Here is a 56,693-nt window from a genome sequence, read left to right on the forward strand (position 1 = left end):
GCTCCGGATCGATCGGCCGGATCTCGAGTTCCAGGCCGCAGGCGATGCACGGATTCTCCGCCGCCAGCGCGGCGGCTTCCTCCAGGCTGTTGGCCAGGATCGTCCAGTAGCCGCCGATCACCTCCTTGCTCTCGGCGAACGGCCCGTCCGTGGTCCCGCGCCGCGACACCCGCCGGCCTTCGCGCCCCAGCCGCTGCCCGTCGCGCATGCGGCCTTCGGCCATGCACTGCTCGTGCCAGACGTAGAACGCGTCGATGGCGGCCTGGATGCGCGCCGGCGGCAGGTCCGCGTCCCATTTGCCGCGCGAGAGCACGAGATATTCGGAAAGAGGACCGGCGTCGTTCATGGCGCGCTCTGTGCGAAGAGTGGTCGAACGCACAGGATACTCCTCTGGGCAGAACCAGCGGAGACGGTGCCTTGCCTTAGGTGCCTCGTCTTATCTGCTCTTGCGCCATGCCGCGGCGGTCCGGGCCGCGATATCGGGATGGTCGTGATAGTAGGCGGCGTTACCGGCCAGGCCGCGCCAGCGGCGATGGTCCTGCAGCAATCGCGCGACATGCCGGCTGATACGCAGCATGTCGCCGGTGGCGCAGGGTGCGCCATGTTCCAACCCGGCCTCCGCCAGGCTCAGCAGCAGTTCCGCGCGCTCCAGGCAGGTTTCCGATTCCTCCTGCGCATCCCGGGCCAGCGCCTCGAGCTCGGTCGCCGGCAGCCGAGCGATAGCCGCATCGGCGCTCGCCGGCATGGCGCCGCCAAGCAACGTATGGACCAAGCGCTGCAGCGTCGTGCGCGTGGAGGGGACATCCGTCGACACCGACTCGGATGCGACACCTGCCGTGTCGCAGGTTGGCGGGTGAAACGAGGCTGCGCACATCGTCCTTCTCCCTATGCGTGGATGTCCTGCCTTGGCCTTCCTTTGTGCATCGCCAACTGATGTTCGCTACTGCAAACGAGATTTATAAACAGTAGATGTTTAATCTGTAGCTTGTCAAACGGTAGGGCATGAGTCTGGCCGCATGCCCGAAAAGTCGTCCGCCTTGCCGCCCCAAGGCTCCGCCCGGCGCCGGATCGCCGCCAATGTGAAGCGCTACCGCAGCGCATACGGCCTCAGCCAGGAGAAACTGGCCGAGCTGGCCTCCTTTCACCGCACCTACGTCTCGCAGTTGGAGCGGTGCGTCACCAACATCACCATCGACGGGCTGGAGCGCCTGGCCGTTGCGCTGGACGTCGATATCCGCGACCTGCTGAAGCCCTGAAAAACCGGGACCGGCACTGGTGCCGACGCCATGGCCTGCGGGGATCCACGCCTGCCGTCAGGCCGGCGGCGACTGCGGCCAGCGGACCCGCCGCAGGCTGCTGTCGAGCCGATCCGCCAATTCCTCGAAACAGTGCGCCAGCGCCGCGGGCGCAAGGGGCAACTCGGCCTCCGGCAGGTCGTCCTGTGGCGAACGTGGCGCGGCCAGGCGCGCCAGCAGGCGCAGGCGATCGCGGGTCTGCTCGAGCGCCAGATGCGCGTCTTCCGGCAGCTGATAGCAGCCAGGGGCTGCGTTGGGCGAGCGGCGTCCTCTGCTCATGATGTCTTCCTTTGCGTGATCGGGATCATCGCCACGTCGATGCATTACGGGCGCTTGCCGGCCGGACGGCGCCGCTTGACGCGTCGCCTGCCACAGATGGCCCGGGCAGGCGGCGCGCTTACGGCCTTTCCTTCTCCAGTCCCGCAAGCAATGGCCACTGCTCCTTGACGTACTGCTCCGTCGCCTCGCGGACCACCCACGCGACCGACACCTTCTTCCCGCGGGCGATCTGCTCGACCGTCTCGTAGATGTCCTGCGGAAAACTGATGGAGGCCCGGGTGGTCCTGGCCTCCGACGCCTCGCGTGGCGGGCGTCCTTTGCGGTTCGCTGACACGATCCCTCCTGATGCGCGGCTCATATGTGCACCACACTACACCACATTGGTGCAATGGCAAGTGCGATCGCCGTGAACCTTCCGCCCCGCTTCCCGACTACCTTGGCGACGATTGCCGCGGGAGCCGGGGTTTGCAGCCAGATACGACCAAACGCGATCGCGCCGACCAGTTGCTGGTGGTGCGCTGCCAGCTGGGCGAGCGCGCGGCCTTCGACGACCTGATCCGCCGCTGGTCCGACGCGTTGCGCCGGTACGCGCTGAAGCTGACCGACGACCCGGCGCTGGCCGACGACCTGACCCAGGACGTCTGGCTGCGCGCGTTGCAAGGCCTGGGCGGGCTGCGGGAGGCCACGCGATTCCGCCCCTGGCTCTTCGGGATCGCGCACCGCACCTTTGTGGATCGCCTGCGCAGCCGCTACGCCATGCCGATCGACACCGGCATCGACGTGCAGGCGATCGCGGCGACCGAAGCCGAAGCCGAAGCCGACGGTGATGGCGAGGAACTCGAGCGGGCGCTGGCCGACGGCATGGCGACGCTGCCGCTGGTCGAACGCGAGGTGTTGGCCCTGTTCTACCTGAAGGAGCTTCCGCTGATCGAAATCTCGGCCGCACTGGACATCCCGGTCGGCACCGTCAAATCGCGGCTGTTCCGCGCGAGAACGCTGCTGCGCCGGCGCATCACCGCCAAGGGAGACCTGCCATGAACGACAAGACACCCGCGTCCCCGCTCGACGCGCGGCTCCGGCAATTGACGACGGACGCGCTGTCCGCGAGATCCCGGTACGGCCATGTGGCACTCCTGCTGGCCGCGCTGATGATGTGCGTGCTGCTGGGCGCATTGCTGGCCACCGAGCCCAACCTCCCCGGCCGCACGCGGGCGGCGTTCGCCGTCATGCTGGCCATCGGCGCCAGCTGGGTGGCCTACGCGACGTGGGTGCTGCGGCGACGCAGGCCGCTGCTCGGCAACCACCGCATCGTCGCCGGCCGCATGGCGGTGGCATTCACCGCATTGTTCCTCGTGGCAGCGGTGGTCGCGAGCATCGGCACCGATGGCGCGGCCTTTCGTGCAGCCGCCGCGGTCGGCGCCGTCATGCTCGTCCTGGCGGTGACCGTCCTCGTCCGGGCGCATCGCCACGTGGCGCGGCTGCGCGCCCAGCGGCTCGAGCTCGAGCGCCAGCTGGGCGGGCAGGAGTGAAGCGGGACTCTGCGATCGCGGGGAATCCGCCTACTCCGGGCACGGCTTGAGGCAGTTCACCATCCACGGCTTGCCGAAGCGGTCGGTCAGCACGCCCCAGCGATGTGCCCAGAAGGTCTCTTCGATCGGCATCTGCACCTGCCCGCCGTCGGCCAATGCCGCGAAGATGCGCTCGGCGTCCTCGGTGCTGTCGACGTCGACATTGATGCAGGTGGTCGAGCCGCCGTGCCGCGGCGGGCCGTCGGCGCCCATCAGGATGGTCCCGGCGGCATTCAGCTGGCAATGCATGACCCGGTCATGGCTGTCGGCCGGCATCTCGTCGCAGATCGGCGATTCGCCGTAGGTCATTCTGGCGACGATGGTGCCGCCCAGGGCGGCAGCGTAGAAATCGAAAGCCTCGCTGCAGTTGCCATTGAAGTTGAGGTAAGGGATCAGTCGCATGACGTGGGTCTCCGTGAAGGTCCGACAGGTAGTCCGGCATGCCGCGGACCGGCGGGACGGGACATGCCTTCCTCCCGACGACGAACCCGCTGTGACGGAATCGACAACTTCTGGGCGGCATGGACGGCGTCATGCGGCTCGGGCACGCCAGCGCGGTCCATGCGCAAGGTCCGCCACATCACCCGCCGCGGACCGGCCCCTACCGGGCGGCGCCCTCGGCGAGCACCCCGTCGAGGCGCTGATAGCCCATTTCCATGCCGTCGGTCATGCCGGTGGCCATGGCGCCGTCGCGCGCCTGCTGCGTGTGGAAGTCGATCGTGGTGGTCACCGTGGTGATGCCGTCCTTCTCCGACAGCGCCACCGTGACCAGCGCGGCCTCGCCCATGTCCCCGCCCATGTCGCCGGCGTCGTAGTGCTGGGTGTGCACCAGCCGCGCGGGCGGATCAACTTCACTGAACCTGCCGTGGAAGCCGAACTCCGAGCCGTCCTCCCGGTTGCGCCAGCGCCAGCGGTAGTCGCCGCCGACGCGCACGTCCATCTCGCACACCGGCATGTCCCAACCCGGCGGACCCAACATCCAGCGCGTGATCAGCTCGGGCCTGGTGTAGGCCTGGTACACCAGTTCGCGCGGCGCCCTGAACTGCCGCGTCACTTCGACCTCGCTGTCGCCGGGAAGGCTCACTTCGGCTTTCGGCATCGTCGTCATTGCTGCGTTCTCCTGTGGGTGATGATGGTGCATGGATGCCGCGGACCAGCCGGGCGCGCGGGCGCGCGTCCGTGCATGGAGGCGGCGCTAGGATTAGGTGCCGCGACGCCTGCGCCTTTTTGCCGGCGCGGCCGTCGCCGGCCGCCGCTGCAGTTCGTCGAGCAGCGCGTCGAGGCGGGCGAAGTTGGCTTCCCAGATATCGCGGTAGCGCTCCAGCCAGCCGCTGGCCTCGGCCAGCGGCGCGGCCTCGATGCGCCGCGGCCGCCGCTGCCCCTCCCGCGCCACCGAGACCAGCCGCGCCCGCTCGAGGATCTTCAGGTGCTTGGAGATGGCCGGCTGGCTGATGTCGAAAGGTTCGGCCAGTTCCGCCACCGAGGCGTCACCCTGTGCCAGCCGCGCGAGGATCGCGCGCCGCGTGGGGTCGGCCAGGGCCAGGAAGGTCGCGTCGAGGTGTGCTGAGGCGCTCATTGCATAACCCTATAGTTATGATAACGGATAGGTTATGCATCGTCCGTCCGCTGTCAAGCCCTGCCAGCGGCCAACGCGACATCGGCACCAGGCGTGCGCTTCGCCAGCGTCAGGCGCATGCCGGCACCCACGGGCATGGCGCATCGTCACTCGCAGGCGGCGGCACCCGCTGCCGCAGGTCGTCACACGGGCGCCGGACGCTAGATGGCTTCCGGTGTTCACCGGCATGACGAAACATCCTGTGCCGCGATAGCGCGTGCCAAGCGCCGATCATCGCCAGCGGCACGGTTCGACCTCTCCCGGCACCGGCACCGCCTGTCCTGCCCGAAACGCACACGGGCGCCCCATGGGCGCCCGTGTGCAGCTCCGGACCGTGCCGGCCGATGGCGGTTCGTCAGAACGCGTACTCGCCGGTCAGCCCGAGCAGCGCGGTCGAGCGCTTGGGACCGTCGACCTCCTGCCCGGTGTCGGTATCGCGGAGCGTGCCCGACTTGGCGCGGAAGTAGTCGTAGTGCACGCCGATGCTGAAGTTCTCGGTCGCGTTCCAACCAGTGCCGATGCCGGCGTACCAACTGTTGCGGCCCTCGCGGCGGCCGCTCTCGATGCCGAGTTCCTCGCCGATGGTGTCGTAGTAGTCGGCGCTGTTGTCGGAGGCACGGAAGTAGCCGGCGCGCGCGCCGAGGTACCAGGCCGGGGTCAGGTTGACGCGGGCGTTGGCGCCAGCGAGCCAGCCGCGCAGGGCGTCGTTCGCTTCGCGCTGGTCCACCGGATCGTCGTTGAACACGTTGCGCACCCGCAGGTTGCCCAGGTCGGTATAGCCGACCTCGGCGCCGAGGCCCCAGCGGTCGCCGAGCTTCCAGCGGTAACCGCCGGCCAAGCCATAGCCGGTGCGGCGGTCGTCGTTGCTTTCGAGGAAATCGAAATCGCCGGTCCCGAAGCGGCCCGCGGTGCCGCCGTCGGTGCGGCCCACGTTGCCGGCCACGAACCAGTTGCCGTCCCCCACCTGCTGGTCGGGACGGTAGGTATCGGATCCTGCGCTCTGGGCGAATGCGGACGGGGCGAACAGGGCAGCCGCCAACGCGGCGGGATAATAGAGCTTGTTCATGCAGATCTCCTTCTTCTTGGTCATGGGCATGCGAAACGGACGGCGCATGCTTGATGAGCGGCAACCGGCACGGTGCAGGCCGGGGCGCCGTCGCAGTAGAGACGACCCACACTGAAGACACGGCAAACGTTCACCTCGAGCGCACCCGGAACTAACGTCCGGGTTCAACGCACGTTTATCCCGCGTCGCGATTCAGGTGCGCCGAGCGCCCGCTCCGCGCTCGCCAATGTCATCTCGGCCCAGTGCAGTCCGGGCGGCGGCTGGATCAACGGCGACGATGCGGTAGCCGTGCTGGTGCAGGCATTTACCGACCAGGTTGCGGATGTCGCGATGGTCGTCGACGATGGCGATGTGCGACAAGGACTCAGTGGGCGCTCCATCACGCGGTGGTGCTTCGGTACGAGCTGATTGCGGCACGGCGCGATGCGGATCACACGTGAACGATGTCCGCAGCCGATCTGTATCAAAGCGTGTCACCAGGCCGCGGCGCGACTCCCAACCCGGCGGACCCAGCATCCAGCGCGTGATCAGCTCGGGCCTGGTGTAGGCCTGGTGTAGGCCTGGTACACCAGTTCGCGCGGCGCCCTGAACTGCCGCGTCACCTCGACCTCGCTGTCGCCGGAAAGGCTCACTTCGGCTTTCGGCATCGTCGTCATTGCTGCGTTCTCCGTGGGTGAGGGTGGATGGTTGCTGCTGCGAATGCACCGGCGCGCCTGCGGACGCGCCCGCGCATGGAGTGCTCCGTATCAGGAACGCCGGCTCGCGCGCCTGCGCCCCTTCGCAGGCTGTTTCGCCGCTATCACGGTCGACGGCTGCTGCAGCTCATCGAGCAGCGTGTCGAGACGGGCGAAGTTTGCTTCCCAGATGTCGCGGTAGCGCTCGAGCCAGCCGCTCGCCTCGGCCAACGGTCTGACCTCGATGCGCCGCGGCCGGCGCTGCCCCTCGCGCGCCACCGAGACCAGCCGCGCCTGCTCCAGGACCTTCAGGTGCTTGGAGATGGCCGGCTGGCTGATGTCGAAAGGCTCGGCCAGCTCGGCCACCGAGGCCTCCCCTTGCGCCAGCCGCGCGAGGATCGCGCGCCGGGTCGGGTCGGCCAGCGCCAGGAAAGTGGCGTCGAGGTGTGCGGATGCGTTCATTGCATAACCATGTAGTTATGATAACCAACAGGTTATCCACCAGCCGCCCGTTGTCAAGCCGGCGGATGCCGCCATCGGGGACTCGCGACGCCGCCTTCAGGCCACCGCGGCGATCGCGTCCCGGCGTGGCGGCGCGCCGAACATGCGCCGGTACTCGCGGGTGAACTGCGGGACGCTGACGTAGCCGACCTCGGCCGCGGCGCGGCTGGCGGTCCAGCCTTGCGTCATCATCAGCCGGCGCGCCTCGATCAGGCGCAGCTGCTTCTGCAACTGCAACGGCGCCAGCGACGTGGTCGCCTTGAAGTGACGACGGAACGCGGAGGAGCTCATGCTGGCGACGGCCGCCAGCCGCTCGACCGGGAGCGGTTGCCGGAATTCCTGGCGGACGAGTTCGACCGCGGCGGCGATCCGCCGGGCATGCCCGTTCGGCAGCGCGAGCCGGCGCAGCTCGGGGCCGTGGCGGCTGGCCAGCAGCCAGTAGTGCAGCTCCTGCAGCACGGCGGGACGCACGACGGGCTCGGCGCCGGGATGGTCGAGCAGGCGCATCAGCCGCGCGACGCAGCTCACCACCGTGTCGTCCAGGTCGTCGGCGAACAGGCGCACGGTCCCCGCGTATTCTGGCGGCGGCCCGACCGACGTGCGCGATGCCACGTCGTGCAGGATCGCCATGTCGAGCTCGACGGCGACCGCCAGGTAGGGCGCGTCCCGGCTGGCCTCGACGATCTGCCCGATTACCGGCACGTCGACGCCGACGATGGCCGACCGCCCGGCCCGGAACAGACGCCGCTCGCCGCCGACCGTCATCTGCTTGGCGCCCTGCAGGATCAGGCAGGCCAGCGGCCGGTATACCGACCGCATCGGACCGGTCGGCGCACACACGCGCATCATCCGCAGCCCCGGGACGGGCGTGCGGGCGATGCCATCGGCGTCCGCGTGCGCATCGGCATAGCGCAGCACGGCCTGCTTGAGCGCTTCCACGTCGGCTGCCTCCTGTCGGGATGCAGTCTAAGCGCCGATCCGGTCGCGTCGGGGCGTTGCGGTCGGATCAGGCAAGGTTCGAAGCGGAACGGACAAGCCCGCGCTGCGCGGTTCGCGTTTACTGGACTCCCCCAAAGGCGGAAGGCCGGCTCGAGCAGGTGCTCGACATGCTCAACCCGCGCACCAGCGCCTGAGCGGCGCTTCCGCCTGCAACTCTCTTCCAGACACAGGAGCTTCGCCATGTCCAGGAACCAGGACGACCATCGTCCACGCTTCTCGCGCCGCGACCTGCTCGTGACCGCGTCCACGCTCGTCCCCGCCGTCGTTGCCGGCGGCGCACTCGCACAATCCAACGGCGCTGCGCCGGCCGTCCCCGCCCGCGGCGCCAACGACAAGGCGGCGCTGGTGACCGGATCGTCGCGCGGCATCGGCGCCGCCATCGCCAGGCGCCTGGCGCGCGACGGTTTCCGCGTCACCGTCAACTACCTGCGCAGCCGGGACCTGGCCGAGAACATGGTGCGGCAGATCGAGGCCGACGGCGGACAGGCGATCGCGGTGCAGGCCGACATCAGCGACGCGGACGCCGTGCGGCGGCTGTTCGACGCCAACGACGCCGCCTTCGGCAGGATCGACGTGGTGGTCGCCAATGCCGGCATCATGCGGTTGGCGCCTTTCGGCGAGATGGCCGACGAGGACTTCGACCGCATGCTGGCCGTCAACGCGAAGGGCAGCTTCAACACCCTGCGCGAGGCCGCGCGGCGGGTGCGCGACGGCGGCCGCATCGTCACTCTCTCGTCCAGCATCACCCGCCTGCGCACCCCCACCTACGGCCCGTACGCGGCCACCAAGGCCGCGCAGGACATCTACGCCAGCGTGCTGGCGAAGGAACTCGCGGGGCGGACGATCTCGGTCAACGCGGTGGCGCCCGGCGTGGTGGACACCCCGCTGTTTACCGACGGCAAGACGCCGCAGGCGATCGAAGGCTTCGTGCAGCGCACCCCGCACCGGCGGCTGGGCGAGCCGGAAGACATCGCCAATGTCGTCTCGGCCCTGTGCGGCCCGGACGGCGACTGGATCAACGGCGAGGTGGTGTACGCCAACGGTGGCATCGTCTAGTCGGCGGCGGACTGCAACCGATTGCCCCGATGCGGGAGTGACGGCATGCCGTCCTGCCAGCAAAGCGCTTCGCCCGATTGCGGGATGCCACGGCCTGCGCCGCGGCTTCGTAGGAGCGCGCCATGCGCGCGATGCCGCGGGCATTTCACCACCCGCGGATTCCGGTGACCGGCGCGCCTGCCGGTCCGGAATCGCGGCATCCACCGGCTTTGGCCGGCACCCGCGGCATCGCGCGCATGGCGCGCTCCTACGGTGGTCGCAACCGTCTTGCTTCACTTCTCCGCTTGCGGGGTGAGGGCGCTTGATCTCTCGCGAAGAGCGCCCTCACCCCCAGCCCCTCTCCCGTAAAACGGGAGAGGGGAGCAAAGCGACCGGTGCGTTCCCGCGGGCGATGGCGACGCGGCGCAATGCGGATCACACCCGTGGGCGATGGCCGCCGCCGATCTGTATCAAAGCGTGTCACCGGGCCGCGGCGCGACATCTTGCGATGATCGAGGCGCCCAACCGGGCGAAGTTGCCGGGGCGGCGATCGTTCCGCGTGATGAAGAGGACACGCGGGCCGCATGCTAGTTTTTCACCGTAACGGGCGACGACCGGAGACCATGGCTGCCAGGATGCGACTGCTCTTTGCCGCCCTCCTGCTGCTCGCCGCCTGCGGCGCACAGGAGCAGGACGGCGACGACACCGAAGCGGTGCGGGTCGCCGTGGCCGTGGCGGAGGAGGCCACGTTCGGCGAACGCTTCTCGCTGACCGGCACGCTGACGGCCGCACGCGATGCGCAGCTGTCGCCCCGCGTCGACGGCCTGGTCGCGCACGTGCACGTGGACGCCGGCGACCGGGTCGAGGCCGGCCAGGTGCTGGTCGAGCTCGACCCCGCCGTGGGCCGGCAGACGCTCGCGCGCGTCCGCGCGCAGGTGGCAGAAGCGGAAGCCGCGGCGCGCGAGGCCGAACGCCTGTTCGCCGAGGCGCAGCGCCTGGGCGAAGACCAGTACATCGCCGCCAGCCAGGTCGAGGCGCGCGCGTCAGAACTGCGCCTGGCGCAGGCCGCCCTGGAATCCGCCCACGCCAGCGCGCGCGAGCAGGCCGAGTTGGTCGAGCGCCACGTGCTGCCTGCGCCGTTCGACGGCGTGGTGGCGGAGAAACTCACCGAGGCCGGCGAATGGGTGCAGCGCGGCACGCCGGTGCTGTCGCTGGTGGCCACCGACCGCGTGCGCCTGGACCTGCGCGCGCCGCAGGAGCGTTTCGGCCAGCTCGACGGCGACGCCCGGGTGCGCGTGTTCGCCGACGCGCTCGGCGACGCGCCGCTGCCGGCGCGGATCGGCGCGCGCGTCCCGGTCACCGACCCCGGCGCCCGCACCTTCCTGCTGCGCCTGCTGATCGACGATCCCGAAGCGCGCCTGCTGCCGGGCACCTCGGCGCGCGCCGAGATCGACCTGCCGGCGGAGGCGCCGGCGCTCGCGGTCAGCCGCGACGCACTGCTGCGCCAGCCCGACGGCGGCCACAGCCTGTTCGTGATCGAGGATGCCGTAGCCGAGGATGCCGTCGTCGAGGACGGCGAAACCCGCCCGGTGGCGCGCCGGCGCAGCGTGCGGGTGCTGCGCGAGCGCGACGATCTGGTCGCGGTGTCCGGCGACCTGCAGCCCGGCCAGCGCGTGGTGGTGCGCGGCAACGAGGCGCTGACGGACGGCCAGCCGGTGGACGTGGCCGGGCACTGACCGGTGGGATTCGACCACGTCCTCCGCCACGGCACCCTGATCGCGGTCGCGGTGCTGATCCTGTGTGTGCTGGGGATCGCCGCCGCGCTGCGGGTGCCGGTGCAGATGATCCCCGACCTGGAGGTGCGCACCATCAGCGTCGACACGCGCTGGCCCGGCGCCACCCCGCAGGACGTCGAGAAGGAGATCCTGATCGAGCAGGAGCAGTACCTGCGCACCCTGCCCGACCTGCGCCGGATGGTCTCCACCGCCAGCACCGGGCGCGCCAGCATCGAACTCGAGTTCCCGTTCGGCGTCGACGTCAACGAGGCACTGATCCGCACCAACAACGCGCTCAGCCAGGTCTCCGACTACCCGGAGAACGTCGACGAACCGGCGCTGACCACCAGCTCGTTCTCCGAAAACGCGTTCATGTACTTCCGGATCGGCGCACGCGAGGACAGCACGCTGGATCTCGACCTGGACATGATGCGCAACTTCGTGGAGGACGAGGTGCGCACGCGGCTGGAGCGCGTGCCGGGCGTGTCGCTGGTGCAGGTGGGCGGCGCGGCCGAGCGCCAGGTCCGCATCGAGGTCGACCCGGACCGCTTGGCCGAACGCGGGCTCGCCATGCGCGACGTGCGCGATGCGCTGCGGGCGCGCAACGTCGACAGCTCCGGCGGCGACCTCGACAGCGGCAAGCGGCGCTTCCTGGTGCGCACCGTGGGCCGCTTCCGCGAGGCCGGCGACATCGGCGGCCTGATCGTCGCCGAACGCGACGGCGCGCTGGTGCGGCTGTCCGACCTGGCGGAGATCCGCCTCGAGCACTTCGAGCGCCGCGACCTGTCGTTCAACAACGGCAAGCCCGCGCTCAGCCTGTCGCTGCGGCGCGAGCCGGGTTCCAACGTCATCCAGATCAAGTACGCGGTGCTGCCCGAGATCGAGGCGATCAACGCCGAGCTGCTGGCGCCGCTCGGGCTGGAGATGACGCTCACCACCGACGACGTGCGCTACGTGGAGGAATCGATCGGGAACGTCGTGCGCAACCTCGTCCTGGGTGCGCTGCTCGCCACGCTGGTGATGCTCGCGTTCCTGCGCTCGGTGCGCACCACCCTGACCGGCGTGGTCGCGATCCCGATCTGCACCATCGCCGCCTTCGTCGGGCTGCTGCTGGCCGGACGCACGCTCAACGTGATCTCGATGGCCGGGGTGGCGTTCGCGATCGGCATGACGGTGGACAACACCATCGTGGTGCTGGAAAGCATCGACCAGGCGCGCCGACGCGGACTGCAACGGCTCGAGGCGGCGGTGGCGGGCGTGAGCCGGGTGTGGCCGGCCGTGCTGGCCTCCACCCTGACTACGGTGCTGGTGTTCGCGCCGATCCTGTTCGTGCAGGAAGAAGCCGGGCAGCTGTACTCGGACGTCGCAATCGCCATTTCCGCCTCCATCCTCGCCTCGATGGCGGTGGCGGTGACGGTGGTGCCCGCCCTGAGCGCGCGCCTGGCGCCCGCGTACGACAGCCGCCAGCACACGCCCGGCGAGGACGCGTTCGGCCGCATCGGCGACCGCATCGGCTGGCTCAGCCGCGGGCCGCGGCGCCGGGCGCTGGTGCTGGGCGGCACGGTGGCGACCGCGGCGCTCGCGCTGACGCTGCTCACGCCGCCGGCCGAGTACCTGCCCGAAGGCGAGGAGCCGAAAACGTTCTCGCGCATGATCGCGCCGCCCGGCTACAACCTCACCGAGATGGCGTCGATCGCGCGCGAGCTGACCGAAGGCCTGCTGCCGCACCTGGACGACCCGCCCGGGCGCTTCGCCGCCGGCGACACCGACATGCCGGCGCTGGCCTACTTCAACCTCTCGGTGGATCCGCAGGGGCTGCGCATCATCGCCGAGCCGAAGGCGCCGGGCGACATCGACGCGCTGATGGACGCACTGGACGCGCGCTTCCTCGCCTACCCCGGCATGCGCGCGTTCTCCTCGCGCGGCTCGATCATCTCCAGCAACGACGGCGGCACCCGCAGCATCAACCTCGACATCTCCGGCCTCGAACTCGCCGCGATCTACCAGGTGGCCGAGCGCGCCTTCGCCCGGGCCGAGGCGCTGTTCGACGGCGCCCGCATCGGCTCCGACCCCAGCACGCTCAGTCTCGACCAGCCGCTGCTGGAACTGCAGCCGCGCTGGGAGCGCCTGGCCGAGGTGGGACTGGACGCGGACGGGTTCGGCTATTCGGTGGCGGCGCTCAGCGACGGCGCGTTCGCCGACGAGATGATCCTGGACGACCGCAAGGTCGACATCTTCCTGTTCAGCAGCGCCGGCAGCGAGCAGCGCCTCGACCGCCTGCGCGACCTGCCGGTCGCCACTCCCTCCGGCGCGGTGCTGCCGGTCTCGGCGCTGGCCGAACTGCGCGAGTCCGCCGGCACCGACAGCATCCGCCGGCTCGACGGCCGCCGCACCGTGACCCTCAACATCATCCCGCCGCGGTCGGTCGCGCTGGAGACCGGCGTGGCGCGCGTACGCGAGGAACTGATCGCGGCGATGCGCGCCGACGGCGAGATCCCGGCGGACGTCTCGGTCGACATCTCCGGCGCCAGCGACCAGCTCGACGCCACCCGCGAGGCGGTGGCCGGCAACTTCGCGATCGCGCTGCTGCTGTCGTACCTGCTGCTGGTGGCGATCTTCCGCCACTGGGGGCGGCCGCTGTTCGTGATGGCGACGGTGCCGCTGGGCATCGCCGGCGGCATCGTCGGGCTGGCGCTGCTCAACGGGCTGGGCGCGTTGCTCGGCGCGCTCGGCCTGGGGCGGATCGAGCAGTCGTTCGACATGATCACCCTGCTGGGTTTCCTGGTGCTGCTCGGCACCGTGGTCAACAACCCGATCCTGATCGTGCTCGAGACCTACAAGCGGCTCGAGGAAGGCGCGGCCTCGACCGTGGCGGCCGTGAACGACGCCGTGCGCACCCGGCTGCGGCCGATCCTGATGTCCACCTGCACCACCCTCTTCGGCCTCTCGCCGCTGGTGCTGATCCCGGGCGCCGGCACCGAGCTTTACCGCGGCCTCGGCGCGATCGTGCTGTTCGGCATCGCCACCTCGGCGGTGGTCACGCTCACCTTCCTGCCCTGCCTGCTGGTCGCGGTGCTCGCGCTGCGCGAGCGCACTGCCGGACTGCTGCGCGGCCGCGCCTGAGCCCGGGCTGGCTGGGCTGACGGCAGCCCTGCCGACGGACACGCCTTCCATTGGCGGCATCCTGCCTGTTGCAGTGGCGGTGATACGTCACCGCCAGGAACGGCGCTTACCGAAGGTGCTTCGCCCGGACGCGGGAGACCACAGCCGTGCGCCGCCGCTCCGTAGGAGCGCGCCATGCGCGCGATACCGCGGGCATTGCCCCGCCTGCGACGTCCACCTACCGGTGTGCCCTCCGGCTCGCGGCGGAGCCGCCGATAATCGAAGACCTCAGACACCCGCGGCATCGCGCGCATGGCGCGCTCCTACGGATCTCCGGCCGTGTGCCTGGGCCGTTCGGCCGATGCCTTGCGTGTCCATGCAAACAGGCGAAGCATCTTCAGGCGCTATTCGTCCTTGGCACGAATGGAGTTGACCTGAGTTGCTTCGCTCGATTTCGGGACACCACAGTCGTGCGCCGCTACTTCGTAGGAGCGCGCCATGCGCGATGCCGCGGGCATGGCGCCGCCTGCGATGTCCGCCCACCGGTGCGCCTTCCGGCTCGCGCGGGGCCGCTGATCACCGAAGACCCGAGACACCCGCGGCATCGCGCGCATGGCGCGCTCCTACGGATCTCTGCTGCGCGGGCGATCAATCCTCGAGCCCGAGAAAAATGCGCATCCGCGCGAGTTCGGCTTCCAGGCCGTCGCGGAAGGCTGCATCACGCGGCGCGCGGCCGTCGACGTAGCGGATCTCGCTCCGTAGCGCACCGCCGGCGACGGCCAGGTTGCCCCAGCCGATGACCCGGTCCTGCCAGAGCAGCGGCAGCGCGTAATAGCCCCGTTTGCGCTTCGGCGCGGGCGTGTAGGCCTCGAAGCGGTAGCCCCAGCCCCAGAACAGTTCGAAGCGGCGGCGGTCCCAGACGACCGGGTCGAACGGCGTGAGCAGGCGCACCGAGGCATCGGGCGTCCAGCGCCGGCCGGTGGGGCTTTCGTCGGCCGGCCACAGCCAGTCGACGCCGGCCACGCGCGCCTGTGCGAGGCGCTGCTTGGCGCGCGCCAGCGCCGGTGCACGCGCGTCGTCCCACTGCGGCGCGGCGCGGCGCAAGTGCAGCATCAACTGCCGCAGGCTGGCCAGCGGCAGCGGCGCGTACTTGCGCACCGCCAGCTCCACCAGTGCGTCCATGCGCGCGTCGACGGCGGCGGCGTCCACCGGCGCGGCATCCTCGCGCGCCGCGTAGACCCGCGTGCCGCCGTTGCGGCGCACGACCCGCAGCAGGCCGCGGTAGTGCATCTCGTCGAGCAGCTGCGTGCTGGCGTTGGACGAGCCGCCGAACCAGTTGGTGGCCTTGCCGTGCGCGAAGTGCGCATCGACCTCGCGCGGATGCACCGCGCCGCGCGCGGCGATGAACTCGCGCACCGCATGCGCCTGCTTCCAGCGCGCCGGCGTCCACGCCTGGCGCGCGGTGCGCGGATGCATCAGCGCCTGGTGGGCGCGCGGCAGGAAGCCGTAGTTGACGAAGAAGTCCTCTTCCAGCGCCAGCCGCGGGTAGCGCCGCTCCAGGTCGCCCGCGCGATAGTCGCGGACGCGGTGGCGCAGGGTCAGGTCCTGCGCGCGCGCCGGCGCGCGGATCGGATCGGCCTGCACGAAACCCAGCCGCTCGATCGCGCGCATGAGCGTCGTCGGCCGGAACAGCGTGCGCGCGACGGCGTAGCGGCGCAGGTGGTCGAGGGTGGGCGGCATGGCGCGATGATGCCAGCCCGGCGCGAGCCGCAAGGGGACGGAGACGATTGACCGGCGCAACCACCTCCCCCGGATCTTTGGCTCATGCCTGCCGATCACGTCCGTGGCCCGGCCTGCCAGGCAGGGCGTCGGCCGCCTGATCCGCAGCGAGAACTCCTGCGCGCACGCATGGCAGGCGTCGCTCCGCCGCGGCCGGTCGCGCTGGAAACACGGCGTGGCGCTCGTGGGCGGGAACCGATCGCGGCGATACGCCGAAGGCGAGATCCCGGCAGACGTCCGGCCGGGCATTTCAGGACCGACGCGCTATTGTCCGATAATGATTCTCATTTATATAATGGTCGATCTACCTGGTCCGCGTTGGGAGACGCCGCCGGGTTCTCGCCTCCAGGCCGCGCAGAGACCATGCCCCCGAACACGCTTCGCTCCGTCCCCGACCCCGCCCGCCATTTGATATACGCAGCCGTCGCGGCCGCCCTCGCCTCGGGCACCGCCCAGGCCCAGGATGTCGCCTCCGCGGCCCAGCAGGCCACCACGCTCGACCGGGTCGTGGTCACGGCCGAGAAGCAGGGGCGCTCGCAGCAGGACACCGCCACCAGCACGGTCGTACTGGACGACCGGGCCCTGCAGTCGCGCGGGCTCGACGACAGCCGCGGCGTGCTGGCCAACGCGGCCAACGTCACCAGCGTGGGCACCGGCAACTACGCGCCGGCGGTGCGCGGCGTGGACGGCACCGGCCCGGCCCAGGGCGCGGACGCGTTCTTCGCCGGCACCCGGCCGCGGCTGAACGTGTCGATGGACGGCCGCGCGGTCAGCTACAACGAACTGGTGTTCTCCGGCAGTTCGCTCTGGGACGTGGAACAGGCGGAACTGCTGCGCGGCCCGCAAAGCCTGCTGCAGGGGCGCAACGCCATCGCCGGCACCCTGGCGATCAAGACCAAGGATCCCGCCTGGGCCCATGAAGGCGGCCTGCGCCTGCTCGGCGGCGAGCACGGCCGCCGCCAGGGCGCCTTCTATCTGTCCGGGCCCTTCGCCGGCGACCAGGTCGCGTTCCGGCTGGCCGGCGACGTGCAGCGCCAGGACAGCTACCTGGATTTCACCGGCTTTCCCGGCACGCGCGATCCCGGCAAGTTCGAGAACCGCACCCTGCGCGGCAAGCTGTTGTTCAAGCCCGACGCCCTGCCCGACTTCAGCGCGCTGCTGACCTTCCAGCACGCCCAGTCGCACGCGCCGCAGGCGGAGATGGTCGCGCGGCCGTTCGAGGACGAAAGGCCCGCCACCCCCGAGATGCCGGTGTTCGCACCGCGCACCAACGCCGTCATCGCCGACACCCAGTGGCAGATCGACGACCGCCTGCGCTGGGAGAACCTGCTGACCGCGACCGACCTGCACGTCGACCGGTTCGCGCCGGCCGGCAGCGGCATCGCCCGGATCGACAACCGCGAATACGTGCTCGAACCGCGCCTGGTGCTGGAACGGTCCGCCGGTTCGCGGATCGACGGCATCGCCGGGATCTACCTGATGCGTGCCGACCAGGACGAATTCATCGACTTCCCGGTCCACGAGCGCTTCGAGGACCACATCCGCACCGAAGCCGTCTACGGCGAAGGCACGATCGCGTTGCGCGAGGACCTGGACCTGACCCTGGGCGCGCGCTACGAGCGCGAGCGCCACCGCCGCTTCGGCGGCGAGGGCGTGGTGGTCAGCATCGACATCGACAAGGAATACAGCGCCTTCATGCCCAAGCTCGGCCTCGCCTGGCGCCCGAGCGCGGCCTGGACCCTGGGCGTGCTCGCCTCACGCGGCTACAACGCCGGCGGCGGCGGCATCACCTTCGAGGTGCCGATCACCAGCTACAGCTTCGACCCCGAGTACGTCGTCAACTACGAGGCCTATTTCCGCGGCGACCTGGCCGACGGGCGCCTGCAGCTGACCGGCAACCTGTTCCATGGCAGCTACCGCGACATGCAACTGCCGTTCGACCTCAACCCCGATCCGGGCGTCTGGTCGGTGGTGGTGCGCAATGCCGACCGCGCCCGCAACATGGGCGCCGAACTGGGGGCGCGCTGGCTGGCGCGGCCGGGCCTGGAGCTGCATGCCGACCTCGGCTACCTGCACACCGAGGTGACGGCGTATCCCGACTCGGGGATCGAGGGCAACGAGTTCGCCCACGCCCCGAGCTTCACCGGCAATGCCGGCTTCACCTGGCGCGGCGCCGGCGGTTTCGAACTCAGTGCCAATGCGCGCTACTCGGATGCCTACTACTCGGACATCCTCAACCGGCCGCTCGGCCGCACCGAACCCTACTGGCTGGCCAACGCCAAGGGCGGCTACCGGTTCGGCAGGACTTATCTCTTCGCCGGCGTCGACAACCTGTTCGACGAGCGCACGCCGCTGCAGATCGACACCAACGCCCTGGAGCCGACGCCGTTCGACACCGCGGCGCTGCCGCGGCCGCGCAGCTGGTACGCCGGCGTGCAGGTCGACTGGTGAACATGGACGCGCGCCGCCCCTCGCGCTGGTTCCGGCTGAACCTCTGGCTGCACCGCTGGACCAGCCTGGTCGCCACCGTGCCGTTCCTGATCCTGTGCCTGACCGGCACGGTGCTGATCTTCCACGAGGAGATCGACGCGGCGATGGGCGTGGTGCCTACCGCGCAGGGCCTGGAGGACGCGCCGCACCGGCCGCTGGCCGAATCGGTGGACAACGTGCTGGAGGCATTCCCGGACGAACGCGTGCTCAGCATCGCCCTGGAACCGGAAGAGCACCCGGGCGTCCTGCTGTTGTTCACCGGTCCCAAGGACGCGCACGGATTCGAGACCTTCAAGCTGCGCTTCGCCCACCTGGCCACCGCGCAGCCGACCGAGCAGGGCGTGGACACCGACAAGACCCTGACGGGATTCCTGCTGGAACTGCACGCGCAGTGGTTCCTGGGCCCGGCCGGCGAACTGATCGGCGCCGCGATCGCCCTGCTGGTGCTGGTGTCGCTGCTGTCCGGTCTGGTGGTGTACGCGCCGTACGTCAAGCGCATCGCCTTCGGCATCCTGCGCCGCGGCCGCGGGCCGCGCCTGCTGCAGCTGGACCTGCACAACTTCATCGGCGCGCTGGTGCTGGGCTGGGCCTTCGCCGTCACCGTGACCGGCTTCCTGCTGGGCTTCGGCACCATCGCCACCGGCATCTGGCAGAACACGGAACTGGCCGCGCTGCAGCAGCGCTATTCGGGCGATCCGGTGGACGCGCGGCGGCCGCCAGCCGACATCGACGCCGTCTACGCGGCGGCGCTGCGCGCCGCGCCGCCCGGCTGGCACGTCATCTCCGTCGTCTATCCCGATACCGAGTTCTCCACCAACCGGCACTTCACCGTGCTGGTCGGCGGCCAGGGCCTGGACGAGCGGTTGTTCCGCGTCGCGCTGGTGGATGCCGAGAACGCCCAGGTGCGCACCGTGGTCCAGCTGCCGTGGTACCTGAAAGCGATCGTGCTGTCGCAGCCGCTGCACTTCGGCGACTACGGCGGCCTGGCGCTGAAGCTGCTGTGGACCGCCTGCACCTGGCTCACCTTGTTCATCACCGCCAACGGGGCGTGGCTGTGGTGGAACCGCCGGCGCAAGCGCCGCCCGGCGCCGGCCGGAGCACCAGCATGAAGGGCCGACAGACCCTGTTGCTGGTCACGCTCCTGGCGCTGGCCTGCATCGCCGGCATCGTCGGCATGCTGCTGGCCGAAGGCGCCTGGGACTGGCTGTTCTTCGCGATGGCCGCATCGCCGCTCGCGGCCGGCGGCATGCGCCGGGCCGCCACGCGCCGGAACGCCGCGTAGGCGCGACCCGTCCCATGCTGCTTTCATAGTCCCGCATGCACTGGATGACGGTCTGGAGTCACGCGTTGTCCGCCGCCAACCGGGCTTCGATGGCCTCGCGCAAGGCCGGGCCGGACGGCAGGCGCAGGTCGAATTCGTCGCGCAGCACGTCGAGCACGGCGTCGGCGTCCGGCAGCTCGCGGCGTTCGCTGGGGGCGCCGAGGCGGTGGACGGCGAAGCTGCCGTTGCTCAGGGTCTTGCGCACTCCCGGCCCGGTACGGGCGACGCGCAGCTGGCCGGAGAACGACGAATCCGGGTGGGTGGAGACGTACCAGTTGCCGACCTCGAAATCGATCTCCGCCTGCGGCTGCAGATCGAACACGTACAGGCCGCGCCACGCGCCCGCCACCTGCGCGCGCAGCAGGTACTGCCCGTCGCGTTCGATCAGGCGGTAGGTTTCGTGCGGGGTGGCCTGCGGCGCGTCGGTGTCCAGCCGCAGCGGCCCGGTCGGCACCATGCCGCCGAAGCCGACGTCGGCGGCGTAGCGGACGCCGTCGATCGTCACCAGCACCAGCATGTGGGTGCGCGCGGTCAGCGCGTCTTCGGGGCCGCCCATCACCACCCGCGCGGTCAGCCCGCGCGCGTCGAACCCAAGCCGTTGCAGCAACGCCAGGAACAGGCGGTTGAGCTCGAAGCAGTAGCCGCCGCGCCCGTCGTGCAGCAGCTTGCGCTCCAGCGACGGCAGGTCGACCGGCACCGGCGCGTGCATCAGCGTGGTGATCGTCTCGAAAGCGAACGCCGCAGTGTGCCGGCGCTGCAGCTCGCGCAGCGTCTCCAGCGTCGGCGGCGGCGGTGCGGGATAGTCCAGGCGGCTCAGGTAGAGATGGATGTCCTTCAGCGGTGTCGACATCGCTGTGTTCCCGGTCTCCTGGCGTTGGGCGCACGGTATGGCCTCAAGCTTGATTGAGGTCAAGGATGCGGAGGCGTCATGGGCGGAACGGTGCGATGCGCACCGAACTCGGGCGCCATGCGTTTCGCGGAGCCGGGCGAACGGATGATCCATGCGAATCCCGCGACCGGATGACCAGCATCGATGCCTGAGGCACGCATCACCCACCTTTCACCGATTTCTTCTGCCGCGACGGGTAGCCTCGCTCCCGCCCTCGCACCATGGAGCACCGATCGATGCATATCGTCCTTGGCGGAACCGGCCACGTCGGCAGCGCAGTCTGCGCCGCGCTGCTGGCCCGCGGCCAGCCGGTGACGGTGGTGACCCGCGACGCGGCGCGAGCGACGCGCCAGCAACGGCTCGGCGCCACGATCGCGGAAGCCGACATCCTCGACACCGCTGCGCTGCGCGACGTCTTCCGCTCCGGCCGCCGCGCCTTCCTGCTCAACCCACCCGCCGCGCCGTCCAGCGATACCGACGAAGCCGAGCATCGCAGCGTCCGCGCCATCGTCGCGGCGCTCGAGGGCTCGGGCCTGGAAAAGGTGGTCGCCGAATCCACTTACGGCGCCCAGCCGGGGCGGCGCATCGGCGATCTCGGTATCCTGCACGAGTTCGAACGCCTGCTGTCGCGCCAGCCGATCGCGGTCGAGGTGATCCGTGCCGCCTATTACATTAGCAACTGGGACGGCGCGGTGGATCCGGCCAGGGAGGAGGGCCGCCTGGACACCATGATTCCCGCGGACTTCCGCTTGCCCATGGTCGCGCCGGAGGACATCGGCGAGGTGGCGGCCGGTCTCATGATCGACGACGCCGCGGGCCAAGGCCCCCACTACGTCGAGGGCCCGGCACGCTACACGCCAGCCGACGTCGCGCAGGCGTTTTCGCACGCCCTCGGGCGCGATGTCGAAGTACGGGCGGTACCGCGCCCGCAGTGGGTAGAGGCCTTCAGGGCGATGGGATTCTCATCGGCCGCGGCAGAGTCGTATGCGGGGATGACCGCGCGTACGGTGGACAACGCAACGTGGCCCGCGCATCCGATCCGTGGCACTACCGTGCTGCGCGACTACGTCGCACAGCGGGTCGCCGAAGCGGCCGCCTGACCGGGCACATCGTCGGCTACTTCCTCCCTTTGAAGAAGGAGGTTGAAGGCCTCAGGCCGCCTTCGACGGGTCAGCTCGCCGACCCCGGCCATTGCAAGTCATCGCGATGTGCGCGATTTTGCGCTGCAAGCGCGCCGTCACGCCCCCTTATGTCGCTGCAGGCAACCCAGGGCAGGCAGGAGTGCAGGGAGGAACCGGACATGACCTTCAGACCCCTTCGACCTTGCACCATCGTCGCCAGCCTGTTGATCGCGGCAGGCACGGCAGCTGCGGGGGACGGGTTCCCCCCCGGCTCTGCGGCGGACAACAATCTGCGAGAGTCGACCGCAGATCCTGCGCCCACCATCGTTCTTTCGCCTTGCACCCTCCCGGACGTGGCCCAGGCGGCCCGGTGCGGCGTGCTGGTCGTTCCGGAGAATCCCGATCGACCGGATGGTCGTCAGCTCTCGATTGGCGTGGCCGTCGTTCCCGCTTCCGGAGGCCAGGCGCTTTCGGACCCGATCGTTCCGTTGATGGGTGGCCCCGGGGAAGATGCGATCAGCGCGGCCGCGCTGTACGCAGACCAGTTCGCGTCGCTGCACCGCGACCGCGACCTCCTGCTGGTCGACCAGCGCGGGACGGGGCGGTCCGGCGCTTTGCGATGCGGCCTCCATTCCGCCGGGGAACCGGCACCGAACCTTCGCGACTTCTTTCCGCCCGCCGCGGTCACGCGTTGTGAACGGCGGTTGCGCACCCGCGCCGACCTGACCCAGTACACCTACGCTCACTTCGCAAGTGATCTCGAACGCGTCCGAAAGGCGCTCGGCTATGGGCGGCTGAACCTGTTCGCAGGCTCGTACGGGACACGGGCCGCACAGGTGTACCTTCGCGCCTACCCGAACAGCGTGCGGACTGCGTATCTCGGCAGCGTCGTGCCGATCGACGTGGTGACCCCGCTCGTCATGGCAAAAACGGCGCAAGAAGCCCTGGAAGATACGTTCAGCGCCTGCGCTGCCGATTCCGCCTGCCGCGCAGCCTTCCCCGACCTGCGCGACGAGTTTGCCCGGATTCTTGCCAGGTTGGATGCGGGCGAGGTGCGCGCCATCCTTCCCGGCCGCACCGGCACCGTGCCGATGCAGCGGGGGCGCGTCGTCGAGTGGTTTCGCTCACTGCTCTACAGGCCCAAGAGCGCCGCAAGACTCCCGTGGCTGATCCACCAGGCCCACGAAGGAGACTGGAGCCCGATCGTCGAAGGCATCCTGTCACAAGCGCAGGGGATGGATTCCGCCATCAGCCTGGGCCTGTTCTTCTCGATCACATGCGCCGAGGACATGGCGTTTCTGGATGAGAAGGATATTGTGGCTCAGTCACGGGACACGGCTCTAGGCGACTATCGCGTGCGTCAGCAACAGGTTGCCTGCAAGCCTTGGCCCAAGGCTTCACTTCCGGCGGAGTACCGAACGCCGGTGCGCTCGTCGGTACCCGTCATGTTCGTTTCCGGCGATATCGACGGCGGCTCGCCGCTTTGGTTCACGGACCGTGTCGCCAAGGGCTTCTCCGATCGCGTCCAAGTCGTGCAAGGCGGCCGGGGGCACACCCAGTGGACCGAGTGCGTGGGGCAGCTGTACGAGCGATTCGTGCGCACGGGTGCAACACGTGGACTGGACGGTTCTTCCTGCAAAGCAATGCCACGACCACCATTCGAGACACGCCGGGGAAACGGTCCCTGACCCTTGAGATACCCGGATCCGCACGTCCACTACGACGATCGCATCGTCGGATGGGCCGGCTTCCACTACGTAGGGTCGGACGCGCGAGTCGCACCGCTTCCTGCGCACGCGCGCGCTTGCCGATCGGCATTCGGCCGCGGGTCAGCCATCCGCGGCTGTTCGCTGCCTTCACGCCTTCGCCAACTGCTCCGCGTAGCGCCGCAGGTAGAGCGGCCAGCCGCCTTCGCCGGCGACACCGTCACGCGCGCGCTCCCAGCCGTCGCCGTGCCGCTCGAGATTGCGGTGCTCGAGCTCGACCCGGGTGCGGTCCGGCGCCTCGGAGATGAAGCGCACCTCGACCTCGCTGGCCTTGGCGGGATCGGTTTCCAGACGCCATCGCGGGCTGATGTCCCAGCTGATCACGACGCGGTCCGGCGGCTCGTAGGCCAGGACCCGCGCCCAGCGGCATTCGCTGCCGTCGACGCCGCGGTCGTAGAGATGGCCGCCCACCCGCGGCTCGAACACCGTCTCCGCGATCGGCACGGCCAGCAGGTTGTGCTCGCGCGGCTTGAAACTGCCGAACTCCTCGGTGAAGACCCGGAAGGCGCGCTCGATGGGCGCCTCGACCATGATCTGCAGCCGTACGGACGTTTCCGCTACCTGTGTGTTCACGATTCCTCCTCGTTGGTTTGCTCCGCGATCCGCTTGTAGGCGGCCAGTGACTTGCTCCAGAAGCGCTCCAGGTCGGCGCGAAGCGCGGCCACGCCGACCGGGTTGAGGCTGTAGATGCGGCGGGTTCCGGCCGGGTGGTCCATCACCAGGCCGGCCTCCTTGAGCACCTTCAGGTGCTGCGAGACCGCGGGGCGGCTGACGGGCAGTTCACGGGCGATCTCGACGACGGCGCATGACCGGTCCGCGATCCGCTCGAAGATGGCCCGACGTGTCGGGTCGCCGAGGGCGGTCCAGGGGTCTACTTGGTAAGTATTCACGAACGGTAAGTTAATTCTTACCATTGGCGACGTCAACCATCTCGGCGCGATGCGACCGCCCCGCCGAACGGCCGGGGCGCGAGTCATCCGACCGGCGACCCGATCCCCGTCAGCGAATGCCGCCGCCGGCGAACAGCTGCTCACCGGTCAGCCAGTACGAATCGTTCGAGGCCAGGAACACCGCGATCGAGGCGATGTCGTCGGGCTGGCCGACGCGGCCGAGCGGCGTGTGCGCCACCACGCCGGCTTCCATGTCGGAACCGGTGATGCCGGCCGCCTGCGTGCCTTCGGTGACGATCATGCCCGGGTTCAGCGCATTGACGCGGATCCTGCGCGGGCCCAGCTCCTGCGCGAGCACGCCGGTGATCGCGTCCACCGCGCCCTTGGTGCCGGCATAGACCGCGCTGTCCGGCGGCACGATACGGGTGATCACCGAGCCGATATTGATGATGCTGGCCCCCTCGCCCATATGCCGGGCCGCCGCCTGCGTGGTCAGCAGCAGGCCGAGCACGTTGACGTCGAACTGGCGGCGGAATTCGTCCTCGGTGATCTCCTCGAGCGGCGCGAAGCCGTACACGCCCGAGTTGTTGACGAGCACGTCGAGCCGGCCGAACCGCTCGATCGCCGCATCGACGATCGCCTGCGCATCGGCCTGCTTCGACACGTCGCCGCGCACCGCGATCGCCTGCCCGCCGGCCGCGGCGATCCGGTCGACGACCGCGTCGGCGCCGTCCTTGCTCGACGCGTAGTTGACGACCACCGACGCGCCTTCGGCGGCCAGGCCCCGGGCGATGGCAGCGCCGATGCCCTTGGAGGCACCGGTGACGATGGCGACCTTGTCCTGCAGCTTGCTCATTTCGATTTCCTGATTCGTGGGATGGGCTGCGATGCCGACGCACATGCGCCGTCGCCATCGACACCCACGAAATGCGAACGCGGCGGGACCACGAAAAGACGCGATCGGGGGAATGAGCGTCCCACGGGCGGGAGGACCGTCACCGCCGGCAGCCAGGCCATGCGTGCCACGGCGTTATTGCGCCCGCCGCGGCGCCGGTGCGTCGCTCACCAGCGCGGTCGTGGTCAGCAGCGAGACGCTTGGATGCCGGGAAACCCGACCTCAGGTCACCTTCGGCAGGTTGCCGATGTACTCGATGCCCATCACCTTCAGCACGACATTTCGGAACGCCTTTCCGACCGGATAGAAAATCCGTGCCCTGCGCTGGTTGCCGAAAAGCCAGAAGTTGAGCCGGTTGAAGAGCCCCGAAGGCGTACTGAGGAGAGACATCATCCATATCGCGTCCGGGCCGTAATACAGCACGTCCTTGAACTTGAGCACCATGCCCTGGTCTATATCGAGCCCGGCGGCGGTGATCTCTTCCATCAATGGTCCGGGCTGGCGCGCGTCTACCAGATGCAGATCGCCGACGGCGGCACGGATGCGGGCATAGCGACACCAGGTGGTACAGACCGGACATTCGCCGTCGTAGACCAGCCATGCCTGGTCCTTGCCGTGGTTCGAGATCATGGCGCGTTCCTGTTCCGGGGCGCGGTGCGTCGGATGGACTGGCTCCGATTATGCAGGACCGGACGTACGAGCCTCATCGCCTGAGTAAAGACACTGATCCTCGCCAGCCGCCTTCCGGGAGATCGTGTCGCATGCATAGACCCGCAGGACTAGAGCGGGTGACCGTCAAGGCCCGGCGACCAGGGCCCTGGCGCTCCACTGCCTGAGCAGGAAATTGGCGACCGAGAAGCAGCCGGGGAGGTCCTTGTTCAAAAGCACGATTGCGGATCAAACCGGTGTCGGAAAAAAAGCCGACATCGTCGCCTCACTGCCCCTAGCCGCGACCACGCGGCAGTGGCCTCCGACGAAAGCTTCGTCTTGCACACCCACTGTCAAATGGATCACCTACATTCCTGCGTGCGCGTCCGCGCCACCGCCGAATACCTTATAGAGCGTGACGCGATTGTTCGCCTCGGTCAGCCGCAAACCGATCAGCTCCTGCCGTGCTGCGTATAGCGTACGTTGCGCATCCAACGCGTCGAGGTAGCTGTCGACGCCGCTGCGGTGGCGCGCGTCGGAGAGCACGTAGGCTCGCTGGCTCGCGTCGACCAGCGCACGCTGCGCCTCCAGCCGTTCGTCGAGCTGCTCGCGTGCGGACAACGTGTCGGCGACTTCGGCGAACGCGGTCTGGATCGCGCGTTCGTAGCCGGCGATATCGATGTCCTTCTGGATCGTCGCGACGTCGAGCTCGGCCCGCAGCGCGCCCGCCTGGAAGATCGGCAGCGTGACGGTCGGCACGAACGACCACGTACGGTTGCCGCCGTCGAACAGGTTCGACAGTTGGTCGCTGCCGCGCCCGGTCGACGCCGTCAGCGAGATCGAAGGGAAGAACGCCGCACGCGCGGCACCGATATTGGCATTGGCCGCCTGCAGGGTGAATTCGGCCGCGCGCACGTCAGGCCGCTGCAACAGCACGCGTGAATCCACATTGGGAGGCAATACCGCCAGCGCAACACCTGCATCGAGCGCGGTGTCGTCCGGCAGCAACGCAGCGTCGACTGGCGCTCCCACCACCAGCGCCAGCGCGTTGCGCGACTGCGCGAGCTGGGAGGTGAAGGCGGCCACGTCGACGCGCGCGCGCTCGACACTGGTTTGCACCTGTGCAAGCTCGAGCCCCGACGCGACGCCCTGCGCGTGCAGGTGACCGGTCAGGCGCAAGGTTTCCTGCTGGCTCTCCAGTGTCCGCCGGGCCAGCTGCAGCCGCTGCTGGTCGGCCGACACTGCCAGCCAGGCTGCGGCAACCTCGGCCACAACGCTCAGCCGCGTGTCGCGCTGCGCTTGCTCGGTCGACAGATATGTCGCGAGCGCCTGGTCGCTGAGGCTGCGGATGCGGCCGAACAGGTCAAGCTCCCACGCGCTGAAGCCGACCTCGACCGAAGCACTGCGCCCGACTTCGGAACTTCCGACGAAGCTGGTCGGGGCGCTGCTGCGCGCACGGGTCTCGCTGGCGGTGACGCCAACGCTCGGCAGCACGTCCGCGCGGCGGATGCGGTACTGCGCGCGCGCCTGCTCGATATTGAGCACGGCAATGCGCAGGTCGCGGTTCTCCTCCAACGCCAGCGCGATGACCTGCTGCAGGCGCGGGTCGAGGAACACGTCGTCCCATGCGAGGCCGGCGAGGGCCGGAGCCTCGGCCGCAGTGGCGGCGCCGCCTAGATTCGCCGGCACCGGTAGCGCCGGCGTCTCGTAGCGGGGCGCGAGACTGGCGCAGCCGGCCAGCGCCGCCGCGCAGGCGAGCGCCAGTGCCAGCCGGGACAGGACGGGACGGATCATCGGGTCACCTCGCCGGCTAGCGGCGTGTCGTGCGTGGGCGCCGGTGTGCGGCTGGGGAACAGGCTGCGCACGATCACGTAGAACAGGGGCACGAAGAAGATGCCCAGCAGGGTCGAGACGAGGGTGCCGCCGAGGACGCCGGTGCCGAGCGAATGCCGGCCGCCGGATCCAGCGCCACTGCTGACGACCATCGGCAGCACGCCGAGCATGAACGCCAGCGAGGTCATCACGATCGGGCGCAGGCGCATACGCACGGCCTGCAGCGTGGCCTCGACCAGCGGCTTGCCCTTCTCCTCCAGCTCCTTCGCGAACTCGACGATCAGGATGCCGTTCTTCGCCGACAGGCCCATCACCGCCAGCATGCCGACCTGGAAGTAGATGTCGTTCGACAGTCCCCGAGTCCAGGTCGCCAGCAGCGCACCGACAATGCCGACCGGCACCGCAAGCATCACCGAGACCGGGATCGACCAGCTCTCGTACAGCGCGGCCAGGCACAGGAAGACGAAGACCAGCGACAGCGCGTACAGCAACCAGGTCTGCGCGCCGGCGGCCTGCTCCTGGTACGACAAGTCCGACCACGCGTAGCCGACCTCGTCATCGAGCCCGCCGACCAGTTCGGCGATCGCTGCCATCGCGTCGCCTGAACTGGTGCCAGGCGCGGCATTGCCGGTGATCTCCATCGCTTCGACGCCATTGAACCGATCGAGCACCTGCGGCGCAGACGACCAATGGGCGCTGGAGAAGGCAGAAAACGGAACCATACCGCCGTCGCCGTTGCGCACGAACCACCGACCGATGTCCTCGGGCAGCATGCGCGCATAGGCCTCGCCCTGCACGTAGACGCGCTTGACCCGGTTGTTGTTGAGGAAGTCGTTGACGTAGCTGCCGCCCATGACCGCGGCCAGCGTGCTGTTGATGTCCGAGGCGGACAGACCCAGTGCACCGGCCCTTTCGTCGTCGATGACCACGCGGTAGTTCGGCGCGTCCTCCAGGCCGTTGTAGCGGACGCTGGTGATCCGGCCATCGCTGCTGGCGAGGTCCAGCAGCTTCGCCCGCACCGCGGCCAGCTCCGCGTGACCGTTGCCGCCGACGTCCTGCAGCTGCAGCGTGAAGCCGGCGCCGGTGCCGAGCCCGCTGATCGCCGGCGGAGAGATCGCGATCACCTGCGCATCGCGCAGCGAGCCCATCATCGTAGTGGTGATCCGGTTGGCCACGTCCTCGGCCGAGGCGTCGCGCTCGGCCCAGTCCTTGAGCCGGATGAAGCCCATCGCCGAGTTCTGGCTGCTGCCGGCGAAGCTGAAGCCGGCGATCGTCATCACGCCCTCGACTTCGGGCTGCTCCATAATGAAATCGGTGGCGGTCTCGATCGCTTGTCCGGTCCGCTGCGCGGTCGCGCCGGATGGCGTGTTGATCATCACCATCAGCATGCCCTGGTCTTCCTGCGGCAGGAATGAGCTGGGCAGGCGCCAGAACAGAAGGCCCATCAACCCGATCAGCAGTACGTAGACGATGACACCGGAGCCGCGACGTGTGGCCAGCTTGCCGACGCCGCGCTGGTAGGCGTCGGCGCTACGGTCGAATTTGCCGTTGAACCAGGCGAAGAAGCGACCGAGCACGCCCTTGGGCGATGGATGACCGCCTCTTTCGATCGGCTGGAGCAGGGTCGCGCACAATGCCGGACTCAGTGTCAACGCTACCAGGAGCGACAGGATCATCGCTGCGGCGATGGTGACGGAGAACTGCCGGTAGATCTCGCCGGTTGCGCCGCCAAAGAACGCCATGGGCAGGAAGACGGCGGTTAGCACCGTCGTGATGCCGACCAGCGCACCCGTGATCTGCCCCATCGACTTGCGGGTGGCCTCGCGCGGGGACAGCCCCTCCTCGGACATCACGCGCTCGACGTTCTCCACCACCACGATCGCGTCGTCGACCAGCAGGCCGATGGCCAGCACCATCGCGAACATCGTCAGCGTGTTGATCGAATAGCCCATCAACGCCAGCACGCCGAACGTGCCCATCAGCACCACCGGCACCGCGATGACCGGAATCAGGGTCGCGCGCCAGTTCTGCAGGAAGAGGTACATCACCAGCACGACCAGCACGATCGCCTCGAGCAGCGTCTTGACCACTTCGGTGATCGAGATCCGGACGAACGGTGTCGTGTCGTAGGCGATCTGGTACTCCAGCCCGGCGGGGAAATACGGTTCGCGCGCCTCGAGTTCCGCCGCCACCGCTTCGGCCACCGCCAGTGCGTTTGCGCCGGTCGCCAGTTCCAGGCCCATGCCCGATGCCGGCAACCCGTTGAACCGCGCGTTGGACGCGTAGGACTCGGATCCCAGCTCGACGCGGGCGACATCGCGAAGGTGGACCGTCGCGCCGCTGGTGTCCGAGCGCAGGGTGATCGCCTCGAACTCCTCGACCGTTCGCAGTTTGCTGCGCGCAGTCACGGTGGCGTTGAGTTGCTGGCCTTCCACCGCCGGCAGCGCGCCGAGCGCACCGGAGGACACATCGGCGTTCTGCGCGGAGATCGCGGCGGCGATGTCGGAAGGCATCATCGCGTAATGGCGCATCTTCTCGGGGTCGAGCCAGATACGCATGGCGTACTGCGCGCCGAAGACGCTCGCGCCACCCACGCCACTGACCCGGCTGATCGGCTCCTGCAGGTTCGTCACCATGTAGTCGCTGATGTCGGTCGCGTCCATGCTGCCGTCGGTCGAGTTGAACGCCAGCACCATGAACATGCTGCCACTGGCCGATTTATTGACGGTCACGCCGTTCGCGGTGACGACGTCGGGCAGCATCGGCTCGGCCTGCGCGACCCGGTTCTGCACCTGCACCTGTGCGGTGTCGGGATCGGTGCCGGAGTCGAAGGTCAGCGTCACCGACGCGGTGCCGGCCGAGCTGCTGCTCGACGACATGTACAGCAGGTTGTCGAGCCCGGTCATCTGCTGCTCGAGGATCTGCGTCACCGAGTTCTGCACGGTTTCGGCGGAGGCGCCGGTGTAGCTCGCGCTGACCGTGATCGACGGCGGCGCGATGTCCGGGTACTGCTCGAGGGGCAGCGTGGAGATCGCGAGGATGCCCGCGAGCGTGATCACGATCGAGATCACCCACGCGAAGATGGGGCGGTCGATGAAGAAGCGTGCCATGACGGTCCTCAGCCGGCCGCGGCGTCAGCGCGCGGTACCGTATCGGCGGCGTCCGGCGATGGCGTGACGGGCTTGGCGGCATCGGGATTTGCGGCATCAGGTTTCGCCGGCGCGTCCGCAGCCTCCAAGGCGACATCGACAGTGCGGGCCTGCATGCCCGGACGCACGCGTGCGCCGCCTTCGACGATTACGTGGTCGCCGACGGCGAGGCCCTCGCTGACGACCCAGCGGTCGCCGACCGCGTCGCCGGTGCGCAGCCGACGCTGTTCGACCTTGCCGTCGGCGTTGACCACCAGTACCTGCGCCTGGCCCTTGGCATCGCGGGTGACGGCCTGCTGCGGCACAAGGATCGCCTGCTCGTCGATCGCCATGGCCAGCACCGCGCGCACGTACATGCCTGGCAGCAGCAAGTGATCGGGATTGGGCACGACAGCACGCAGGCGCACCGTGCCGGTGGCTTCGTCGACCCGCGCGTCCACGACTTCCAGCGTGCCGGCATGTGCATGGGTGCTGCCGTCCTCGAGCACCACGCGGACCTCGGCCTTGCCGTCGACGGCCTTCAGCTGGCCGGCGTCGAGCCGGCGCCGCAGCTGCAGCAGCTGCGCGCTCGACTGGCTAACGTCGACGTAGATCGGATCGAGCTGCTGGATCGTCGCCAGCACATCGGCCTGGCCCGCGCTGACCAGCGCGCCCGGCGTATAGCTCGACGTGCCGATGCGGCCGGCGATCGGCGCGGTGATGCGCGTGTAGTCGAGGTTGATGCGCGCAGTCTGCAGCGCGGCGCGCGCGGCGAGCACCGCCGCCTCGCCTTGGCGCAACGTCGCAACCGCGTCGTCGCCCTCCTGCCGGCTGATCGCGTCGAGCGCGACCAGCGCCTTGTAGCGCTCGGCCTTCGGCTTCGCCGACAGCACCGCCGCCTCGGCCTGCGCCAGATCGCCGCGCGCGGCCTCGAACGCCGCCTGGTAGGGTGCCGGATCGATCTCGTACAGCACCTGGCCGGCCTCGACGGTCTGGCCCTCGGTGAACAGCCGCTTGCGCAGGATACCCCCCACCTGGGGTCGCACGTCGGATGTCATATGCGCCACGGTGCGTCCCGAAAGCGTCTGATCCATCGACAGCCGCTGCGCGGCGACCGTGTATACGCCCACCTCGGGCGGCGGCTGTTCAGGCGGCGTTTTCGACGAACAGGCGGCGAAGGCCAGGGCAAGCATGCCGGCGAGCGGCAGGCAGAGGATGGGCGGTAGCGACGGGCGTGACGCGGCGGGGGGCATGCAAGGGCTCACGGTCTATCGGAGGCTCGGCACGCTACGGCGTAAATGTGCAGCAAATTTGAAGGTTGGCGCCGGGTGCTTGCGTTCGTGTCCAACGGGAGAGCTAATAGCCGTCCCTCCACCGCGGCACCTCCTGCAACCCTGTCGATGATCAGACCCGGCATCACCGCCAAGCTGTTCCTTGCGATTCTGGCCGCGTGTGCATTCGTGGTGCTGGTCTATGGCGTCGCGGCGCAGATCTTCCTGCGCAGTACCTTCGTCGAGTACCTCGCCGAGCAGGATGCGGCGCGGGTGGCCGAACTGATGCCGCGTGTGGAGGCCGGCTATGCGCGTGCCGGAAGCTGGGATCAGGTTCGCGCGAACAGAGATGGCTGGATCGCGCTGCTGCAGCCCGAGCGGGCGCCGGGTCAACCTCCGCGCGCGCCGCCGGTATCGGACCAGACTGGCGGCGTATTCCGTCTCGCGCTGCTCGACCGCGACTACGAAGTGATCCTCGGAAACCCCGATGCCGGCCGCGACGACGTGATCGAGCCCGTCGTGGTGGACGGCGAGACCGTCGGATGGATGGCGATCGTGTCGTTCGAGAAAGTGCTGGCCAGCGCCGAATCGCGGTTCTTTTCCGCGCAGTTGCGGGCGTGGTGGCTGATTGGCACCGCTTCGGTGCTGGTCGCGGCGCTGCTGGGCTGGCTGCTGTCGCGCACACTACTGCGGCGGTTGCGTGGCCTGGCCGGTGCGACCCACCGGCTGGCCGCCGGCGACTACGCGACGCGCATCGATGCCGGTTCGCCCGACGAAATCGGGCAACTGGCGCGCGACTTCAATCAACTTGCGCATGCGCTGGAGCACAACGAGCGCGCCAGGCGCAGCTTCATGGCGGATATTTCGCACGAACTGCGCACGCCGCTCGCCGTGCTGCGCGCCGAGCTCGAAGCGCTGCAGGACGGCATCCGGCCGATGACACCGGAATCGCTGTCATCGCTGCACCAGCAGGTAGGTCAACTCGGTCAGCTGATCGAGGATCTGCACGACCTGTCGCTGACCGACATCGGCGCGCTCGCATACCGGCGGGCCCCGATCGATCTGGCGGTGGTCCTCGACACCGTGCTCGACGGCATGCGTGCGCGCTTCGCCGCCGCCGGGTTGGCACTGCGCGCCCGACTCACGCCCGGACCGTTATTGATGACCGGTGACGAACGCCGGTTGCAGCAGCTGTTGGCAAACCTGCTGGAAAACGCGCTGCGCTACACCGACGCGGGCGGCGAGGTCATGGTGACCTGCACGCGCGGACACGGCGTGCTCCGCATCGTCGTCGAGGACAGCGCACCGGTCGTCGAGGCCGACAAGCGGGCACGGCTGTTCGAGCGTTTCTACCGCGCCGATGCCTCGCGCAACCGCGCCAGCGGCGGTAGCGGCCTGGGACTGGCGATCTGCCGAAACATCGTCGAGGCGCACGAGGGCGACATCGTTGCCGAGGCATCGTCGCTCGGCGGCCTGCGCATCGTCCTGACGCTGCCCGCGCTGGAGGACTGATGCAGGACGCGGCCGGCCATGTGTTGATCGTCGAGGACGAACCGCGGCTGGCAGCGGTGCTCGGCGAGTACCTGCAGGCGGCCGGCTACACGCACCACTGGGTCGACGATGGCGCCTGTGCAATGGACGCATTCCATGCGCAGGCGCCGGATATCGTGCTGCTGGACCTGATGCTGCCCAACCGCGACGGCATCGAGATCTGCCGCGACCTGCGCCGCCACGCGACCGTGCCGGTGATCATGGTGACCGCGCGCGCCGAGGAGATCGACCGGCTGCTCGGGCTGGAGATCGGCGCCGACGACTACATCTGCAAGCCCTTCAGCCCGCGCGAGGTCGTCGCGCGCGTTCACGCGGTCCTGCGCCGCCATCGCCTGGTTCCCGGCGACATGCCCGCACCGGGCCTCCGGATCGACGAGACCGCATGCTGCGCCAGTGTCGACGGCCGGCCGCTGGACCTGACCCAGGTCGAGTTCCGCCTGCTGCGCACGCTGGCCGCATCACCCGGGCGCGTCTATTCGCGCGAGCAGCTGATGGACCGGCTGTATGCCGACCATCGCGTCGTTACCGATCGCACCGTCGACAGTCACGTCAAGAACCTGCGCCGCAAGCTCGCCGAGGTCGGGGGTGAGGACTGGGTCCGTTCGGTTTATGGCGTCGGCTATCGTTTCGAAAGCAATCGTTCCATCTAACAGGGGCTCCTTGGGCGAATCGCAACTGCAACGAGGATCGCCCATGGAACAAGGCCGCCACGCGGGCTCCGGATATCGCCGAAGCCGCAGGGGCAGGCTCTTGAAGTCAGCCAGGTGTGGCGCCGCGCAACACCATCTGGCGGCCAGATGTGACGCAACCCGAAGAGCCCGCCCCGGACTTGATCCGGGAGCCGGACCTGACCCATGGGCGCCGCCCGATTCGGCCACTGTCGCCCACGGCACCGGCGTTCCGCTCGATCTGGATTACCGCGCCGGCTCCAGGTACATCCCCTGGAGCGCGATCCGGTCGGCGGGGGAGACACCCAGCTCGCGCTCGATATAGGCGTCGATGGAACCGTAGTCGGCGCGGATCTGGTCGAAGGCCGAGTGCAGATACACCGGGTCCGTGCCCATCAGCGCATCGACCGCCTCCGGCGGCAGCTTCGCGAAGGCCGCGGCGGTGGGGTCCGCGGCTTTATCGCCGGTGGGATCGCTGCTGCGCTGGCGCAGTTTCTGCAGGCTGGGCACGCGCTGCGACATGGCGTAGTCGGCGATCACCGTGTCCTGGGGCACGCCCAGCGTGGTCAGCACCAGCGCGGCCAGCAGGCCGGTGCGGTCCTTGCCGGCACTGCAGTTGAACAGCAGGCCGTCACCGGCCTTCAACGCGTCGAATGCGGTGCGGTAGCGCGGCGCGAACTCCTTCGGCATGGTGCGATAGAAACCGGACATCATCCGGATCGCCGCCTCCTTCGGGTCGCCGCCGCCGGCGAAAGCCCGCTTCAAGATGTCGCCATCGAATTTCAGCTCGTAGTCCCAGGACAGGTACTCCACCTCCTGGCCGATGCGGTTGGCCTGCGTCGGTGCGGCGTTTCGCTCCTGGGGCCTACGCAGATCGCAGATGGTCTTGATGCCGAGACGTTGCAGATAGGCGTAATCGCCGTCGGTCAGGGTGTCCATCGCACCGGAGCGGAACAGCCTGCCCCAGCGCACCTGACGGCCGTCGCCGGCCTGGTAGCCGCCCAGGTCGCGGAAATTGATGCCGCCCTCGAGCGGCAGCACGCGCTCGCCGATCAGGCTCTCGCGGCCTTCGTCATCCTTGATGCGCACGTAGGGTCGCACGTCTGCCGCGTGCTCGATCTCGATGCGGCCGGACGCGCCGTTCACCGGTGACACCGAGGCCGGCAGGGGCGCATCGATGCGATCGGACACGGCGATCCGGTACTGCTCACCGGCCACCGCCGCACCGGTCCAGACCACGGCGATGCGGGTGGGGCCGAGGCGCTCGATCTGCAAGTCGCGCGGCAGTTCGGCCACGGCAGGCAGCGCGCATGAGCACAGGGCCAGTGCGAGCGTGCGCCGTTTCAGGGTATGGGCAGTCTTCATGGTTCTTCCTCTTTGTGATCAAAAGCGTAGGCGCATGCCGGCCATGTAGCGGCGACCGAAACCTTCGGCTTCCAGGGGACGCGACTTGTCGCCCTGATAGCGCAGGCCCTGTTCGTCGGTCAGGTTGTTGGCATCGAGGAACAGGCTCAGGCTCTCGTTGACGGCATAGCGCAGCGACAGGTCCAGTTGCTCGGTCGCGTCCCAATAGGTGTTGCCACCGCCATCGAGGTTGACGTCGTCCAGCCACTTGTCGCGCCATTGATAGGCCAGGCGAGCCGACAGGCCGTACTTTTCGTAATAGAGCGAGGCGTTGAGAACCTGCTTCGAGGTGCCCTTGAAGTCGTGCTTGCTGCCGTTGGCAGCTTCGAACTCGCCGTCGATGAAGGCGAGGTTCGCCTGTACGCCGAAGCCGTCCATCCACCCCGGCAGGAACTTGAACGGTTGCTGGTAGCTCAGTTCCGCACCCGTGAGCCTGCCGTCGCCGCCGTTGAGCGTGGTGACGTAGTCGTAGCCCACCCGCGAAATGCCGCCGGCGTCATAGCGGTCGTCGGTGACGGTGGACGTGCTGCTGAATAGAACGTCGCGCACATCGCGGTAGAACACGTTCAGCGCGAGGATGGAAGCTTCGTCGAAGTACCATTCCAGCGAACCGTCATAGCCCCAGGCGCGCTCCGGCGTCAGCTCCGGATTGCCGCCGGAGATCACGCGGTCGGTGTCGTTGACGCCGACGCTGGCACGCAGGTCGGCGAATCCCGGTCGCGCCAGGCCGGTCACCAGCGCGTTGCGCAGTTTGAGGTTGCCGCTCAGATCGGTGTTCCAGTGCAGCGACGGGAACACGTCGGTGCGGTCCTGCTCGATCGTCACCGGCGTGCGGGTCCCGTCCGGCGCGACCAGGTTGCCGCGACTGTCCAGCGTGGCGCGTTCGATGCGCACGCCGGCCAGGAACTGGTGCACGCCGCGCTCGACTTCCAGCTGCGCATAGGCGGCCTGGACGTCCTCGTCCAGTTCGAACCTCGAGGCCGGATTGACGGCGTCGGCCGGGTCGTACAGGCCCGCCGCCTGCAGCTGGGCCAGGGTCTGCTCCAGCATCCTGCGCACGCCGGCGTTGTCCACATAGTTGACGCCGAAGCCGCGCGGGAACTTCGAGTCCCAGGGGTTGTTGGTCACGAACGGATCGATGTCCCACGGCAGGCCCAGCGCCTCGGCGTACGCAGAGACCGGGACAGCGGGCGACGAACCGTACGTGTTGCCTTCGACCTTGCGTTGATCAACCTGGGCGCCGACGCTCAAGCGCGCGCCGTCGGCGAGGGAAAGATCCCGAGAGGCGTCGAACTTGAAGGTGACCGTGTCGGCTTCGGTGGTCATGTTGATCGGAATCAACAGATCCATGCCGAAACCGGCCTGGTCGAGATCGGCGACCGGGTCGCCACGAGAGAACCCGGCATCGCCCTGCACGGTCGTGTACAGATCCAGGATCGGCAGATTCGGATTGCGGCGATCGTAATCCAGCGAAACGAACTGGCTGGGATCGGTCTGCACCTGGCGGATCATCGGCAACTCGGTGGTGCCTTCGGTCCGGGTGACGTTCACGTCCCAGCCGAGGGTCCAGACGTCCAGCGCGTGGTCGCCGCCGAGCGTCGTCGTCCATACCGAGTTGGCGTAGTTGCCGTCCTGCAGGCTTGCAGCCACGGGTACGCCAACCAGCGAGCCGCTGTCGATGCCGGCCTCGCCGCCGAGCGCACCGCCGAGGTCGAAGATGTACTGGTTGCGGTACTCGTGATCCTTGAATTCCGTGTATAGAGAATTCAGCTCCAGGCGGTGGCCATCGGCTGGACGCCACTCCAGCTTCAGCATGCCGGAGTTGGTTTCACGTTCGAGCTGATAGCTGCGGAAGTCGAAGGTGGTTGGTATGCCGTTCTCGTCGTAGTCGAACTCGCGGTTGTCGGTCAGCTGGTCGCGGCTGTAGGTGGATCCGCCGATCAGCACGCCGAAGGTATCGTTGCTCCACGAAAGCCGCGCATCGCCCTGACGCTGCTTGCCATCGCCCAGTTCCATCGGTCCGTAGCCCACGCCGAGTTGACCGCTGAAGCCACGCTTGCTCATCGGCGAAACGGTTTCTATGTTGACGCGGCCGGCCAACGCTTCGGCGGGCATTTCCGGTGTCAGCGTCTTGTTGACCGTCACCACGTCGATCAGGCTGGCCGGCACGGAGTCGAAGCGGAAGACACGCTCGTCGGCGCCGACCACGTTGATGTCGTCGAAGGCCGTCGCGGTCCAGCGCGATGGCGCGCCGCGGACCTGGATGTAGCGTTCCTGCCCCTGGTCGCGCTGCACCGCGACCGCGGGCAGGCGGGACAGCGCCGCGGCAGCGGTCTGGTCGGGGAAATCACCGATGGCATCCGAGGCGATGGCGTCGACCACACCGATCGCTTCGCGCTTGAGCTCGATCGACTCCGACTGCGAGGACACGATCGGCGCGGAGACAACGACAGCGTCCAGTTCCGTGGGCTGCATGGCGGCTTGGGCCAGTGCTAGCGACGGCAGCAGGGATAGTGGGAGGCAAACGAGGGCGCGCGAACGCACCGCCTGCGCGATGGCGCGGGAGAGGGGATGACGCATGAATGTTCCATATGGGTGGGGAGCGAGCGAGAGCCTGAAGCGCGTTCGTTACAACTGAATGAACGTTCATTCTTGCTCCGGGCGTGGTAAGGTGCGGCGCCGTTTCGCTCCTTGGGAGGCTTGCCCGATGCCCGCCTCCACAGCCGTCACCACACATGTCGCCAGAACCTGAAAAGCCGCTCGACGCACGTCGTCGACACATCCTGCTGTCGGCCAAGCGGTGCTTCATCGCGCGCGGGTTCCATGCCGCGACCATCAGCGACATCGCGGCCGACGCCGGCATCAGCCAGGGCCTGGTCTACCGCTACTTCGAGAACAAGCGCGCGATCATCCTGGCCATCATCGAGATGCAGCTGGAGGAGAACCGCGAGAACCTGGATCGTTTGCAGGCTTCGACCGACTTCGTCACCGAGCTCGGGCAGGCGTATGGGTTATGGGCCAAGGGCGATCCGGATCTGTGGCATGCCGGACTGAACGGCGAAATCGCAGCCGAAAGCCTGCGCGATCCGCTCGTGGCCGACGCGTTGCGGCGTTCCGAGCAACAGACCCGCCAGGCGCTCATGGCCTGGTTCCGCCGCCGCGATGCGGCGCTAGGGCGCGAGGCGCCGGAAGCCGATGTCCAGTTGCGGGCTGCGCTGATGAGTTGCTTCGTCGAAGGACTGGCGATACGCGCCATACGCGAACCGGATCTTCCGCCGCAAACGCTGCGCGCCATGCTTGAACGCATGATGCCGTTGATCCTGGGCGATTGAAGAGGCGCTCCTGAGGCGAAGGACTTGCAAGCACGGGCAAGCCTGCCGCGGCATTGGGCGCAGGGGCCCTTTCCGGCTGCAGATCAGGCAGCGGCCCAGGAAGCACAGATCGATCTTCGATGCGGTACTGCTCGTCCAGGCGGCGCGCCGCTCATTGGCGTGTCAGCGACGATCGGTCGAGGTCCTCCTGCAACACGCGCACTCGGCATTGGACGCCCGCACTGACGGAGTCATGCAGCGATTGCGGGAAGTCCGGTGACTCAAATGTCGGATTCGGCCTGCACCAGGAGCCTCAGGCCCACGCCAGGCTCCGTGGCGATCCACCGCGGTGACGCCGGATCGTCGCCAAGCTTGTGCCGCAGCTTGCCGACCAGGATGCGCAGGTAGTGGTTGTCTTCCTCGTGGGTCGGGCCCCACACCTCGCGCAGGATCTGCGGCTGGGTCACGACACGGCCGGCATGTTGGACCAACAGAGCCAGCAGGGCGTATTCCTTGCGGGTCAAGGTGACCGGCTTTCCGGAAAGCGATACTTCCCGGTGGGCTAGGTCGATGCGGAGCGTGCCGTCGTCGAAGACCGGTGCGGTGTCGCTCGGAGCGGCGTGGGTCCGCAACAAGGCACGGACGCGCGCCATCAGTTCCTGCACGCCGAAGGGCTTGGTCACGTAGTCGTTGGCGCCCGCGTCCAGGCCCATGACCTTCTCCCCTTCACCGGAACGGACGGTCAGCAGGACCACGGGGACGGAAGACCACTGCCGGAGCTCACGCAGGACTTCATGACCGTCGCGATCCGGCAACCCGAGGTCGAGGATGACCAGGTCGGCGCCTCCGGTCGCCAGCATTTCCAGCCCCGTGCCACCCGAATCGGCGAGCGCGACTGCATAACCCTGCGCCCGCAGGCTGATGTCCAGGAACTTGCGGATCTGCGGCTCGTCGTCTATGACCAGGATTCGCGCCGGAGGCGCCGAACCCTGCGCTGGCGAGGTGGGGGACGTCATGGTGTCGTGCGGGGTTCAGGTTCGATCCGTGGGATCGTAATCCTGATGACGGTGCCGTGGCCATCCGCGCCGGGCAGCGCCGCGACGCTGCCGCCGTGCGCACCGATCATGCCCTGGCAGATCGCCAGGCCCAGGCCGGTACCCTGACGGCCACGGTCGCCGCGTTCGACGCTGTAGAACATGTCGAAGATGCGCTTGCGCTCGTCCTCGGGGATGCCCGGACCGCGGTCCTCGACATTGATCCGCAACTGCCCGTCGGCGGCGCGGGCATCGATCCGCACGGCTTCGCCCGGCGGCGAGAACTTGACGGCATTCTCCAGCACGTTGAACAACGCTTGCTCGACGAGGGCGGGATGCACCCAGAGCGGCTCCAGACCGGGCTCTACCACGATCTCGAACCGGGCCTTGGGCTCATAGCGCTGCAGCCTCGCCACCGCCGATCCGATCAACTCGTCCACGCCGATCCAGTCGCGGTTGAGGGTCAGCCGGCCATGGCCGAGCCGGGTCATGTCGAGCAGGTTCTGGATGTAGCGATCGAGCCGCTCTCCCTCAACCCGAATCGTCTCCAGCAACTCGCGCCGGTCTTCTCGGCTCAGCGCATCGGCGTAGTTGTCCAGGCTGCTGGCCGCTCCGATGATCACCGACAACGGCGAGCGCAGGTCGTGCGACACCGAGGACAGCAGGGCCGAACGCAGCCGTTCGGTTTCGCCGCTCACGCGGGCATCTTCGAGGTCGGCTACCAGCCGGGTGCGGACAATGGACTGCGCGATGTCTTCGACCATCGTCTCGGCGAGGCGACGCTGCTCGATGCCGAGGCGATGCACCTGCGACGGCAACCGCAGCCCAACGACGCCCCCTTCGCCCCTGGCGATCTTCAGCGGCATGAACCACCAGTCGGAACCGGTGAGGGTATCGGTGAAGCGACCGGCAACCTCGCCATGCTGGACGACCCAGTCCGCTGCCGCGCGTTCCTTGTCGCCCAGCTCGGGGACGCCTTCTCCTTGCAGGCGCTGTGTATCGGCCTCGATCACGACTTCCGCGTCGAGCGAGCGCTGCAACGCCTCGCGGCCGGCCTGCAGGACCTGGCCCAGGTCCGCGGCGGCGGCGAGTTGCCGGCCCAGCGTCTGCAAGCTCGTCGCCTGCGCGTTGGCCGCTCGCAGCGCCAGTACTTGCGCGTGCAGCTTCGATGCCAGCCGCCCGGCCACCAGCGCGGCAACCAGGAACAGGACCACGGTGGTCACGCCCTGCCGCGCGCCGATATAGAAGGTGTAGCGCGGATCGATGAAGAAGAAGTTGTAGGCCAGGAAGCACAATGTCGCCGCGATCACCGCGGCGGACATGCGGGTGCGCGCGGCCACCAGCACCACTGCGACGATGAACACCATCGACAGGTCGGTCAGTCCGAGCCAGCGTTCGGCGCTGGAGCCCAGCGCAGTCGCGGCGGCAGCTGCCATCACCGCCCAGATCGCATCGTGGCGGCCCAGGTAATTCCCCAGCTCACGCAATGAGCGGCGCGCCCTGGCACGCGCCTCGGGCGGGCTGATGATGGTCAATTCGAAATGCGCACCACGCTGGAGCAGTTGCTGGGTGATGGTGCGGTTGAACATCCGCGCGAACGGCCGTTCGCGGGTGCGCCCAAGCACGAGGGTGCTGGCACCGATCCGGCTGGCGTGGTCGAGCAGCGCGTCGACGATGTTGTCGCCATGCAGCGCCACGGTATCGCCGCCGAGACGGCGGGCCAGCGCGAATGCGCGGTCGAGCTCGAGCTGGCGGGCTTCGTCCGGCAGGCCGCCGGCCTGCACGGTAACCACGGTCCACGGCGCGTCACGGCGTTCGGCGAGGCGGCGCACTACGCGCACCAAGTACTCGGACTGCCCACGGCCGTCGATCGCAACCATCACCCGTCGCCGGATCGGCGTGCCGGGCAGGCCGCGAGCGCTCCGCGCCTCGCGCAGGTCGACATCGACGCGGTCGGCGGCGGTCTGCATCGCCAGTTCGCGCAGCGCGGTCAGGTTGCTGGGAGAGAAGAACGCCTTGAGCGCGTGAGCGGCCTGGTCCGGTACGTAAACCTTGCCCTGCTGCAGGCGCTCGATCAGCTCGCGCGGCGGCAGGTCGACCAGAACGATGTCACGCAGTCTGTCGAACATCGCATCCGGCACGGTCTCGCTGACGCGCACGCCGGTGATGCGGTGAACGACGTCATTGAGGCTTTCCAGGTGCTGGATGTTGACCGTGGTGTAGACGTCGATGCCGGCATCGAGCAGCTCGAGCACGTCCTGCCAGCGCCGCTCGTGGCGGCTGCCCGGCACGTTGCGGTGCGCCAGTTCATCGACCAGTGCGAGTTGCGGTTTGCGCTCGAGCAGGGCATCGAGGTCGAGTTCCTCAAACACCCGGCTGCGGTACTCGACACGCTTGCACGGCAAGACCGCGAGCCCTTCGAGCAGCGCGGCGGTCTCGCTGCGACCGTGGGTCTCGGCGATGCCGACCACTAGATCGACGCCGCGCCGCTGCAGCTCGCGCGCGCGCGAAAGCATGGCGTAGGTCTTGCCAACGCCGGGCGCGGCACCGAGAAACACCGTCAGACGGCCGGCCTGCTGCCGGCTCAGTTCGCCGATCAGGGCATCGGCCTGGGCGCTGCGGGATTCGCTCATCGGGGCATTGTGCGACAGGCAAGAGCCCGACCGGGCATATGCCCGGCCAAGCCGATGGAGCCGGTCCGTTGGCAGGGTCGATCAGTCAAGGGCATCCAGAGCGAAGTTGAGCCGCGTCACGTTGACGCGCGGTTGCCCGAGCAATCCCCAGGTCGGCGCTTCGACGTGCTCGTCGACCAGGGTGGCGATCTGGCTTTCGGTCAGACCGCGCTCGCGGGCGACGCGAGCCGTCTGCACGCGCGCACCCTCGGGCGAGAGGTGCGGGTCTATGCCGCCGCCGGACTGGGTGACCAGTTCGCCCGGCACCTCCGATGCCGGGATGCCTTCCCGCGCTGCCACCTCGGCGGTCAACGCCGCGATGCGCGCGCGCAGGTCGGGATTGGTGCGGGCCTGGTTGCTGCCGGATACGCCCATCGGGTCGTAGTCCGCCGCCGACGGACGCGGGCGGAAGTAGCGCGGGTCGGCGACCGGCTGCGCAACCAGCGCCGAGGCGCGCGGCTCACCAGCGACCACGATCAGGCTGCCGGTGGCCTGGTGCGGGAATAGCGAGCGCCCGAGCGCAGTGCCGGCCAGCGAATAGAGCAGGCCGAAGCCGACCAGGGTGATCGCGGCGAACACGATCATCGCGCGTGGCCTGACGCGGTCGTCCAGTACCGCGGCGCGATGGTGGGTGATTGTCGTCATGTCAGGCTCCCAGGGCCACGAGGCCCATGTCGATCAGCTTGATGGCCGCGAACGGCAGCAGCACGCCACCCAGGCCGTAGAGCAGCATGTTCCGGCGCAGCAGCGATACCGCCGAGGCGGGCCTGAAGCGCACGCCGGCCAGCGCCAGGGGAATCAGCGCCGGGATGATGAGCGCGTTGAAGACCAGCGCCGAAAGCACCGCGTTGGTCGGACTGGACAGCTGCATGATGTTGAGCCCGGCCATTTGCGGTATGGCGGCGGCGAACAGCGCCGGCAAAATCGCGAAGTACTTGGATACATCGTTGGCGAGCGAGAACGTGGTCAGCGCGCCACGGGTGATCAACTGCTGCTTGCCAACCTCGACCACCGCCAGCAGCTTGGCCGGGTCGCTGTCGAGGTCGACCATGTTGCCGGCCTCCTTCGCCGCCTGCGTGCCGGAGTTCATCGCCAGGCCGACGTCGGCCTGGGCCAGCGCCGGCGCGTCATTGGTGCCGTCGCCGACCATCGCCACCAGCCGGCCGGCGGCCTGTTCGCTGCGGATGCGCGCCAGCTTGTCCTCGGGCCTGGCCTCGGCAATGTAGTCGTCGACACCGGCCTCGGCGGCGATCGCGGCTGCGGTGAGCGGGTTGTCGCCGGTGATCATCACCGTCCTGACGCCCATCTCGCGCAACCGTGCGAAGCGCTCCTTGATCCCGTGCTTGACCACGTCCGACAGCTCGACCACGCCTAGCACGTAACGGCCATCGGCCACGACCAGCGGGGTGGCACCGCCGCGGGCAACTTGCTCGACGCGTGCGATCAGCTCCACCGCGACTTCGCCGCCAAGTGCATGGATGTGGGCGGAGACCGCGTCCACCGCGCCCTTGCGGATCGTCCGCGGCGCGCGGTCACGGCCGATCAGGTCGACGCCCGACATGCGCGTCTGCGCGGTGAACTGCACGTAGTGCGCCTGTTCGGGCTCGGCCACATGGCAGCCCTGCTCGCGGGCCAGGGCGACGATCGACTTGCCTTCCGGCGTTGGATCCGCCAGCGATGACAGCAGCGCGGCCTCGCGCAGTTCGGCCGCACCGACGCCGGCCAACGGGTGGAATGCGGTGGCCTGGCGGTCGCCATGGGTGATCGTGCCGGTCTTGTCGAGCAACAGCACGTCGACATCACCGGCGATTTCCACCGCCTTGCCCGACTTGGCCAACACGTTCGCCGACAGCGCGCGGTTCATGCCGGCGATGCCGATCGCCGGCAGCAGGCCACCGATCGTGGTCGGAACCAGGCACACCAGCAATGCGATCAACAGCAGTGGATCGAGCTCGGCACCCACGAACCCGGCCAGCGCCGGCAGGGTCGCGACCACGATCAGGAAGGTCAGTGTCATTGCCGCCAGCAGCATGGTCAGCGCGACCTCGTTGGGCGTCTTCTGCCGGTTGGCGCCCTCGACCAAGGCAATCATCCGGTCGAGGAAGCTGTGTCCCGGCTCGGCGCTGACCCGGACCACGATCTCGTCCGACAACACCCTGGTACCGCCGATTACGCCGGAGCGATCGGTACCGGCCTCGCGCAGCACCGGTGCCGACTCTCCGGTGACCGCGGCCTCGTTGATGGTCGCCACGCCTTCGATGATCTCGCCGTCGGCGGGCACCAGTTCGCCCTCGGAGACGATCACCAGGTCGCCTGGACGCAGCATGGTCGCGGCGATGTGCGACTCGCCGGCGGAGCGGTCGGCACCCTCCAGCCGGCGCGCGACCAGGTCGCGGCGCGCCGCCCGCAACGAGGCTGCCTGGCCGCGTCCGCGGGCTTCGGCAATCGCCTCGGCGAAGTTGGCGAACAGCACGGTCACCAACAGGATCAGGGTGACCGCCAGGCCGAAGCCACCGCTACCGGGACCGAACGCGGCGATCAATGCCGCCAGCACGGTGCCCAGCAGTACCACCGCCATGACCGGGCTTTTCAGTGCCTGTCGGGGCGACAGCTTGCGGACGGAATCGATCAGGGCCGCGCGAATCGCGGTGCCGTCCAGTCCGGCCAGCGACTGCCGGCGGGTCGGGCCCAGATGGACCTGGGTGGGGGAAGAGGTTGAATTCACTGTTCTTTACCTCACAGGCCGGCGGCCGGGGCGCCGATCAGGGCCAGGTGTTCGGCGATCGGGCCGAGCACCAGCACCGGCATGAATTGCAGGATGGTCAGCACCGCGACCACGGCGATCAGGGTCAGGGCGAACGTCGGCGTTTCGACCTGCAGCGTGCCGCTGCTTTCCGGCGTGACCCGCTTGCGCGCCATCAGTCCGGCGACGGCCAGCGGCACGATCAATGCCGGGTAGCGGCCGAGGATGAGCAGCAGGACGCAGGTCAGGTTCCACCAGGGCGTGGCGTCGCCCAGGCCCTCGAAGCCGGAACCGTTGTTGGCGAACGCCGAGGTGTACTCGTAGAAGACCTGGCTGATGCCGTGGAAGCTCGGGTTGGAATTGCCGGTCAGCGCCGGCACCGCGATGGTCACCGCGGTGAAGCCGAGCAGCACGAGCGGCTGCAGCAGAATCAGCAGAGCCAAGAGTCGGACCTCGGGCGCCTCGATCTTGCGCCCGAACAGTTCCGGCGTGCGTCCGGTCATCAGCCCGGCCAGGAACACACTCAACAACAGGTAGACCAGGAACTGCTGCAAACCGCAGCCGACGCCGCCCCAGATCGCGTTGATCAACATGTTGGTGATCGCCACGCCTCCGGTCAGTGGCGCCAGCGAGTCGTGCATGCTGTTGACCGAGCCGTTGCTGGTCTGGGTGGTCAGCGCGCCCCACAATGCCGAGGCGTCGGCACCGAAACGCACCTCCTTGCCTTCCATCAACGCCGGGTCCGCGGTAGTGGCCGAGTGCCCCTCGGACCAGATCGCAGTGCCCGCGGAAGCAAGCGACATCAACAACATGCAGCCGAACACCAGTCCGGTCAGGCGTCGCCGCCCGGTATAGGCCCCGGCCATGAAGGTCAGCGAGACCGGAATCAGGATGATCGCCAGCGTTTCCAGCAGGTTGGAGAACGGCGTCGGGTTTTCCAGCGGCACCGAGCTGTTGGGCCCGTACCAGCCGCCGCCGTTGGTGCCAAGTTGCTTGGCCGCCACCATCGGCGCGACTGGGCCGAGTGGGATCTTCTGTTCCGCCATGCCGGCGCTGGCGTCGATCGGCACCACCGTCGGGCCACCTTGCAACGTTGCCGGCACGCCCTGCGAGGCCAACAGCACCGACCACAACAGGCACAGCGGGAGCATGAAACGCAGCGTCGCACGGGTCACGTCGACCCAGAAGTTGCCGAGATCCCGGGGTGCGCCTTCGGCCACCGACGCTGCGACGGGCGGCGAAGGGCATGTCCCGGATTCTCCTGAAACAGTCATCGCTTGCCGCCCACCGAACAGCCCGCGCAGCGTTGCCACCACAAGCGCCAGGCCCATCATCGGTGTGACCACCTGCAGGCCGACGATGGCGACGCTCTGCGACAGGTAGCTCAGTTCGGCCTGGCCGGAGTAGTGCTGCTGGTTGGTGTTGGTGAGGAACGACACCATCGTGTGCAACGCGGTGTCCCAGCGCATGTTCGGAATGCCGTCGGGATTCAACGGCAGCCACGCCTGGGTCATGAACATCACCCAGACGACCGCGCCCAGTGCCAGGTTGCTCAGCAGGAAGGCTTTGGCGTAGCCACGCCAACTCATGCCATGCTCAGGCGAGGTGCCGAGTGCCTTGTAGACAGTCCGCTCGACCGGGCCGAACACCGCATCCAGGCGCGAACGGTCGCCGCGCATCACGCCGGCGAGATAGCGCCCGAGCGGCCAGCCGAGGGCGATGGCCAGGAGCAATACGAGAACAGCTTCAATCATGATCGTTTCCTTCCGGCCGTTGCGGTTCGCGCGAGCCGGGAACTTCGGCGCCGGGAGCGCCGGATCAGAAGTCTTCGGGACGAAAAATCACGAACAGCAGGTAGGCCGCCGCGGCGACCACCGAGATTCCACAGACGAACGCGAGCCAGCTGGGCATCACTGCATCCCCCTCAGAACGAGGCCTGCACCGCCGCCTCGACGCGGCTGCCGGCGAACTCGTCGCCGAACATGCGCTCGGCGGCGGAGTCGGTGGTGTGAGCGGCCAGCCGCAACTCGAACGGTGCCTTCACTGCCCAGATCGCGCTGGCCTGGCCGTGCCAGTAGCTGTCGCCGTAGACGTCGTCGAGCGCGTAGTAGCCGGCGGCCACTTCGACCGCGAAAGTCTCCCCTGCCGGGAAGCGGGCGCCGACCTGCGTATAGACGCCGTCGTCATCGCTGCCCAGCGCTTTCGGCGAGTAGCCGAGGGAAAGCCAGTAGCGGTCGGCATAGGTCAGCCTGCCGTTGAGCTCGGTCCAATCCAGATCGACCGTGGTCGACGGGTAGCGGTAATGCAGCAGGTTGGTGTCGAGCGCCCAGGCGTCCGACAGCGTGCCGGACCAGCCGAGCGTCAGATCGAGCTCGCTGCTGGCCCGCGTCTCGGGTGCGAACTCGACGTTCGAGCCCCAGATCGAGCCGTAGAAACCGGAATCGCTGGAGAGCGAGAAGCCGGCCTGCACGGCCGGATTGCCCTGGGTCTGGGTCGTGCCACGCCACACGTAGTCGGACGTGAGGGCAGCCGAGCCACTAACCGATTCGGCATGGGTCGAGGTCGCTACGGCCAACAGCCCGAGGGCGGCGCAGCCGGCAAGCGAGCGCGTGGATCGGGAATGAGAAACATCGACGAAAGAACGAATGGAGCGCATGTCAGGCAACGATTGCGAGGCCGGATCGGCCACGCCGGAAGTCTCGATCGATGCCGCGTAAATCTTCTATGCCGAGATGCGCCTTCGCGCATAAATTTGCCGTAAAACCTTCATCCTTGGACACCCCTGCCATCTGAGCCGGGGATGCACCTTCAATTCCAACTCGCTTTTTTACATCGATCTTGCAGGTCCTGTTCGTTCGCGCCACATGCTTCGTTGCTCACTTCGCAATCAACAACAACAGTGACCGCGCCTACAGCCCATACACCGTGCCCTCGCCACAAATGAATGCTTCCGAGCCCGGCACAACGGCGGCATTCGGCCCTTCATTCCACGTCGCGGTATCCGTCACGCGATACCACTGCTTCTCCGTTCCCGGCCACGGCAGGTTGAAGTTCACGTCCCCAGACCAGCCGTTGTAGGCCGACGTAGATCGCGCTGGCGGGATCGCCGAACTCGGTGCCGTCGATACGTCAGGCAATGGCGTGGTCGTCGGGTGAAGTAGGCGGTCCGGCCTGGACGCCGTCGGCAATGCGCGCACCGCCGCCAGGACTATTCTTCGCTCGGTTCGGCCGGCAGCGCGAACCGGCGGAAGGCCCGGCTGGCCACGGTCGAAAACAGGTCGTTGTCGTCCTGCCAACCGGCGGCGTTGGTCACGATGAATGCAACGATGTCGCGCAACGGCGATATCACTAGGGAGCTCCGGTCAACGGGATCAGTGCGCCGCGCGCGAGGCGGCGACATCCGCGGCTGCGGCCTGCGCGTCCAACGCGCTGCGGAAGCCGCGCGCCAGTTCCGCCGCCGGCCCCTTGCCCCAGAAATGGGTGAAGTAGAACGCAGGCTGCTCGCCGGTCATGTGGTTGTGCAGCGCGACGACGTGCAGGCCGGCCTTGCGCAGGGCGCGCAGTACCGGCTGCACTTCGTCGGCGGTCATGATGAAGTCGCCGTCGATCGCGGCCAGCGCGTCGCTGCCGCTGAAGGCCGCCCAGGTCGTCAGCCCCATCGAGGCGGCGATCGGCTGGCCGTGCATGCGCCCCTCGCGGCCGATCGTGATCTTGGCCACGCCGCCTTCGACCGGAGCGGGATGGCCGACGATCTCGGCGAGCGCGTCCGGGTCGAGTTCGCCGGGCACCGGCGTGTCGCCGCCGAAGCCGCTCGCCGGTTGCGGCCGCGCCGCACGAACGGCGCGGATCGCCTCCCACACCGCCTTGACGCCGGCAGCCAGCGGCTCCGGCTCGCCCATGCCGCCGATGTGCATGAAGTAAACCTTGGGCGAGTCGTAGAAGAAATGATTGTGCAGCCCGGTGACCTCGAGTCCATGCGCGAAGGCCGCATCCATCGCCGCGTCCACCTCGTCCTGGAACACCACCGTGTCGCCCATGACCATCGCCCCGGCATCGGTCGCGGTGAACGCCGCCCATGAGCCCAGGCCGGCCGCAGGCGGCAGCACCATCCCATCGACGGTGACCTCGACATCCTGGCGACTCCAGCCGATCCGGACGACGCCATCGTCTGCCACGGTCGGCTTGGCGCCGCTCGCCTCGGCGATCGCTTGCGGATCGACGGGCTCCGCTGCGAGGGCGGGCGCCGCAGCCGCGGCACAGGCCAGTATCGAAACCACGAAAAGCACGGAGCGGACCTGACGGAAGTGCATGACGGATCTCCTGTCGAGCGGTGGATGGCGTTCTCCGGCGCGGGCGCGAGTGAGCGTATCGCGCCACAAAGGCCGTCGTGTGGGTTGCCAGCTCGAAAAGGCGTGACTGGCAGATACTCCGATGAAGCGATTGTTTTTCGTGCTAATAACGTGCATTATTAGTGCGTCATTACACGGGAACCGAGCGCATGAACGCTGTCATGACTCCTCAGGGCAGTCTGGCGGAAACCTTCCGAGAGCCTGGCCGTCCTTATCTGTCGCCGCACCGGATCGGTGAAGCCCTGGGTCTTCAGATCCAGAGCCTGGCCGAGCGAGCGCGCGTCAGCCGCAACACGCCTGCGGCCCGTCCCCAGAACGAAAGCCTGCAGCACTATCTCCGCGAGGTGGTGCGCGTGCTCGCCGCGGCCGAGGACGCGGCTGGCGGCGACCGCACCAGAGCGATCTTCTGGTTCATGAACGAGCCGCTACCGGACTTCGACTACCAGACGCCCGATGCGCTGGTTCGGATGGGCAAGGCCCAGGTGGTCGTCGACTACATCGAGTCCATTGCCGGCGGCGCCACGGGATGATCCTGCGCGATCTGGGCGAAGAGGAAGCGCTCTATCGCATCATCGCAGCAAGCTCCGCTCTACGCCGGAGGAGGTGTCGAACGGGTAAAAATGACAACGCCGGCTTTCGCCGGCATTGCCGCCTCAAGGCTCGAGCGATTCGATCGCGGCGCCAAGGTGAGTGGTGAAGGAATGGTCCCGCCTGGAGCGAGAAGACGTCATTGCTCTGGCACTTGGTCGCGACTGCCGTCGCTCCCACAAGGGTTCGGGGCAACGGGGAAGGTGTCGTCGGTGGGGGCGCGGCTGGTGCACAACACTGGAGGGAAGAAGCGCAGCGGCTGGGGATCGCGCGTGGCGAGATCGAGCAGATGCGGCCGGCTTTCCGAGTGTAGTCACCACGAACGCTCCGGTGGCCCAGCCATGGATGCCGCCTTTCCTCTCCCTCGGTCGGGAAGAGAGCTGCGGGCCATCAGGCGCATGATGGGCTCCTCCCGCGCAGGCCCTAGGGGGCCCCCTAGCTTGCCGTCCGCCGCGATCGGAAACAGCATTCCCGCATCGGATCCCGACCCGGAACTCGTGAGGAAACCAGACCATGGGCATCGACATCGGTGGAGTCGTCGATCGCGTCGTTGATGCGGTCCAGAATGCGCTGACGCCGGACAGGGACAATCCGCGCTACCAGGGCGTCGTCGACCGCCTGGTTTCTCCGGATGCGACCCAGGAGCAGCGCGATCGCGCCTACGACCTGGTCGCGCAGGTCGAGGAAGACGCCCAGGCCTGCTACACCGACGAAGCACTGACCGACCGGGCGGCCGACGCGATCGCCGAAGACCGCACCGTTCCGGTGAATGTCGGCGCGGTCGCCCCGCTGGTGCCGCCGGGCACCTCGCTGGGTCCGTTCGCGTCCGCCGACGAGGCGGCCATCGCGATGATGGAGTATTCCAATCCGCTTTCGATCGCGGCGAACCGCGAAAACGGCGGCCTGGTACTCGAGGACGCGGACGGCAATTTCTACGTCACCACGCCGATGCCCGGCACGCTGGACGGCTTCAATCCCGGCAATGTCCCAGTGCCTGACGGAATGGAGATGATCGGCGCGTATCACGGCCATGCCGACTACTCGCGTGCCGATGGCACCCGCACCGACAAGGCGAATGACGAGTTCAACAGCGACCACTTCTCCGAGCAGGACAAGCGCGTCGCCGAGGCCGGCTACTACGGCCCGGTGATTTATGTCTCGACGCCGGGCGGAGACTTCCGCAAGTATGATTCGGCGACCGATCAGGATACGGTGATAAACTGATTCCGGGACCGGGCCGACAACCTTCGGGTTGTAAAAATTCCTATGCTGATCAGCAGGATATTCCTTATGAGCATTCTGGCCACCGCTTCCTTCATGCAGGAAGCCGCGCCCGCCGAGGGCAACGCCGCCGTCGAGATCGATGGAGAACGCGTGCGCGCGCTGGGCGTGGCGTACGACGCCTACAGGGAAAAGATGCCCGAGGCGAAGATCGAGAACTACACCGTCAAGGTGAACGGCAAGCAGGACGGCAAGATAGAAGTCGCCTTCGTGCCCAAGCTTGCCCAGGGGGAGCAGCCGACGCTGGGCGGCAGGACGTCGCTCGGCCGCGGCTTGACCGTCTGGGTGGCGGTCGACGACTTCTCGGTCGACAGGGTCGCCTTTGCGCGCTGATGCGCTTCGTCCGCAGGTCCGCGATAGGGGGACAGGTTCATTCGACGCATCGATCGAATGAACCCAGTCCTTTTACCTGACCCGCGAGGGATCATCAGGCCTGGTCGGAAGGCGGCTGGTAGATCTGGATGAGATTGCCGCAGGTGTCCGCGAACACCGCGAGCGTCACCGGGCCGGCTTCGGTGGGCGGCGTGGTGAACTGCACGCCGAGCTGGCGGAGGCGGTCGTGCTCGGCGCGCACGTCGTCCACCTCGAAGGCCGTGATCGGGATGCGCTGCTCGAACAGTCCTTCCTGGTAGGTCCTGCCGACGGGGTTGGCGTTCGGCTCCAGGGTCACCTCGGCATCGCCGCCCTCGGGCGATCGCACCGTAATCCACCGGAACCCGCCTCCCACCGGAATGTCCTGGCTCGGGAGGAAGCCCAGCACCTTGGTGTAGAACTCCAGCGCCTTGTCCTGGTCGTCCACGAGCACACTGGTCAGTTTGATTTTCATCGGATGTCTCACTGTGAGCAGTCGCGGCCGATTGTCCCAAAGCCGCATGCCGCCTGCTTCTCGAAAATTGCTATTGCGTTCGCCATGCTTGCGCCATCAGCGTCAGGCAGCCGGGCTGATGCCGCGCCGGGTCGTCGCCGGAGGCGAGCCGCCGGAACCGCGACGGGGGCATGCCGAACCGACGGCTGAACAAGGTGCTGAAACTGCCCAGGCTGGAGAAGCCGACCGCCAGGCAAACGTCGGTCACCGGAAGCCTGCCGAGCAGCAACATCTCCCGGGCACGCTCCAGCCGGTGCCGCTGCCGCAATTGATGCGGCGTCTCCCCGAAGACGGCCGCGAAGCGGCGGATGAACTGGTATTGCGAAAGACCGGCCTCGGCGGCGATGTCCGCCACCGTCGCGGCGTGGGGGTCGGTGTCCTGCAGCCGCCGACGCGCCCGGCACAGGGCCTGATGTTGTCCGAGTGACATCATGTTCCGAGCGTGATGGTAATGCCTGCGCAGCAGGAGCGGATGAACCTGGTTGCCGGCATTACCCGGCAGGTAATGGCCCGGACGCGGGAAGACGCGGACCATGGCGCGGACACGTCCGGGGACGACCGCCCATGAAAACCTGCCGCTCCCGAAGGGACCGGGCCACTTGCCGGAACACCGCATGAGCCGCCTGTTCAAGCGCTCGGCCCTGTTGCTGTCGCTGCTCGTCGTCGCCGTGCTGCTGCTGGCATGGGCGCTGCTGCGCGGCAGCCTGCCGCGGCTGGACGGCGAGCTGGCGCTGCCCGGCTTGGGCGCCGCCGTATCGATCGAGCGCGACCGCCTGGGCGTGATCACCATCCAGGCGGCGAACGAGCGCGATGCCCTGCACGCGCTCGGCTTCGTCCACGCGCAGGAGCGCTATTTCGAGATGGATCTCATGCGCCGCAACGCCGCCGGCGAGCTGGCTGCGCTGCTCGGCCCGCGCATGCTGGCGACGGACAGGAAGCGGCGCATGCACCGCATGCGTGCGCGGGTCGCGGGCCATCTCGAGGCCATCACCGGCGACAGGCGACCGCAACTGCAGGCCTATGCCGAAGGCGTCAACGCGGGCCTTGCGCATCTCCGGGTGCGGCCGTGGCCGTACCTGTTGCTGCGGCAGAAGCCAGAACCCTGGCAGCCTGCCGATTCCGCGCTGGCCGGCTATGCGATGTATTTCGATCTGCAGGACTCGGCCAACGCCCGCGAACTGGCGCTGTGGAAGCTCGAACGGCATCTGCCGGCGGCGCTGTTCGCACTGTTGGCGCGCGACGGCACCCGTTGGGACGCACCGCTGCTGGGCACGGCGCGCGGCGATGCGGCATTGCCGTCCGCCGACGAGATCGATCTGCGGACGCTGCCCACGCCGGACGCCGCCGCCGCGCCGGCGCGGGGGACACTGCCGTCCGCGCCGGAAGTCGGCAGCAACAGCTTCGCGGTGGACGGAACGCTGACGCGGGACGGTCGCGCGCTGCTGGCCGACGACATGCATTCCGGGTTGCGGGCGCCGAACATCTGGTTGCGCGCGCGGCTGCGCTATGCGGACGGGCGGGCGCCGCGGGGCATGGTCGACGTCACCGGATTCACGTTGCCTGGATTGCCGGCGGTGATCGCCGGCAGCAACGGCCACGTCGCCTGGGGATTCACCAACGCCTATGCCGACGGTGCGGATTGGATGCGGGTGCGGCCTTGCGCGTCGGCATCGGACGCGGCAACACGCTGCGCGGAGACCGTGCGCCATCGCGAGACCATCGAAGTCGCGGGTGGCGCGCCGGATGTTCTGGAGGTCGTCGAGACCGCCTGGGGGCCGCTCATGCACCGGTTGCCGGACGGCGAAGCGCTCGCGCTGCGCTGGGTCGCACACCTGCCGGGCTCGCTCAACTTCGACCTGGCCGATCTGGCCGCGGCCGGCGATCTGCGCCAGGCGTTCGAAGCGGCCGACCGCGCAGCGATCCCGACCGGCAATCTGCTGGTCGCCGATGCGCAGGGACGCATCGCCTGGCGCGTGCTGGGCCCGCTTGCCGATCGCGGGCCAGGGTGTTCGTCACGGCGGCTGGTGGAGGACGGCGACGGCGCCGCACGGATGGCGCCCGGTCAGGAGGAGAACACGCCTTGCGCGCCGTGGTCCGTTCGTACCGACAGGTCTCCCGCCGTGCAGGATCCGCTCTCCGGCCGCCTGTGGACCGCCAACAACCGGCAGGTCGACGGGCAGGCGCTGGCACGGTTGGGCGACGGCGGATACGCGCTGGGCGCGCGCGCCAGCCAGGTTCGCGACGGCTTGTTCTCCAGGGACCAGTTCGGCGAGCGCGACCTGCTGGCGATCCAGCTGGACGACCGCGCGCTGTTCCTGCAGCGCTGGTGGCGGCGGCTGCACGTGGAAGCCGGGCGCGCCGGGACGCCCGCGCTGCGCGATCTGGCCGGAGCGGCCGAAACCTGGCAGGGCCGCGCCGGCACCGACTCGGTCGGCTACCGGATCGTGCGCGACTGGCGCGCGGCGGTGCACGAACGCATCGCCCTGGGCCTGACGGCGCCCGCCCGCGCCGCACTGGGCGACGCCTTCGACATGCCGGCGTTGCCGCAGCTGGAAGGGGTGGCCTGGCCGCTGGTCACGGAACAACCCATGCACTTGCTGCCGCGGGATTTCCCGAGCTGGGCAGCGCTGTTCGAGGATGCCGCCGCGGAGGTGCGTAGCCAGTTGGCGGCGCACGGCGCGTTGTCGGCCCGCACCTGGGGCGAGCGCAATACCGCCGCGATCTGCCATCCGCTCGCCTCCGCGGTGCCGCTGCTCGGGCGGCGCCGGTTGTGCATGCCGCCGGACCGGCTTGCCGGCGACAGCCACATGCCGCGCGTGGCCGGACCCGCGTTCGGCGCCACCCAGCGCATGGTGGTGTCCCCCGGGCGCGAGGCCGACGGCATCGCGCACATGCCGGGCGGCCAGAGCGGGCATCCGCTCTCGCCGTTCTGGGGCGCGGGGCACGACGATTGGGTGCAAGGCCGGCCGACGCCGTTCCTGCCTGGACCGGCGCGGCATCGCCTGCAGGTGATGCCGGCAGATTGAAACGGGCAACCCCGGTTTTGCTCAACGGGCGCAGCCTCGATGGGCGTTGTGTGACCGGGCTCGTGAGGGTCCCGGAGGATCCAAGTGACGGTCACGGCTAGCGCCATGACCGCCTTTTTTCTGTTCCGTTTTCAGGCGTCGGGCAGTCGCCGCAAGCTTTTGTCCTGCATCCATCGCCGATGTGCCCCCGTCCTCCGCCGCGGCGCCCTTGGGCGACATGGAAGGACAGCATGCCTGGCCGACGGGGACCGGATCCTATAGCGCGGACATGGAGACATCGCCCACGAGACCTGCCGTTCCAAACGGGGGCTCACCGGTTGCTCGAGCGTCCGGACCGTTGTGGAAGCGCTTCTGGTCAGGCGAGATATCTTTCGAAATGCTGCGCCACGGCGTCCGCAGCCTCGGGGACCTTCGCACCGTCGTAGAAGTCGAAATGAAGACCGTCGGTCCAGCGAAGCGTCTTGGGCCCCTGCAACAGATCATGGACCTTGCGCGCCTGGTCCGGCAGCGCGCATCCATCGGAATGGACGATCAGTGCCGGCGTCGTCACCCGCGCAGCTTCGCTGATCGGGTCGAAATCGAGCCACGGCTCCCATGACATGACCGCGAAGGAATTCTTCCATTCGCGCACCCCGCCGCCGCGTGACTTGTCCATGTAGTACTCCATGGGGCCGACGTGCGAGGCACTTTGGTCGGTGTCGTGGTAGGCAAGGACCATCCGGTTTTCGCCTGTGCGCTCGTACTCCGCGCGAGCCGCCCTGCCGGCCGCACGGCGCTGCTCAACCCCTTCCCGGCCGCCATAGAGCATGGGATTGGTGACCGCAGGCTCGGACAGGTGGCCAGCGACGGAAGCGACCGCGGCAACCCTGGCGTCCCGAGCGGCCGCGTAAAGCACGGTGCCGCCCGAGGTGCAGATGCCGAGCAGGCCAATGCCGTCCGGGCGCACATCCTCGCGCGAGGCGAGATAGGTGACGGCAGCGACCAGGTCGTCGGCCTTGGTTTCGGGATCTTCATACTGGCGGGCGACGCCGCCGCTCTCGCCGTAATGGCGATAGTCAATGCTGAGCGCGACATACCCGCGCCTGGCCATCTCGGCGGCATAGATGCCGCCCATCATCTCTTTGACCGCGGTGAGGGAGCCGCCGATGGCCGCAGCCGGGTAACGACGACCCCCCATATAGTCTGCGGGCAGGTAGAGGTTGCCGACGACGAAACTGTCGCCGACGGTGAAGCGCACCTTTTGGACCGACACGCCAGCACT

General features: G+C 68.5%; 55 protein-coding genes (2 of these 55 cut by a window edge). 18 read left to right on the forward strand and 37 right to left on the reverse strand.

Features of this window, described 5'->3' with window-relative positions; genetic code table 11:
- Positions 1–346: the 5' portion of a YciI family protein gene (locus FXO19_RS07205; protein WP_149194391.1), read on the reverse strand. The gene continues 47 nt to the left of window position 1, outside the view; only the first 346 of its 393 coding nucleotides appear in the window; the start codon lies at positions 344–346; its stop codon lies beyond the left edge, outside the window.
- A 90-nt stretch (positions 347–436) separates the two neighbouring features.
- A complete protein-coding gene (locus FXO19_RS07210) occupies positions 437–874 on the reverse strand; it encodes a hypothetical protein (RefSeq protein WP_149194392.1) in 438 nt (145 codons plus the stop codon).
- A gap of 142 nt (positions 875–1,016) precedes the next feature.
- Here FXO19_RS07210 and FXO19_RS07215 point away from each other — a divergent pair, with 142 nt between their 5' ends.
- Positions 1,017–1,256: a helix-turn-helix domain-containing protein gene (locus FXO19_RS07215; protein WP_149194393.1), complete on the forward strand. Its 240-nt coding sequence runs from the start codon at positions 1,017–1,019 to the stop codon at positions 1,254–1,256.
- Positions 1,257–1,313: 57 nt separating this feature from the next.
- On the opposite strand, the gene FXO19_RS07220 is transcribed toward FXO19_RS07215, so the two are convergent.
- Positions 1,314–1,574, reverse strand: a complete 261-nt coding sequence (locus FXO19_RS07220) for an XAC0095 family protein (protein WP_149194394.1) — start codon at positions 1,572–1,574, stop codon at positions 1,314–1,316.
- A gap of 118 nt (positions 1,575–1,692) precedes the next feature.
- The gene (locus FXO19_RS07225; protein ID WP_255516334.1) at positions 1,693–1,908 is read right to left on the reverse strand and encodes a ribbon-helix-helix domain-containing protein; all 216 of its coding nucleotides are present in this window, start codon (positions 1,906–1,908) and stop codon (positions 1,693–1,695) included.
- A gap of 131 nt (positions 1,909–2,039) precedes the next feature.
- Here FXO19_RS07225 and FXO19_RS07230 point away from each other — a divergent pair, with 131 nt between their 5' ends.
- Positions 2,040–2,612 carry an RNA polymerase sigma factor gene (locus FXO19_RS07230; RefSeq protein WP_223115446.1) on the forward strand — a complete coding sequence of 191 codons (573 nt, stop codon included), beginning with the start codon at positions 2,040–2,042 and terminating at the stop codon, positions 2,610–2,612.
- Positions 2,609–3,103, forward strand: a complete 495-nt coding sequence (locus FXO19_RS07235; RefSeq protein ID WP_149194397.1) for a hypothetical protein — start codon at positions 2,609–2,611, stop codon at positions 3,101–3,103. Before FXO19_RS07230 ends, FXO19_RS07235 begins: the two co-directional genes overlap by 4 nt.
- A 30-nt stretch (positions 3,104–3,133) precedes the next feature.
- Here FXO19_RS07235 and FXO19_RS07240 read toward each other — a convergent pair whose 3' ends face one another.
- The 8 genes from FXO19_RS07240 to FXO19_RS07270 form a co-directional block, all read right to left on the reverse strand.
- The gene (locus tag FXO19_RS07240) at positions 3,134–3,544 is read right to left on the reverse strand and encodes a VOC family protein (RefSeq protein ID WP_149194398.1); all 411 of its coding nucleotides are present in this window, start codon (positions 3,542–3,544) and stop codon (positions 3,134–3,136) included.
- Positions 3,545–3,743: 199 nt separating this feature from the next.
- Entirely contained in the window at positions 3,744–4,250 is a 507-nt protein-coding gene (locus FXO19_RS07245) for an SRPBCC family protein (RefSeq protein ID WP_149194399.1), read from the reverse strand.
- 93 nt (positions 4,251–4,343) lie between these two features.
- Entirely contained in the window at positions 4,344–4,718 is a 375-nt protein-coding gene (locus FXO19_RS07250) for an ArsR/SmtB family transcription factor (protein ID WP_149194400.1), read from the reverse strand.
- A 394-nt stretch (positions 4,719–5,112) separates the two neighbouring features.
- Positions 5,113–5,823: an outer membrane protein gene (locus FXO19_RS07255; protein WP_149194401.1), complete on the reverse strand. Its 711-nt coding sequence runs from the start codon at positions 5,821–5,823 to the stop codon at positions 5,113–5,115.
- 192 nt (positions 5,824–6,015) lie between these two features.
- Positions 6,016–6,183 (reverse strand): hypothetical protein, encoded by a 168-nt coding sequence (locus FXO19_RS19410; RefSeq protein ID WP_223115447.1) that lies wholly within the window; start codon positions 6,181–6,183, stop codon positions 6,016–6,018.
- A 167-nt stretch (positions 6,184–6,350) separates the two neighbouring features.
- Entirely contained in the window at positions 6,351–6,479 is a 129-nt protein-coding gene (locus FXO19_RS19535) for a hypothetical protein (protein WP_255516335.1), read from the reverse strand.
- Between the two features lie 90 nt (positions 6,480–6,569).
- Positions 6,570–6,959 carry an ArsR/SmtB family transcription factor gene (locus FXO19_RS07265; protein WP_149194402.1) on the reverse strand — a complete coding sequence of 130 codons (390 nt, stop codon included), beginning with the start codon at positions 6,957–6,959 and terminating at the stop codon, positions 6,570–6,572.
- Positions 6,960–7,055: 96 nt separating this feature from the next.
- Complete coding sequence (locus tag FXO19_RS07270) at positions 7,056–7,937, reverse strand: AraC family transcriptional regulator (protein WP_149194403.1); 882 nt, start codon at positions 7,935–7,937, stop codon at positions 7,056–7,058.
- 240 nt (positions 7,938–8,177) lie between these two features.
- Between FXO19_RS07270 and FXO19_RS07275 the strand changes: the two genes are divergently transcribed.
- From FXO19_RS07275 to FXO19_RS07285, 3 genes are all read left to right on the forward strand, one after another.
- Positions 8,178–9,053, forward strand: coding sequence for an SDR family oxidoreductase (locus FXO19_RS07275; protein ID WP_149194404.1), 876 nt, complete (start codon positions 8,178–8,180; stop codon positions 9,051–9,053).
- A gap of 614 nt (positions 9,054–9,667) precedes the next feature.
- Positions 9,668–10,768 (forward strand): efflux RND transporter periplasmic adaptor subunit, encoded by a 1,101-nt coding sequence (locus FXO19_RS07280; protein WP_149194405.1) that lies wholly within the window; start codon positions 9,668–9,670, stop codon positions 10,766–10,768.
- 3 nt (positions 10,769–10,771) lie between these two features.
- Positions 10,772–13,930 (forward strand): efflux RND transporter permease subunit, encoded by a 3,159-nt coding sequence (locus tag FXO19_RS07285; RefSeq protein WP_149194406.1) that lies wholly within the window; start codon positions 10,772–10,774, stop codon positions 13,928–13,930.
- 383 nt (positions 13,931–14,313) lie between these two features.
- Here FXO19_RS07285 and FXO19_RS07290 read toward each other — a convergent pair whose 3' ends face one another.
- Entirely contained in the window at positions 14,314–14,523 is a 210-nt protein-coding gene (locus tag FXO19_RS07290) for a hypothetical protein (protein ID WP_149194407.1), read from the reverse strand.
- A 34-nt stretch (positions 14,524–14,557) separates the two neighbouring features.
- Entirely contained in the window at positions 14,558–15,649 is a 1,092-nt protein-coding gene (locus FXO19_RS07295; RefSeq protein ID WP_149194408.1) for a DNA glycosylase AlkZ-like family protein, read from the reverse strand.
- A gap of 447 nt (positions 15,650–16,096) precedes the next feature.
- On the opposite strand from FXO19_RS07295, the gene FXO19_RS07300 reads away from it, so the two are divergent.
- The 3 genes from FXO19_RS07300 to FXO19_RS19165 are packed head-to-tail and all read left to right on the forward strand — an operon-like array spanning position 16,097 to position 19,460.
- Complete coding sequence (locus FXO19_RS07300) at positions 16,097–18,139, forward strand: TonB-dependent receptor (protein WP_149194409.1); 2,043 nt, start codon at positions 16,097–16,099, stop codon at positions 18,137–18,139.
- 2 nt (positions 18,140–18,141) lie between these two features.
- On the forward strand, positions 18,142–19,287 hold the full coding sequence (locus FXO19_RS07305; RefSeq protein WP_149194410.1) for a PepSY-associated TM helix domain-containing protein: 1,146 nt from the start codon (positions 18,142–18,144) through the stop codon (positions 19,285–19,287).
- Complete coding sequence (locus FXO19_RS19165; RefSeq protein ID WP_187775671.1) at positions 19,284–19,460, forward strand: hypothetical protein; 177 nt, start codon at positions 19,284–19,286, stop codon at positions 19,458–19,460. Before FXO19_RS07305 ends, FXO19_RS19165 begins: the two co-directional genes overlap by 4 nt.
- Before the next feature lie 58 nt (positions 19,461–19,518).
- Here FXO19_RS19165 and FXO19_RS07310 read toward each other — a convergent pair whose 3' ends face one another.
- Positions 19,519–20,349 carry an arylamine N-acetyltransferase family protein gene (locus tag FXO19_RS07310; protein WP_149194411.1) on the reverse strand — a complete coding sequence of 277 codons (831 nt, stop codon included), beginning with the start codon at positions 20,347–20,349 and terminating at the stop codon, positions 19,519–19,521.
- Between the two features lie 275 nt (positions 20,350–20,624).
- On the opposite strand from FXO19_RS07310, the gene FXO19_RS07315 reads away from it, so the two are divergent.
- Both FXO19_RS07315 and FXO19_RS07320 read left to right on the forward strand, forming a co-directional pair.
- On the forward strand, positions 20,625–21,488 hold the full coding sequence (locus FXO19_RS07315; RefSeq protein WP_149194412.1) for an NmrA family NAD(P)-binding protein: 864 nt from the start codon (positions 20,625–20,627) through the stop codon (positions 21,486–21,488).
- A gap of 200 nt (positions 21,489–21,688) precedes the next feature.
- Positions 21,689–23,197, forward strand: a complete 1,509-nt coding sequence (locus tag FXO19_RS07320) for an alpha/beta hydrolase (RefSeq protein WP_187775672.1) — start codon at positions 21,689–21,691, stop codon at positions 23,195–23,197.
- Positions 23,198–23,365: 168 nt separating this feature from the next.
- On the opposite strand, the gene FXO19_RS07325 is transcribed toward FXO19_RS07320, so the two are convergent.
- The 7 genes from FXO19_RS07325 to FXO19_RS07355 all read right to left on the reverse strand — a co-directional run bounded on the left by FXO19_RS07325 (position 23,366) and on the right by FXO19_RS07355 (position 31,922).
- A complete protein-coding gene (locus FXO19_RS07325) occupies positions 23,366–23,848 on the reverse strand; it encodes an SRPBCC family protein (protein ID WP_255516336.1) in 483 nt (160 codons plus the stop codon).
- Positions 23,845–24,165, reverse strand: a complete 321-nt coding sequence (locus tag FXO19_RS07330) for an ArsR/SmtB family transcription factor (RefSeq protein WP_149194414.1) — start codon at positions 24,163–24,165, stop codon at positions 23,845–23,847. The genes FXO19_RS07325 and FXO19_RS07330 overlap by 4 nt, the downstream gene beginning before the upstream one ends.
- A gap of 109 nt (positions 24,166–24,274) precedes the next feature.
- Positions 24,275–25,021 (reverse strand): glucose 1-dehydrogenase, encoded by a 747-nt coding sequence (locus tag FXO19_RS07335; RefSeq protein WP_149194415.1) that lies wholly within the window; start codon positions 25,019–25,021, stop codon positions 24,275–24,277.
- 261 nt (positions 25,022–25,282) lie between these two features.
- A complete protein-coding gene (locus FXO19_RS07340) occupies positions 25,283–25,690 on the reverse strand; it encodes a DCC1-like thiol-disulfide oxidoreductase family protein (RefSeq protein WP_149194416.1) in 408 nt (135 codons plus the stop codon).
- A gap of 384 nt (positions 25,691–26,074) precedes the next feature.
- Positions 26,075–27,502 carry an efflux transporter outer membrane subunit gene (locus FXO19_RS07345; protein ID WP_149194417.1) on the reverse strand — a complete coding sequence of 476 codons (1,428 nt, stop codon included), beginning with the start codon at positions 27,500–27,502 and terminating at the stop codon, positions 26,075–26,077.
- Positions 27,499–30,651 (reverse strand): efflux RND transporter permease subunit, encoded by a 3,153-nt coding sequence (locus FXO19_RS07350; protein ID WP_149194418.1) that lies wholly within the window; start codon positions 30,649–30,651, stop codon positions 27,499–27,501. Before FXO19_RS07350 ends, FXO19_RS07345 begins: the two co-directional genes overlap by 4 nt.
- A gap of 8 nt (positions 30,652–30,659) precedes the next feature.
- Positions 30,660–31,922, reverse strand: a complete 1,263-nt coding sequence (locus FXO19_RS07355) for an efflux RND transporter periplasmic adaptor subunit (RefSeq protein WP_425481453.1) — start codon at positions 31,920–31,922, stop codon at positions 30,660–30,662.
- 150 nt (positions 31,923–32,072) lie between these two features.
- Between FXO19_RS07355 and baeS the strand changes: the two genes are divergently transcribed.
- A complete protein-coding gene (baeS, locus tag FXO19_RS07360) occupies positions 32,073–33,452 on the forward strand; it encodes a sensor histidine kinase efflux regulator BaeS (RefSeq protein ID WP_149194514.1) in 1,380 nt (459 codons plus the stop codon).
- Entirely contained in the window at positions 33,452–34,141 is a 690-nt protein-coding gene (locus tag FXO19_RS07365) for a response regulator (RefSeq protein WP_149194419.1), read from the forward strand. The genes baeS and FXO19_RS07365 overlap by 1 nt, the downstream gene beginning before the upstream one ends.
- A 264-nt stretch (positions 34,142–34,405) precedes the next feature.
- On the opposite strand, the gene FXO19_RS07370 is transcribed toward FXO19_RS07365, so the two are convergent.
- Positions 34,406–35,524 (reverse strand): tyrosine-protein phosphatase, encoded by a 1,119-nt coding sequence (locus FXO19_RS07370; protein ID WP_149194420.1) that lies wholly within the window; start codon positions 35,522–35,524, stop codon positions 34,406–34,408.
- A gap of 18 nt (positions 35,525–35,542) precedes the next feature.
- On the reverse strand, positions 35,543–38,038 hold the full coding sequence (locus FXO19_RS07375; protein WP_187775673.1) for a TonB-dependent receptor: 2,496 nt from the start codon (positions 38,036–38,038) through the stop codon (positions 35,543–35,545).
- A 260-nt stretch (positions 38,039–38,298) separates the two neighbouring features.
- Between FXO19_RS07375 and FXO19_RS07380 the strand changes: the two genes are divergently transcribed.
- A complete protein-coding gene (locus FXO19_RS07380) occupies positions 38,299–38,895 on the forward strand; it encodes a TetR/AcrR family transcriptional regulator (RefSeq protein WP_149194422.1) in 597 nt (198 codons plus the stop codon).
- A gap of 260 nt (positions 38,896–39,155) precedes the next feature.
- Here the strand turns inward: FXO19_RS07380 and FXO19_RS07385 are convergent, their stop codons facing one another.
- The 10 genes from FXO19_RS07385 to FXO19_RS07420 form a co-directional block, all read right to left on the reverse strand.
- Positions 39,156–39,890, reverse strand: a complete 735-nt coding sequence (locus FXO19_RS07385) for a response regulator (protein WP_149194423.1) — start codon at positions 39,888–39,890, stop codon at positions 39,156–39,158.
- The gene (locus tag FXO19_RS07390) at positions 39,887–42,541 is read right to left on the reverse strand and encodes a sensor histidine kinase (protein ID WP_149194424.1); all 2,655 of its coding nucleotides are present in this window, start codon (positions 42,539–42,541) and stop codon (positions 39,887–39,889) included. Before FXO19_RS07390 ends, FXO19_RS07385 begins: the two co-directional genes overlap by 4 nt.
- An 81-nt stretch (positions 42,542–42,622) precedes the next feature.
- Positions 42,623–43,225, reverse strand: coding sequence for a potassium-transporting ATPase subunit KdpC (gene kdpC, locus FXO19_RS07395; protein WP_223115448.1), 603 nt, complete (start codon positions 43,223–43,225; stop codon positions 42,623–42,625).
- Between the two features lies 1 nt (position 43,226).
- A complete protein-coding gene (kdpB, locus tag FXO19_RS07400; protein WP_425481454.1) occupies positions 43,227–45,248 on the reverse strand; it encodes a potassium-transporting ATPase subunit KdpB in 2,022 nt (673 codons plus the stop codon).
- A 68-nt stretch (positions 45,249–45,316) separates the two neighbouring features.
- Positions 45,317–47,077, reverse strand: coding sequence for a potassium-transporting ATPase subunit KdpA (gene kdpA, locus FXO19_RS07405; protein ID WP_149194426.1), 1,761 nt, complete (start codon positions 47,075–47,077; stop codon positions 45,317–45,319).
- A 64-nt stretch (positions 47,078–47,141) separates the two neighbouring features.
- Positions 47,142–47,234 carry a potassium-transporting ATPase subunit F gene (locus FXO19_RS07410; protein ID WP_149194427.1) on the reverse strand — a complete coding sequence of 31 codons (93 nt, stop codon included), beginning with the start codon at positions 47,232–47,234 and terminating at the stop codon, positions 47,142–47,144.
- A gap of 13 nt (positions 47,235–47,247) precedes the next feature.
- On the reverse strand, positions 47,248–47,970 hold the full coding sequence (locus tag FXO19_RS07415) for a TorF family putative porin (RefSeq protein ID WP_255516343.1): 723 nt from the start codon (positions 47,968–47,970) through the stop codon (positions 47,248–47,250).
- A 262-nt stretch (positions 47,971–48,232) separates the two neighbouring features.
- Positions 48,233–48,520, reverse strand: coding sequence for a hypothetical protein (locus FXO19_RS19765; protein ID WP_343195890.1), 288 nt, complete (start codon positions 48,518–48,520; stop codon positions 48,233–48,235).
- A gap of 11 nt (positions 48,521–48,531) precedes the next feature.
- Complete coding sequence (locus FXO19_RS19175; protein ID WP_187775675.1) at positions 48,532–48,672, reverse strand: hypothetical protein; 141 nt, start codon at positions 48,670–48,672, stop codon at positions 48,532–48,534.
- Between the two features lie 22 nt (positions 48,673–48,694).
- Positions 48,695–49,633 carry a DUF1259 domain-containing protein gene (locus FXO19_RS07420; protein ID WP_149194428.1) on the reverse strand — a complete coding sequence of 313 codons (939 nt, stop codon included), beginning with the start codon at positions 49,631–49,633 and terminating at the stop codon, positions 48,695–48,697.
- A 188-nt stretch (positions 49,634–49,821) separates the two neighbouring features.
- Between FXO19_RS07420 and FXO19_RS07425 the strand changes: the two genes are divergently transcribed.
- From FXO19_RS07425 to FXO19_RS07435, 3 genes are all read left to right on the forward strand, one after another.
- Positions 49,822–50,202, forward strand: coding sequence for an antitoxin Xre/MbcA/ParS toxin-binding domain-containing protein (locus FXO19_RS07425; RefSeq protein ID WP_149194429.1), 381 nt, complete (start codon positions 49,822–49,824; stop codon positions 50,200–50,202).
- 571 nt (positions 50,203–50,773) lie between these two features.
- Complete coding sequence (locus FXO19_RS07430) at positions 50,774–51,484, forward strand: DUF4329 domain-containing protein (protein WP_149194430.1); 711 nt, start codon at positions 50,774–50,776, stop codon at positions 51,482–51,484.
- Between the two features lie 66 nt (positions 51,485–51,550).
- On the forward strand, positions 51,551–51,874 hold the full coding sequence (locus FXO19_RS07435) for a hypothetical protein (protein ID WP_149194431.1): 324 nt from the start codon (positions 51,551–51,553) through the stop codon (positions 51,872–51,874).
- Between the two features lie 94 nt (positions 51,875–51,968).
- Here FXO19_RS07435 and FXO19_RS07440 read toward each other — a convergent pair whose 3' ends face one another.
- Both FXO19_RS07440 and FXO19_RS07445 read right to left on the reverse strand, forming a co-directional pair.
- Entirely contained in the window at positions 51,969–52,367 is a 399-nt protein-coding gene (locus FXO19_RS07440; RefSeq protein ID WP_149194432.1) for a VOC family protein, read from the reverse strand.
- 70 nt (positions 52,368–52,437) lie between these two features.
- Positions 52,438–52,941, reverse strand: a complete 504-nt coding sequence (locus FXO19_RS07445) for a helix-turn-helix domain-containing protein (RefSeq protein WP_187775676.1) — start codon at positions 52,939–52,941, stop codon at positions 52,438–52,440.
- Positions 52,942–53,020: 79 nt separating this feature from the next.
- On the opposite strand from FXO19_RS07445, the gene FXO19_RS07450 reads away from it, so the two are divergent.
- Entirely contained in the window at positions 53,021–55,432 is a 2,412-nt protein-coding gene (locus FXO19_RS07450) for a penicillin acylase family protein (RefSeq protein WP_149194433.1), read from the forward strand.
- A 355-nt stretch (positions 55,433–55,787) separates the two neighbouring features.
- On the opposite strand, the gene FXO19_RS07455 is transcribed toward FXO19_RS07450, so the two are convergent.
- On the reverse strand, positions 55,788–56,693 hold the 3' portion of the coding sequence (locus tag FXO19_RS07455; RefSeq protein ID WP_149194434.1) for an alpha/beta hydrolase. The gene runs 120 nt beyond the window's last position; only the last 906 of its 1,026 coding nucleotides appear in the window; its start codon lies off the right edge, out of view; its stop codon occupies positions 55,788–55,790.

Origin of the sequence: Luteimonas suaedae (assembly GCF_008312895.1) — a bacterium.
GTDB classification, from domain to species: Bacteria; Pseudomonadota; Gammaproteobacteria; order Xanthomonadales; family Xanthomonadaceae; genus Luteimonas; species Luteimonas suaedae.

Bases quoted from the DNA above. Each gene is read 5' to 3' on its own strand.
- FXO19_RS07440 (WP_149194432.1), bottom strand. From the start codon at position 52,367: ATGAAAATCAAACTGACCAGTGTGCTCGTGGACGACCAGGACAAGGCG.
- FXO19_RS07425 (WP_149194429.1), top strand. From the start codon at position 49,822: ATGAACGCTGTCATGACTCCTCAGGGCAGTCTGGCGGAAACCTTCCGA.
- FXO19_RS07340 (WP_149194416.1), bottom strand. From the start codon at position 25,690: ATGATCTCGAACCACGGCAAGGACCAGGCATGGCTGGTCTACGACGGC.
- FXO19_RS07370 (WP_149194420.1), bottom strand. From the start codon at position 35,524: ATGAAGACTGCCCATACCCTGAAACGGCGCACGCTCGCACTGGCCCTG.
- FXO19_RS07280 (WP_149194405.1), top strand. From the start codon at position 9,668: ATGCGACTGCTCTTTGCCGCCCTCCTGCTGCTCGCCGCCTGCGGCGCA.
- FXO19_RS07305 (WP_149194410.1), top strand. From the start codon at position 18,142: ATGGACGCGCGCCGCCCCTCGCGCTGGTTCCGGCTGAACCTCTGGCTG.
- FXO19_RS07420 (WP_149194428.1), bottom strand. From the start codon at position 49,633: ATGCACTTCCGTCAGGTCCGCTCCGTGCTTTTCGTGGTTTCGATACTG.
- FXO19_RS07365 (WP_149194419.1), top strand. From the start codon at position 33,452: ATGCAGGACGCGGCCGGCCATGTGTTGATCGTCGAGGACGAACCGCGG.
- FXO19_RS19535 (WP_255516335.1), bottom strand. From the start codon at position 6,479: ATGACGACGATGCCGAAAGCCGAAGTGAGCCTTTCCGGCGACAGCGAG.
- FXO19_RS07435 (WP_149194431.1), top strand. From the start codon at position 51,551: ATGAGCATTCTGGCCACCGCTTCCTTCATGCAGGAAGCCGCGCCCGCC.
- FXO19_RS07345 (WP_149194417.1), bottom strand. From the start codon at position 27,502: ATGATCCGTCCCGTCCTGTCCCGGCTGGCACTGGCGCTCGCCTGCGCG.
- FXO19_RS07240 (WP_149194398.1), bottom strand. From the start codon at position 3,544: ATGCGACTGATCCCTTACCTCAACTTCAATGGCAACTGCAGCGAGGCT.
- FXO19_RS19165 (WP_187775671.1), top strand. From the start codon at position 19,284: ATGAAGGGCCGACAGACCCTGTTGCTGGTCACGCTCCTGGCGCTGGCC.
- FXO19_RS07320 (WP_187775672.1), top strand. From the start codon at position 21,689: ATGACCTTCAGACCCCTTCGACCTTGCACCATCGTCGCCAGCCTGTTG.
- FXO19_RS07235 (WP_149194397.1), top strand. From the start codon at position 2,609: ATGAACGACAAGACACCCGCGTCCCCGCTCGACGCGCGGCTCCGGCAA.
- FXO19_RS07210 (WP_149194392.1), bottom strand. From the start codon at position 874: ATGTGCGCAGCCTCGTTTCACCCGCCAACCTGCGACACGGCAGGTGTC.
- FXO19_RS07430 (WP_149194430.1), top strand. From the start codon at position 50,774: ATGGGCATCGACATCGGTGGAGTCGTCGATCGCGTCGTTGATGCGGTC.
- FXO19_RS07310 (WP_149194411.1), bottom strand. From the start codon at position 20,349: ATGTCGACACCGCTGAAGGACATCCATCTCTACCTGAGCCGCCTGGAC.
- FXO19_RS07245 (WP_149194399.1), bottom strand. From the start codon at position 4,250: ATGACGACGATGCCGAAAGCCGAAGTGAGCCTTCCCGGCGACAGCGAG.
- FXO19_RS07265 (WP_149194402.1), bottom strand. From the start codon at position 6,959: ATGAACGCATCCGCACACCTCGACGCCACTTTCCTGGCGCTGGCCGAC.
- FXO19_RS07410 (WP_149194427.1), bottom strand. From the start codon at position 47,234: ATGCCCAGCTGGCTCGCGTTCGTCTGTGGAATCTCGGTGGTCGCCGCG.
- FXO19_RS07290 (WP_149194407.1), bottom strand. From the start codon at position 14,523: ATGCGCGCGATGCCGCGGGTGTCTCGGGTCTTCGGTGATCAGCGGCCC.
- kdpA (WP_149194426.1), bottom strand. From the start codon at position 47,077: ATGATTGAAGCTGTTCTCGTATTGCTCCTGGCCATCGCCCTCGGCTGG.
- FXO19_RS07385 (WP_149194423.1), bottom strand. From the start codon at position 39,890: ATGACGTCCCCCACCTCGCCAGCGCAGGGTTCGGCGCCTCCGGCGCGA.
- FXO19_RS07355 (WP_425481453.1), bottom strand. From the start codon at position 31,922: ATGCCCCCCGCCGCGTCACGCCCGTCGCTACCGCCCATCCTCTGCCTG.
- FXO19_RS07220 (WP_149194394.1), bottom strand. From the start codon at position 1,574: ATGAGCAGAGGACGCCGCTCGCCCAACGCAGCCCCTGGCTGCTATCAG.
- kdpC (WP_223115448.1), bottom strand. From the start codon at position 43,225: ATGACGACAATCACCCACCATCGCGCCGCGGTACTGGACGACCGCGTC.
- FXO19_RS07350 (WP_149194418.1), bottom strand. From the start codon at position 30,651: ATGGCACGCTTCTTCATCGACCGCCCCATCTTCGCGTGGGTGATCTCG.
- FXO19_RS07295 (WP_149194408.1), bottom strand. From the start codon at position 15,649: ATGCCGCCCACCCTCGACCACCTGCGCCGCTACGCCGTCGCGCGCACG.
- FXO19_RS07445 (WP_187775676.1), bottom strand. From the start codon at position 52,941: ATGGTCCGCGTCTTCCCGCGTCCGGGCCATTACCTGCCGGGTAATGCC.
- FXO19_RS07380 (WP_149194422.1), top strand. From the start codon at position 38,299: ATGTCGCCAGAACCTGAAAAGCCGCTCGACGCACGTCGTCGACACATC.
- FXO19_RS07335 (WP_149194415.1), bottom strand. From the start codon at position 25,021: ATGAGCAAGCTGCAGGACAAGGTCGCCATCGTCACCGGTGCCTCCAAG.
- FXO19_RS07375 (WP_187775673.1), bottom strand. From the start codon at position 38,038: ATGCAGCCCACGGAACTGGACGCTGTCGTTGTCTCCGCGCCGATCGTG.
- FXO19_RS07315 (WP_149194412.1), top strand. From the start codon at position 20,625: ATGCATATCGTCCTTGGCGGAACCGGCCACGTCGGCAGCGCAGTCTGC.
- FXO19_RS07390 (WP_149194424.1), bottom strand. From the start codon at position 42,541: ATGAGCGAATCCCGCAGCGCCCAGGCCGATGCCCTGATCGGCGAACTG.
- FXO19_RS07275 (WP_149194404.1), top strand. From the start codon at position 8,178: ATGTCCAGGAACCAGGACGACCATCGTCCACGCTTCTCGCGCCGCGAC.
- FXO19_RS07255 (WP_149194401.1), bottom strand. From the start codon at position 5,823: ATGAACAAGCTCTATTATCCCGCCGCGTTGGCGGCTGCCCTGTTCGCC.
- FXO19_RS07250 (WP_149194400.1), bottom strand. From the start codon at position 4,718: ATGAGCGCCTCAGCACACCTCGACGCGACCTTCCTGGCCCTGGCCGAC.
- FXO19_RS07215 (WP_149194393.1), top strand. From the start codon at position 1,017: ATGCCCGAAAAGTCGTCCGCCTTGCCGCCCCAAGGCTCCGCCCGGCGC.
- FXO19_RS07450 (WP_149194433.1), top strand. From the start codon at position 53,021: ATGAGCCGCCTGTTCAAGCGCTCGGCCCTGTTGCTGTCGCTGCTCGTC.